This window comes from Mycobacterium lehmannii (assembly GCF_001499925.1).
Taxonomy (GTDB): Bacteria; Actinomycetota; Actinomycetes; order Mycobacteriales; family Mycobacteriaceae; genus Mycobacterium; species Mycobacterium lehmannii.
In genome coordinates this window covers 167,182-222,647 of sequence record NZ_LQIR01000012.1, presented here as the reverse complement: position 1 = coordinate 222,647, position 55,466 = coordinate 167,182, and the positions used below count along the sequence as shown (strand labels likewise).

Below are 55,466 nucleotides of genomic sequence, written 5' to 3'. Positions count from 1 at the left end.
CGAGTTCCTCGTCGAGCGTGCCGGTGGCCCGCCAGTTCGAGGCCCTCGGCGAGGGATCGCGCACCGCATAACCGGCCACCCAGATCTTGTCGCCGCGGCTCTCGGCGTCCTCGTGGTTCCATCCGGTGTTGCCGATCTGCGGTGCCGTCGCGACCACGATCTGCCCGTGGTAACTCGGATCGGTGAGCGTCTCCTGATAGCCCGACATTCCCGTGGAGAACACCGCCTCGCCGAGCGCCTGCCCGACCGCGCCGAACGTCGTGCCCGTGAAGACGCGGCCGTCCTCGAGCACCAACAGTGCCTTCTGCGTTTCGCGACGAGCGCTCATCGCCGCCTTGTCGGTTCCTCTCACACCGCCTCCTGTTCCACCCAATGCGAGTACTCGCGGCGGTCGTTGGCGCGGAACCCGGTATCGATTTCGGTGCCCGACGGCAGTCGCCACCGGATCGCGAGAATGCCTTCGTGCGTCATCGCCTTGCCCGCGATCCCCCGCTCGGTGCGGATTTCGGTGATCGCCTCGTCGGGAATCCAGATCGGCAGGGCCCCGCTGCGCTGCAACATGATTCCTTCGGGGTAGCGCGTCAGCACGGCCTTGGCGCGGAAGCCCAGGTCGCCGACCACGATTCGGTCGTTCCAATGGGGGGCCAGCGTGGTGCCGACGTACAGGCCCTTGGTGGCGGACACGATCGCGGGCCCGACCGTGTCGGGAAGCGCGGGCAGTGTCCCGATCAGTTCGGCCTGACGTTCGGCGCGGCGGCGCCATCCCCGGATCATCGCCTGGATCAGCACCGCGATGAGCACGGCCACGACGGCCGCCATGATCAGCGATCCGACGAGCGTGGCTGTATTCATGCCGGACACTTCCCATCGCGCGCAGTCACCTTGCCGCGCAACAACGTCAGCGTGACCGCCGCGGGCAGTTCGAGCGCCTCATAGGGCGTGTTGGCCGAGCGGCTGGCCAGCGCGGAACCCTCAACCGTCCACGTCGCGTCCGGGTCGACCACCGTCAGGTTGGCCGGCTCGCCGATTTCCAGTGGCCTTCCCTGATCGGGCAGCCCGACGATTTCGGCGGGCCGCTCGCTCATCACCCGCGCGACGTCCCGCCAGCTCAGCAGCCCCGGGCGCACCATGGTCTCGACCACCACCGACAGCGCGGTCTGCAATCCGAGCATGCCGGGGCGGGCGACGGAGAACTCGCAGCACTTCTCGTGCTCGGCGTGCGGGGCGTGATCGGTGGCCACACAGTCGATGATCCCGTCCGCCAGCGCCTGGCGCAGCGACCGCGCGTCCGAGGCCTCACGCAGCGGCGGGTTGACCCGATAGCGCCCGTCGTAGGTGGCCAGCCGTTCGTCGTCGAGCAGCAGGTGGTGTGGGGTCACCTCCGCTGTGATCGAGATCCCCTGTGATTTCGCCCATCGCACGATCTCGACCGTGCCCGAGGTGGACGCATGGCAGATGTGCACCCGCGCACCGGCGTCGCGCGCCAGCAGCGCATCGCGCGCGACGATCGACTCCTCGGCCGCGCGCGGCCACCCGGCGAGGCCCAGCCGCGCGGCGTTGGGACCTTCGTGGGCAACGGCGCCGACCGTGAGCCGGGGCTCCTCGGCGTGCTGGGCGATCAGCACGCCGAGCCCGGTGGCGTATTCGAGCGCGCGGCGCATGATCAGCGGGTCGTGCACACAGATGCCGTCGTCGGAGAACATCCGCACCTGCGCGGCACCGCTTGCCATCATCCCCATCTCGGTGAGCTGGGCACCCGCCAGGCCGACGGTCACCGCGCCGACGGGGTGCACGTCGACCAGACCCACCTGCTGACCTCGCTGCCAGACATGGTCGGTCACCACGGGGCTGTCGGCGACTGGGGTGGTGTTGGCCATGGCGAACACCGCGGTGTACCCGCCCAGAGCGGCTGCGGCCGAGCCGGTTTCGATGTCCTCGGCGTACTCGCGGCCGGGCTCGCGCAGGTGGGTGTGCAGGTCGACGAAGCCGGGGAGCAGCACCTGATCGGTGGCGTCGATGACCTCGGAGGCCTTCTCGAGGCCGCCGGACTCCGCCAGGTCCGCGCCGATGTCGGCGATCTGCCCTTCGTCCACCAACACGTCGACGCGGTCGCCCTCGCCGTAGAGCCGGACCCCTCGTATCAGCACGCTCATACGCTGATCGCCTCTTTCTCGGCACCCACCAACAAGTGGAACAGCACCGCCATCCGGATATGCACACCGTTGGAAACCTGCTGCAGCACAGCCGATTGCGACGAGTCCGCGACGGAGAACGCGATCTCCATACCGCGGACCATCGGGCCCGGGTGCAGCACCACCGCGTTACCCGAAAGCAGCGCCTGGCGCTTCTCGGACAAGCCGTAGAGCACCGAGTACTCCCTGGCCGACGGGAAGAAGCCGCCGTTCATGCGCTCGGCCTGCACCCTCAACATCAGCACCGCATCGGCCAGCGGCAGTTCGGCGTCGAGGTCGTGCGAGACGGTGACCGGCCAGCCGGCGACACCGACCGGCAGCAGCGTCGGCGGCGCGACCAACACCACCTCCGCGCCGAGGGTGTGCAGCAGAAGCACATTCGAGCGGGCCACCCGGCTGTGCAGGACATCGCCGACGATGACCACCCGCTTGCCCTCGATGTCGCCGAGGCGCTGGCGGATGGTCAACGCGTCGAGCAGCGCCTGGGTGGGGTGCTCGTGGGTGCCGTCGCCGGCGTTGATGACCGCAGGACCGTGCCCGTCCTCGGTGGCCGTCCACTCGGCGAGTTGTTGCGGCGCTCCCGAGGCAGGGTGGCGCAGGATCAGCGCGTCGGCTCCGGCGGCCCGCAGCGTCAACGCGGTGTCGCGCAGCGACTCCCCCTTGGACACCGACGATCCCGAGGCGCTGACGTTGATCACGTCGGCGCTCATCCACTTGCCGGCGACCTCGAAGGAGACCCGGGTGCGGGTCGAGTTCTCGTAGAACATCGTGATGATCGTGCGCCCGCGCAGGGTGGGCAGCTTCTTGACCTCGCGGCCGAGCAGCGCCTGGCTGAAACGGTCGGCGTTGTCGAGGATCGCCAGCGCGTCGTCGCGCGACAGATCCGCCGCCGAGAGCAGATGTTTCACCTGATCGGACCTCCGTACGGCGCGATGGACACACGGTCGTAGCCGTCGTCTTCGGCCAACCGGACCTTGACGTTCTCGCTTCGGGACGTGGGCACGTTCTTGCCCACGTAGTCGGCGCGTAGCGGCAGCTCCCGGTGGCCGCGGTCGACGAGGACCGCCAGCTGCACCGCCTTCGGTCTGCCGATGTCGCGCAGCGCGTCCAGGGCCGCGCGCACCGAGCGGCCGGTGTAGAGCACGTCGTCGACGAGAATGACCAGCGACTGATCGACACCGCCCTCGGGTATCGAGGTCTCCTCCAGAGCGCGGGGCGGCTTGAAGTCGAGGTCGTCGCGGTACAGCGTGTTGTCGAGCGCGCCGTGCGGGACGACGACGCCGGAGAACTCCTTGATTTTCTCGGCGAGCCGGGTGGCCAGCGTCACGCCCCGGGTCGGGATGCCGAGCAGGACGACGCGGGGAGCCGTGGCGTCGTCGGGGGAACCGTCGAGTGCGGTCTTCTCGATGATCTGGTGGGCGATACGGGAAATGGTGCGGCCGACGTCCGCTGCGGACATCAGCTCCCGGTCGGTGCCCGACGAGCCTTCATGCGCGCCCAAGCGACTCTGACCTCCTTCTCCGCCTCTCTGGACGGCTCCTTAAAGGACGTCGAAACTGCGGGGAAGCTTAGCACCCGGACGACGGTGGTCCGTTCGCGCCACGAAGGCGACTGCCCACACCACCGTGTCAGTAGGCTTGCCGCGATGAAACTCGACGGCAACCACGCGTCCATCCGCGAGGCGATCGACGCCGGGCTCCTCGCCGGGGCGGTGACCCTCGTGTGGCACGCCGGCGAGGTGGTTCAGGTCAACGAGTTGGGGCACCGCGACGTCGACGCCGGGCTGCCGATGCAGCGCGACACGATCTTCCGCATCGCCTCGATGACCAAGCCGGTGACGGTCGCGGCCGCGATGAGCATTCTCGAGGAGGGCCGCTTCGCGCTCACCGACCCGATCGCCAGGTGGGTGCCCGAACTCGCCGACATGCATGTGCTTGTCGACCCGCGGGGTGAGCTCGACAAGACCACGCCTGCCCGGCGTCTCATCACGTTCGACGACCTGATGACCCACCGCAGCGGCCTGGCCTATGCCTTCTCGGTGCTGGGTCCGTTGAGCCGCGCCTACGGCCGGATGTCGTTCCGCCAGGATCAGGACCGCTGGCTGGCCGAGCTGGCCGCCTTGCCGCTGGCGCACCAGCCCGGTGACCGGCTCACCTACAGCCACGCCACCGACGTGCTGGGGATCGCGTTATCGCGGATCGAGGGCAAACCGTTGTCCGACATCTTGCGCGAACGGATCTTTGAGCCCTTACAGATGCCCGACACCGGGTTCTCGGTGGGCACGTCGCGACGACACCGCGCCGCGACGATGTACAAGCTCGACCAGAACAACACCCTGCAGCACGACGTGATGGGACCCGCACCGATCACCGATCCGCCGTTCTGCACCGGCGGTGCCGGATTGTGGTCGACGGTCGATGACTACTTGCGCTTTGCGCAGATGCTGTTGGCCGGAGGGACGCTGGACGGTGTCCGGGTGCTGTCAGAGGAGTCCGTGCGGCTGATGCGCACCGACCGCCTGACCGACGAGCAGAAGCGCCAGGACTTCCTCGGCGCCCCGTTCTGGGTGGGCCGCGGGTTCGGGCTGAACCTGTCGGTGGTGACCGATCCGGTGAAATCCCGGCCGCTGTTCGGCCCCGGCGGACTGGGTACGTTCAGTTGGCCCGGTGCGTACGGCACTTGGTGGCAGGCCGACCCGTCCGCAGATCTGATCCTGATCTACCTGGTCCAGAACCTGCCCGATCTCAACGTGGACATGGCCGCGATCGCAGGCAACACGTCGCTGGCCAAGCTGCAGAGCGCTCAGCCGAAATTCGTCCGCCGGACCTACCAGACGCTCGACATCTGAGCGTTTAGTCTGGCGGCATGACCCAGCCGACCGTCCTGATCAGTGGCGCCGGGATCGCCGGGCCGTCGTTGGCGTTCTGGTTGACCCGCAACGGATATCGCGTTGTCGTCGTGGAGGTCGCACCGGGCGTGCGGCCCGGCGGCCAGACGGTCGATCTGCGCGGCGCGGGCGGCGACGTCGTCGAGCGGATGGGGCTGATCGACCAGATGCGGGCCCGCGCGCTCGAACAGCGCGGCGCGGCCTGGGTGCGTTCCGACGGCAGCAGACGCGCCGAAATGCCGGTGACCGCATTCGACGGCAACGGTCTGGTGTCGAAGTTGGAGATCCTGCGCGGCGATCTGGTCGACGTGCTGTACCAGGCCACCCGCGACTCGGTCGAATACCGTTTCGGACAGCGGATCTCGGACCTTCGCGACGTCGGCGCGGGAGTCGAGGCGACGCTGGCCGACGGCACCGTGCTGACCGCCGACCTCGTCGTCGGCGCCGACGGTCCGCATTCGGCGGTGCGCCGCTTGGCCTTCGGCCCCGAGGAACAGTTCGTCAAGCCGATCGGCGGATACAACGCATGGTTCTCCGCGCCCGACAGCATCGGACTCGACGGCTGGTACCTGCTCTACCAGGCTCCCGGCGGCCTGAATGCCTCGATGCGGCCCTCCCACGATCCCGCAATCGCCAAGGCCGGCCTGGCTTTTCGATCCGAGCCGATTGAGTACGACCGGCACGACCCCGACCAACAGCGCCGGATCCTCGCCGAGCGGTTCGCAGGCGCCGGGTGGGAGTGCGACGCGCTGCTGGCCGCCGCCGACCAAGCCGACGACTTCTACTTCGATTCCTTCGCCCAGATCCACATGCCGTCATGGTCGACGGGACGCGTCACCCTCGTCGGCGATGCCGGATACTGCGCATCGCCGCTGTCGGGCATGGGTACGAGCCTCGCCCTTGTCGGCGCCTATCTTCTCGCGGGCGAACTGGGCCCGGCGGATTCGTTCGAGGCCGACGGCATCGCCGAGGCGCTGGCGCGGTACGAGTCGCGGATGCGCCCCTACGTCGACACTTGCCAGAAGTTGAACAACACCATCGACCGGTACGCACCGATGAAGGAGTCCGACATCGCGGTCAACGCGGCGGTGATGAAGTGGATGCAGCGCTGGCCGTTTCGACCGGTGGCCGCGCGGCTGTGGTTCACGACGGCCGACTCGATCGAGTTGCCGGACTATCGAGACTCCGTGGCCCGGTAATCGTCGGCGCGCTACTGCATGCTGCGCGACAGGACCCGCCCGAACTGCAACAGCCGCTGCATCTGCGCGAGCCCGCCGTTGTCGACGGACTTGTAGTAGCGGAACGACTCGCAGTAGACGTCGGATTCGGTGGCGGACTTCTGTCGTGCGCGGGTGATCAGTTGGGTGTACATGCGCAACCTGACCTCCGACAGGCGCCGGGCGCCGTCGTCGAGCACCTCGTACTCGGTAGTCAGCACGTGATCGGTGATCGTCGACAACAGGATCGTGCGCACCGAGGCGTTGAGCACGCGACGGTCGCGGTCGGTCGAGGACATCTCGTCGTCGGCGCGCCACATGATCAGCCGGTGCCCGTCGGTGAGGACGACCTCCTGCCACAGGGATTGGTCCTCCTCGCCCCACGGCTCGTCGATGTCGCCGCGCGACATGATGAACGACTTGATGATCGGCAGGTCCACCACCGACCGCAGTTGGTCGAGCGCGAGTTCGGGATCGCGTAGATACACCCTGGCCGCTTCGTCGACGCTGGAGTACGGCGCCCAGTCCTGCGGTGTGGGCATCGCCTATCCCCCGCTCCCCTCACCCCGCACGGCCGCAGCGGCGGCACGAATCTGTGGCGTCACGAGCATCACCTGACCCAGCACTCCGTTGACGAAACCCGGTGAGTCGTCGGTGGACAACTGTTTGGCGAGTTCGACCGCCTCGTCGACGGCCACCGGTTCGGGGACGTCCTCGGCGTGCAGCAGCTCCCACACCGCGACCCGCAGGATCGCGCGATCGACGGCAGGCAGCCTCTCGAGCGTCCAGCCCTGCAGATGGGAGGCGATCAGATCGTCGATGTGTGCGGCGTGCTCCGTCACACCACGGGCCACCGTCACCGTGTAGGGGTTGAGCGGCGATACGTCGGACTGGTTCTCGGCCAACGCATTTCGTGCATCGGCCACCTCGGCCGAGGTGAGCCCGCGCGCTTCGGCTTCGAAGAGCAGGTCGACGGCGCGCTTGCGTGCCTGATGCCTGCCCCGATCGCCCTTCCGGTCAGGCATTCACCCGACCCAGGTAGCTGCCGTCACGCGAATCGATCTTCAGCTTGTCGCCGGTGTTGATGAACAGCGGCACCTGGATCTCGGCACCGGTCTCGACGGTCGCGGGTTTGGTGCCCGCGCTGGAGCGGTCACCCTGCAGGCCCGGCTCGGTGTGGGTCACCTCGAGTTCGACGGTCACAGGCAACTCGAGGTAGAGCGGATTGCCGTCGTGGAAGGCGATCTGCACCGGCATGCTCTCCAGCAGGAACCCAGCGGCGCGGCCGACGAGGGACTCGGGCAGCGGATGCTGCTCGTAGTCCTCGGAATCCATGAACACGAAATCCGAACCGTCGCGGTACAGGTAGGTCGCGTCGCGCCGGTCGACCGTCGCGGTCTCGACCTTCACCCCGGCGTTGTAGGTCTTGTCCACGGTCTTGCCCGAGACGACGTTCTTGAGCTTGGTGCGCACGAAGGCCGGTCCCTTGCCCGGTTTGACGTGCTGGAATTCGATGATCTGCCAAAGTTGGCCGTCGATCACCAGGACGAGCCCGTTCTTGAAGTCGGCGGTCGTTGCCACGTTGGTAGTACTCCTTTGTCAGAGAATGGCCAGTTCCTTGGGGAACCGGGTGAGCAAGTCTGGAGCGCCGTTCCCGACGACGAGCGTGTCCTCGATGCGGACACCACCACGGTCGGGCAGATAGACACCGGGCTCCACGGTCACCGCGGAGCCAGCAAGCAGTGTACCGACGGAGGCCCCGCTGATTCCTGGCGCTTCGTGGATCTGCAGTCCCACGCCGTGGCCGAGGCCGTGGGTGAAGTTCTCGATGTAACCGGCGTCGGCGATGACCTGCCGCGATGCCGCGTCGACGTCCTTGCACGCGACTCCCGGCGCCAACGCCTCCCGGCCCGCCTTCTGAGCGGCGGACACCAACGCGTAGATCTCGCGCTGCCAGTCCGCGATCGGCGCGAGCACGAAGGTCCTGGTCATGTCGGAGTGGTAACCGCTCACCAACGCGCCGAAATCGATCTTGACGAAATCGCCGGCCGTCAGAACGGCATCGGTGGGCCGGTGATGCGGAATCGCCGAGTTCGGTCCGGCCGCCACGATCGTCTCGAAAGACGGACCGTCGGCGCCGTGTTCGAGCATCAGCCACTCCAGTTCGCGGGCGACCTCCTTCTCACTGCGACCGGCCCGCAGCCCACCGCGGTCGACCAGGTCTTGCAGTGCCGCGTCGGCAGCCTCGCAGGCCAGCCGCAGCAGTGCGACCTCGCCGGCGTCCTTGACTTCGCGCAGCGCCTCGACGGTCCCGGCGGCGCGCACCATGTCGATCTGTTCTCCAGCGGCCTTCTCCAGAACTGAAAAAGCATCGACGGTGACCACATGGCTCTCGAAGCCGAGCCGGCGCACGCCGTCGGCGGCGGCACGACCCGCCAGATGCGGTCCGCACGCCCGCTCGATGACGATTTCGGCGTCGGGCGCCTGCTGCCCTGCCTGCGTGCGATAGCGCCCGTCGGTCGCCAGCACCGGCGTTTCGTCGTCCGCCTTGATCAGCAGGGCGGCGTTGGAGCCGGTGAACCCGCTCAGATAGCGCACGTTGACCAGGTCCGATACCAACATGGCATCGATTTCGGATTTGGCCAGCCGCTCGCGCAACCGGCTCCGGCGCTGTGAAATAGTCACGGTCGATGACGCTACTCGCTAAGGTGAGGCCCCATGAGTAAGTGGTTGCTGCGCGGACTGGTGTTCGCGACCCTGATGGTGATCGTGCGATTGCTGCAGGGCGCGCTGATCAACGCGTGGGAAACCAAGGCAGGATTGATCAGCGTCGTGCTGGTCGTTCTGTTCGCAGTTGCGGTATTCATCTGGGGGTTCATCGACGGCCGCGCCGACGCCCGCGCCAACCCGGACCCGGACCGCCGCGGAGACCTGGCAATGGTCTGGCTGCTGGCCGGCCTGTTCGCCGGGATCGTCAGCGGCGCGGTGGCCTGGTTCATCTCGCTGTTCTACAAGGCGCTCTACGTCGAGGCGCTCGTCAACGAGCTCACCACCTTCGCGGCGTTCACCGCGCTGCTGGTGTTCCTGATGGCGCTCGCCGGGGTGGCCCTGGGCCGCTGGCTCGTCGACCGCAAGGCCGACCAGACGCCGCACCTGCACCGCGCCGGTGACGACGACCGCACCGACACCGACGTCTTCGCCGCGGTCAGTCAACCGGGCACGGACGACACCACCCAGACCGCACCCCGCGACGACCGGGTCTAGCTCTAGGCCCAGCGCTCCGTGAACCCGGACGAGTTCTGCACGTCCGACCAATGGAGCGTGTTGTCGTCCGCGTCGGCGAACTCCCAACTGGCCGGGGTGCTCGGCGGCTTCCTGATCACCGCGATCGCCCTGCTGTTCGACAAGAACAGCCGCGAAGGCGTGCACACGCTGGCGCTGTTCTCCTCGGCCGTCCTGGTCCTGATGCTCGACAGCTTCCTGTTCAGCTTGATCACCGGAACCCAGGTGCCAGACGGGGCGCGCCGGGCCACCTGTGCGATCGCCTGGACTCAGGGTGCGGTGTCGACCGGGATGCTGGCCGCGGGGGCGGCTGCGCTGTTCGGCGGGCTCGGCTGGATGCTGGCCAGCCACGCCGTCAACAAGATCAGCGACCAGGACCCCGCCGATGTGCGCGCGTATGGCTTCCTTGCCGAACTCGGCGGTTGGTTGACCTTCGCGGCCGCGATGACGGCGACGCTGATCGTGTCCGAGACCTCGATCGATTACCTGCGCTTCATGTGGGGGCACCGGCCCGCGGTGTGGGTCGAGGGCACCATCGTCGTCGCAGCCGCGGCATTCGTCATCGCCGATTTCGTGTTGGTGTACCTGCGCACCCGGGCGTTGCGAAAGTCGTTGGCCGACACCACCGAACCGACGCTCCTCGAGCTTCGGTCCATCCAGTTCGCCACGATCGGCACCGTGGTGCTCGCGATCTTTGGATCCTGGCTCGCCGTAAGCCTGGCCCGCATCCCCGAGGCCTGGCTCACGGCGCCGAACCCGGCGATCGTCGTCTGCGTGCTGATGCTCACGCTCGTGATGCCGACGGTGATCTCGACGGCGATCTGCTATTCGGTGGCCAGCACCGACGAACGCGGTTCCTCGCCGAGGCTGGCCAGATACCGCAGGGCCAACAGGTAACCCTGCACGCCGAGGCCGACGATCACTCCCGTGGCCACGGCGCTGAGGTACGAATGATGCCGAAACTCCTCGCGCGCGTGCACGTTCGAGATGTGCACCTCGATCAGCGGCGCGCGCAGTTCGCTGCAGGCGTCGCGCAGGGCGACCGACGTGTGGGTCAGCGCGCCGGCGTTGATGATCACCGGATCACCGGCGTCGGCGGCCGCGTGGATCCAGCCCAGCAGGTCGGCCTCGTTGTCACTCTGGCGCACAACGGCCTTCAGTCCGAGGGCATCGGCTTCGCGGTCGATGAGCGCCACCAACTCGTCGTGGGTGGTGCTGCCGTACACGCCGGGTTCGCGGCGGCCCAGCCGACCGAGGTTGGGGCCGTTGAGCACGAGCACGGTCTGGGTCATGACGTCACCGCCCTATTTCTGCGTAGGCCGCCGCCAGAAGTGACGGGTCAGGCCCTTCCAGGCGTCCGGGCTTGCCGAGCCCGTCGAGCACGACGAACCGCAGCACACCGGCGCGGGTCTTCTTGTCACCGGCCATGTTTTCCAGCAAGTCGCCGAACGCGTCGGGGTCATAGCTGACCGGGAGCCCGAGCGACGTCAGCACGGAACGGTGCCGCTCGGCGGTTTCGTCGTCCAGCCGGCCCGCGAGCCGGCCGAGTTCGGCGGCGAAGACCAGCCCCACCGAAACTGCGGCGCCGTGCCGCCACTGGTAGCGTTCGCGGCGTTCGATCGCGTGGGCGAGGGTATGGCCGTAGTTCAGGATCTCGCGTAGTTGCGACTCCTTCTCGTCGGCGGCCACCACCTCGGCCTTGACCGCGATCGCGCGGCGGATCAGTTCGGGAAGCACGGTGCCCGTCGGGTCGAGCGCCGCCTCTGGGTCGGCTTCGATCAGATCGAGGATGGTCGGGTCGGAGATGAAGCCGGCCTTGACGATCTCGGCCATACCGGCCACGAGTTCGTTGCGCGGCAACGTCTCCAGGGTCGCGAGGTCCACGAGCACGGCCGCCGGCTGGTGGAACGCGCCGACCAGGTTCTTGCCCGCGTCGGTGTTGATGCCGGTCTTCCCGCCGACCGCGGCGTCGACCATGCCGAGCAGCGTGGTCGGCACGTGCACGATGTCGATGCCGCGCAGCCAGGTGGCCGCGGCGAACCCGGCGACGTCGGTCGCCGCTCCCCCGCCCAGGCTGACGATCGCATCCTTGCGGCCGACCCCGATGCGGCCCAGCACTTCCCAGATGAACCCGACGACGGGCAGGTCCTTGCCCTTCTCGGCGTCCGGGATCTCGATGCGGTGTGCGTCGATCCCCTTGTCTGCCAGGGTGCTTCGTATGACCTCGGCGGTCTGCGCCAGCGTCGGCTGGTGCAGGATCGCGACCTTGTGCCTGCCCTCGAGCACGCGCTCGAGATCGCCGAGCAGTCCGGTGCCGACGATCACCGGGTAGGACGGGTCAACGCGGACGTCTATGGTCACGGGCTCAATCACGGTTGGCCTTCGGATTGCGGGCGGCGACCGCCGCCGGGGACGGCGGGGCCTCGGTACTGGGTTCGGCGGTCAGCTGCGACGGCCCCCTGCGCCACGGCGAGCGGCGCTTGCGTCGCGAGGAGTGGGAGTTCTCGGGGTTCTCGAGGCGGGCCACGATATAGCGCACCACCGCGCCGGGGTTGCGCCGGTTGGTGTTGACCCGCAGCGTCGCCACCTGCCGATACAGCGGAACCCGTTCGGACATCAGGGCTTTGAACTTCTCGCCGCGGTCGCCGCCCTCGAGCAACGGGCGCACGGTGCTTCCGCCGGTCCGGCGAACTCCTTCGGCGGCGCTGATCTCCAAATAGATGACCGTATGACCGGCCAGTGCCTCGCGCACGCCGGGTGTGGTCACCGCGCCGCCGCCCAGCGACAGCACACCCTCGTGGGTCCGCAGTGCCGAGCGGATGACCTCTTCCTCGATCCGGCGGAACTCCTGCTCGCCGTCGGTGGCGAAGATGTCGGCGATCGTGCGGCCCGTGGTCTCCTCGATCGCGGCGTCGGTGTCGAGCATTGAAAGGTCGAGCGCCTTGGCCAGCCGCCGCCCGATGGTGGACTTACCCGAGCCGGGCAATCCGACCAGCACTGCTCGGGGCGCCATCAGCCCGAAGCCTGGACCCGTTGCGGAGAGGGCTCACGCGTGCGCACCGCCCGCAGGTAGTTGTCGATGTTGGCGCGCGTCTCGGTCAACGAGTCACCGCCGAACTTCTGCAGCGCCGCGCGCGCCAGCACCAGCGCCACCATGGTCTCGACGACCACACCCGCGGCGGGCACGGCGCACACGTCGGAGCGCTGGTGGATCGCGACGGCCTCCTCACCGGTGTCCATGTCGACGGTGGCCAGTGCGCGCGGAACCGTGGAGATCGGCTTCATCGCCGCCCGCACCCGCAGCGGTTGGCCGTTGGTCATCCCGCCTTCCAACCCGCCCGCGCGGTTCGTCGAGCGCATGATGCCGTCGGGTCCCGGATACATCTCGTCGTGGGCGACGCTGCCGCGGCGGCGGGCGGTCTGGAAGCCGTCGCCGATTTCGACACCCTTGATCGCCTGGATGCCCATCACCGCGGCGGCGAGTTGGCTGTCCAGCCGGTTGTCGCCGCTGGTGAAGGAGCCCAGCCCGACCGGAAGCCCGTTCGCCACCACCTCGACGACGCCGCCCAGCGTGTCGCCGTCCTTCTTGGCCGCCTCGATCTCGTCGATCATCGACTTCTCGGCGGCCTTGTCGTACGCGCGCACGGGGCTGGCGTCGATCGCCGCGAGGTCGGCCGCCTGCGGCGGCGGGCCGTCGTAGGGGTCCGACGCGCCGATCGAGATGACGTGGGACACCACCTCGACGCCGAGGGCCTCCTTGAGGAATGCGCGGGCGATGGTGCCTGCGGCGACGCGGGCCGCGGTCTCGCGCGCGCTGGCACGCTCCAGCACCGGGCGGGCGTCGTCGAAGCCGTACTTGAGCATGCCCGCGTAGTCGGCGTGCCCGGGCCGAGGCCGGGTCAGCGGCGCGTTCCGCGCGCTTTCTGCGAGCTCGGAGGGGTCGACGGGGTCGGGTGCCATCACGGTTTCCCACTTCGGCCACTCGGTGTTGCCGATCTCGACCGCGATCGGGCCGCCGAGCGTGACGCCATGCCGGACGCCGGCGAGCATCGTGACCTGGTCCTGCTCGAACTTCATCCGGGCGCCGCGGCCGTACCCGAGACGTCGGCGCGCCAGTTGTCCGGCGATGTCGTCGGAGGTGACGCGCACGCCCGCGACCATGCCCTCGACCACGGCCACCAGGGCGCGGCCGTGTGATTCACCAGCAGTGGTCCATCGCAACACGCGTCCCATCTTCCCACGTCGGCCGTCTGACCCCGAATCAGGCGATGACCAGGCCGTCGAGGACGCGGGCGAGTTCGGCCGCGGCCTGACGGTGGGCGGCCTTCTGATCGGTCGAGCGCGCGACGATCATGGCCGCCTCGCAGATGGCTCCGAACAGGAAGTGCGCCAGCGGCCCGGGCGTGCGCTTGGCGATCCGCCCAGCGTCGACCGCACGAGCGATAGCCGCCTCCATCATGTCGAGCAGCGGGGCCTCCAGGCGCCGCATCTCCTCCCAGCCCAGCGCGGTGAACGCGTCGAGCAGCACGATCCGTTGCACCCCCGGGTCGAGGCATTCGTCCAGGAACGCCCGGCAGCCTGCCCCGAAGGCGTCCCACGGATCCTTCTTCCGCGCGTAGGCACGCTGATAGGCCTCGGCCAGCGGCACCGCGATCCGCTCGACCTCGCCCGTGAAGACCGCCTCGAACAGGCCGCGCTTGCCGTCGAAGTGGTGGTAGACGGCGCCCTTGGTCACCTGCGCCCGGGCCGCGACGGCGTCGAGCGAGGTCGCCTCGTAACCGTCCTCGGCGAACAACGCGCGCGCCGCGTCGACGAGCGCGGAGACGGTCGCCTCGGTGCGCTCCGCCTGGGTGCGCTTCGCGCCCTTCATCGCCACGGGCGAACGATAACCGGACAGCGCGTACCGGTTCACAACACTTGATAGACCCGGTAGTCGACGTGGTCGGGCGAGAGGATGTTGTAACCCACCGCGACGATTCCGCCGAGCCATGCATACCGCTCGTCGGCGGTGGCGAATCTCGGCGTGGTCCGCACGTAGGTCTCGCCGAAACCGAGTACCTCCCCGCGCGCCAGCCGGTCGAGGCCGTCGGCGGGAACGTTGATGATGCCCGTGCTCTCGAAGTGGATGAGCACGCCGTCGTGCGTGCGCAAGGTCGCGCGGACGTCGACCCTGCCGCATCCGTCGTCGCCGACGAGCAGCCAGTCGCCACCTCCGGGTAGTACCTCGCCGCGCAGCCGCGGCCCGTTCACGCCCCCGCCTTTGGCGACGAACGTCAGCCGCATGCCGGTTGCGGTCGGAATCGGTTGTGCCGGAAGCAGATCAACGCTGATATCGAACAGGTGCTTCACGGGCAGCGCGTCGACGAGTGGCAGTTGGTCGACCGCCGCTGTCGCAGTCACGAGGGATTCCCGCTCATCGTCGCCATCAACTGCGCGGAGTCGATGAACGAGTCCTTGCGGGCGACCAGCCCGTCGGGTGATACGACGACCACGTCGAGGCAGTCGAACCGCACGTCACCGGAGATCAACACCCAGTCGAGCACCCAGTGGGCATTGCCGTAGAGGACGCGGTTGATCTCGAACTCGAAGTCTGGGAATTGTTCGAAGACACCGGCGAACGCCTCCCGCGCGGCGTCGCGGCCCACCGCGGGCTCGACATCCACGTGGGTCCAGAACCGGGTGTCCGCGGTGTGCAGTTCGGCGATCGCGTCAGGATCGCGAGCCGCCCATGCGGCGAAATACCGCTCGGAGATGGCCTTCAGGTCAAGGTCTGCATTTTGCATACTCATAGTATGTACTAACCTACTCTGAGTATGCAACTGCAGTTGTTCTGAATCCAACACAGCCGTTACGCGGGCGAAACACCGCGACCGCACAGTTCTTCCATGGATTCAAGATCGGCATTGACGGTGAGCATCGGCGTGCTCGGCGGACTCGCGGTGGCCCTGACCGCGGAAGTGATCACGGTTCCGATCTGGGTGGTCTTCCTGACGTGGGCCTCCTTCTTCTTCGTCGGTGGCGGAATCGGCGGATGGGTGCGCTCGCTGGCGAGCAATCTGGCCGGCGTCCTGATCGCGTCGGCGAGCCTGTATGCGGGCCACCTGTTGGGCGGCAGCCTGTTGGCGGTCGCGGTGGCCGTCGGGATCGGCAGCGCGGTGATGGTGCAGGCGTCCTGGCTACCGCTTCTCTCGACGACGCCCGCGGTGGTGGTCGGTTTCGCGAGCACGGTGTCCACGGTGGCCGGGACGGGCAACGCGATCACCGTGACGTCGATATCGCACCCGGGCCTGGTCGCCGCGATGGCGTGTGTACTCGGGGCCTCATTCGGGCTGTTGAGCGAGTACGTCGCGAAGGTGTTGACCCGCGAGCCCGAACCCAACCATGCAACCCCGGAGATTGCACCGACTACGGAAGGCAGCCCCGCGTAATGAAACTGCAGCACTACCTCGGCGGCCTGGAGGGGCTGCCGGAACCGCTCAACCTCGAGAAGCGAGTCTTTGTCGAAGAGTGGGAGAAGCGGATCTTCGGTATCCACGTCGCGATGATGGGATTGTCGAACCACCTCGGTTCGTCGCTTCCGCGGTATCCGATCGACGAGGTGCCGACCGCGTTCAAGGACGAGTGGACATGGGCCGACCTGCGCACCGGCGCCGAGGCGATGAACCCGTTCGACTACTTCAAGTTCCGCTACTACGAGAAGTGGCTGGGCGGTATCACGCAGTTCTTCATCGATAAGGGCTACGTGACCGAAGACGAATTGGCCGCGCGTGAAGAGGAATTGGGTGCCGAAACCACCCCTGCCGTCGGCGATCCGGTGCCGGCGATCGACGACCAGGTCGTCGACTATCTGCGTCGGGGCGACAGTCCCCGCCGCGACGTCGCGCACCCGAAGTTCGCCGTCGGCGACTCCGTGCGCATCACCAACGTCCCCGCCGCCGCCCACACCCGCCTGCCCGGCTATCTGCGTGGTCGCGTGGGCACCGTGGAGCGGATCTTCGAGGGCGACTACGCGTACTTCACCCACACCGGTGACGGCATCGGTGACCCGATGCCGATCTACATCGTCGCGTTCGACCCGCAGGTTCTGTTCGGTGAGCGCGCCGAGGACGGTCCGCTGACCATCTACGCCGAGCTGTTCGAGGCCTACCTGGAAGGAGCGCGATGAGCGACCAGTTCTACTACCCCGAGGATCGCGAGCTGTCCAGCGCCGCCAAAGTCGCTGCGCTGGAATCTCTTCTGATCGAGAAGGGCGTGATCACGAGTCAAACCGTGGACAAGGTGTTGTCGTACTTCGAATCAGAGATGACACCGCTGAACGGACGCAAGATCGTCGTGAAGGCATGGACCGACCCGGATTTCGCGGCTCGCGTCGTGGTCGACACCCCTGCGGCCATCGCTGAACTCGAGCTGCCCGAGGGGATGGCCGGCGCCGAGGGCGAGCATCTGCAGGCCGTCGCCAACTTTCCCGGTGTGCATAATTTGGTCATCTGCACGCTGTGTTCGTGCTTCCCGTGGCCCGTGCTCGGTCTGCCGCCGTACTGGTACAAGGACCCGGTGTTCCGTGCTCGGGCGGCGCGCGAGCCACGCAAGGTCCTCGCCGAGATCGGCGTCGAACTGCCCGAGGACACCGAGATCAAGGTCTGGGACAGCAGCGGACACTCACGGTGGTTCGTCATCCCCGAACGCCCATCCGGCACAGACCAGTTCACTGATGAGGAGCTGATGGAACTGGTCACCACCGAATCGATGATGGGCGTGGCCCTGGCGGGGCCGGCCTCATGAACCTGCACGAGACCTGCACCACCGACCAGGCCGCCCCGCAGTTCGACCACGACTGGCAACGGCGTGCGTTCGGTCTGGCACTGGCCCTGTCGGAATTCCGCCACTTCGATTGGAGTGACTTCCAGCAGAGCCTGATCGAGACGATCGAGCGGTGGGAGGAGACCCCAGAAACCGACCGCGGCGACTGGCAGTACTACGACCACTGGGTCAGCGCCCTGGAGAAGGTGATTCACGACCACCATCTGCTGACCGCGCCCGCCCGTGTGACCGGAGACAACCATGACTGAGGCGACCGCCACCCGCATCGACGTCAGCGCACTGGCCGCCATCGCGTGGCTGACCGGTACGGCGTTCCTGGCATTGATGGTGCTGTATGTCGTCGGCCTCGACCAGGGCGCGACGTCGATCTTCGGCTCGGACACCCACATCCACGAGTTCGTGCACGACGCCCGCCATCTGCTCGGATTCCCCTGTCACTAGGACACCGCGAGCGCCGTCGCCGTCGCCGCGGCCAGACACATCGACAGGCCGTGTGGGACAGTGCTTTCCCTGCGGCACATCATGGCGACGACGGCCCACGTGGCCGTCACCAGCGGTGCGGTAAGCGCGGCCATGGCCCACACGTCGACACCGAACGAACCGGTCAGCGCTCCGAGACCGATGGCGAGTTTTACGTCGCCGGCGCCCATCGCCGCAGGCGCGAGCAGGTGCACCGTCAGGTACACGAGGAACAGCGCCGAGGAGCCGATCAAGGCGGCAACACCGCGCCCCGCCATGAACGCGACCGCAACGATCACCAGCGCTCCCGGCAGGGTCAGCCAGTTGGGCAGCCGGCGCGCCGTGACGTCGAACACGCTCAGCGCCACCAGCCACACGAACGCAACGACACCACAGACCCCCGCCCCCACAATTGAAGGCTAACGGCGTTGCAGCGCCGCCCTCATCACTTCCTTGGGCGCGGGCATTCCGGACGACACCGCGCCTCAACAGGTCTCGACGACAGTGATGGCGAGCAACCGTCGCAGCGGGATCACGAACTGCTCACCATCGGCGTCGAGATGAACCGCTCCGTTGCGGCCGGGCACCGGAACGCCACACACCGAACCTTGCGAGGTCGTCACTTCTATCTTGGGTGCGATCGGCGCCTCGCTGCGCGGCTGCGGCCACCACCAGGTCAACGCCGCCACCGCGGTCAGCGCGGCCGCGGCGAACGTGAACGTGATCCCCACGCGCAGACGCGAAATGGTGGCGGGACCAAGACGAGGCTGCCCGATGACGGGGTGTGCGATGGTGGCGACGAGAAAGATCCCCGTGACAGCCAGCACGAACCCGGCGAACGCGCTCACAGCTCCGATCTCCTGCAGCCACTGCGGGCGGCTCTTACCCGAATCATCACCGGTGAGAACGCCGCACAGGCCGACGAAGCCCAATACGGCAAGCTGAAGTGTCTGCCACTCGCGCGCCGACTCTTGAACGCGGTTGTCGTACTGGTACGGCATGCCCACCGTGATCCTCCTGGTCGCGGTTACAGCGCGAACGCCAAAAACTGGGTCACTTCGAACGGCTGGAAATTGTCGTCGCTGACCAGTACGACGGATCGGCGGCCGTCGGGTAGCACAGGGCCCTGAGTGATTCCTTCGACGTTGTCGAGCGCCTTGAGCTCGTCGAGGGCGTTGAGGTCGACGACCAGCGACTTGGCCATCGGTGTCACCGATGCTTCGTTCAACGACGACAGCCCCAGCACATCCGTGGCGTGGCCGAGGTCGGCGCGGTAGAGCGCGACCGCAACGGCATGGGGAAGGTTGGCTGCGCGTTCGATGACGAGCAATGAGCTCTCCGAGAGGGCCAGGATGTCGGGCACACCGTTTCGTCCGGTTCGCGGTGCCGCCCGTTCCACTTGATAGACGTACTGCGCGACGGCCGTCCTCGACTCGACGTCGAATTTCGTGATGCGGATCTGCCCGGCTGTCTGTTCGTCTGCGGTGGGGCCGTCCTGGTACAGCGATTGCTCCATGGCCGCGAACAGGTGACGGCCGTCGGGCGTGAGCGTCAGCCCCTCGAGCACCCCGTTGCGACGAGGCCCGCTGGTCTCGTCCGCCGATAGGGCCGACCCGGGCGGCATGACGAATTCCCCTCGATACGTGCCGTCGAGGCCGGCAACCCTGATCCAGGGTTGCAACAGCCCCGCCGGGCCCTTGTCGTCACCGTCGGCAACGAATCCTTCGGAGGTCCAATACAACTGCTCGCGGGCACTGTCGAAGGCGATCGCCTCGGCGTCGGGAGCCAGCACCGGTGGATGGACGGACATGTCGTTGGGACGGAAGGGTCGTCCCGATTCATCGAGCAGGTCCTGCTTGCTGACGAAGTGACCCCCGTCGATTCCACCGTCGGAGACGTTCAGCCGAACGCTGTAGAACCGGACGTTGCCATGGTCGGCTTTGTCGTCGCTGATCGTGTAGTACAGGTCGCGCTCCTGGTCGTAACTGATCCCGGAGAGACCTCCGATCAGGGTGCTGTCGAAGACCGCGCGGTGAGACACCTGCCACTGACCCAGGTACTGCGGCGCCGAGGCATGGGCAACAGGCGGCGTCGCGGCAAGGATCGCTGCCATGGTCACCGAGAGAGCGGCCTTGCCGACTGAGTTCATACCCTTACCAACGCCAGACCGGGCGATCAGGTTCACAATCGCGGCAGACCGGGTCAGTCGAGCGCCGCGGCCATCGCCTCTTTCGGCGCCGGCATCCCGGTGAAGAGTTCGACCTGCGCGAACGCCTGGTGCAGCAGCATCTGCAGACCGCTGATCACCTGTCCACCGGCGTCCTGCACAGCGGTGGCCAGCGGGGTCGGCCAGGGATCGTAGATCGCATCGAGCAGCAGCGGGACGACGGCCAGCGGGGGGGCATACGCCGCGGCCAAGTCCGCCGGAATCGTGTTGATCATCAGGTCTGCGTCGGCCGCCGCCGCGGCCAATCCGGTTCCATTGATGTCCGACCACCGCGCCTCGGCACCCAGCCGCGTCGCCAGATCCACCAGGGGGGCGGCCTTGTCCGGGTTCCTGGCCGCCACCGTGATCCGTCGGACCCCGAGTTCGGCCAGCCCGACGACCACCGCCGGCGCCGTACCCCCGGAGCCGACGACGATGCCGTGGGCGGCCGCCACGCCCTCCAGAGCGCCCGTCACACCGTCGATGTCGGTGTTGTCCGCGCGCCAACCCGCCGGTGACCGGACCAGTGTGTTGGCCGAGCCCACCAATTCCGCACGGGAGGTGCGCTCGTCGGCGACCGCGAGCGCGGCGAACTTGCCGGGCATCGTCACCGACACGCCCACCCATTCCGGCCCCAAACCGTCGACCAGAGCCGGCAGCTGCTCGGCCGTGCACTCGATGCGCTCGTAGGTCCAGTCGTCCAGGCCCAGGGCGCGATAGGCCGCGAGGTGTAGTTGCGGTGAACGGGAATGAGCGATCGGCGACCCGAGCACCGCAGCCTTACGGCCGGGGCTCACCGCGCGGAGTCGAGCACACCGTTGCGCCGGGCGAGCTCGATGTTCGCGAGGTGTTGCGGGTAGTCCCGGGTGAACAACGTCGTACCCTGCATGTCGATGGTGACGAAGTACAGCCAATCCCCTGGCGCGGGATTCTCGGCAGCAGTCAACGCCGCGGTGCTCGGCGAACAGATCGGTGTCGCCGGAAGGCCGGGACGCACATAGGTGTTCCAGTCGTTGCGCTGGGCGCGGTCGGCGTCTGTGGTGGCCACCTCGATGCGATCGAGCGGATAGTTCACCGTCGAGTCGAACTCCAGCGTGCGGTTCTCGGCCAGCCGGTTGTAGATGACGCGCGCCACCTTCGCAAAGTCCTCCGGTGTCGACTCCCGCTGCACCAGTGAGCCGACGATCAGGATCTCGTAAGGCGACATGTCCATGGCCGCGGCCGTTTCGAGCAGTCCACCGTTGGCGTATTGCGTTGCGCTGGTGGAGATCAGATTCGTCAGGATCTCCTGCGGCTGTGCCGACGGGTCGATGTTCCACGTCCCCGCGGCGATCAACCCCTCGAGGCGGCGGTGGTCGTCACCCATCGCCTGGACGGGCCCGACAGCCCAGTCGGCCACACCGAGCGACGCCGGCGCCGCCGTCGCGGCCACGTTCTTCAGCGCGTCCGCGGATACGCAGTGCCGATCACCGTCGAGGTCGACACATGTCGCTCGGGAGATCAGGGTGAGGATGCCCTCGGTGACCGCGTTGGTCTTGACGTCACGCACATCGTCGAGCTGGCGCCCTTCGGGGATGGTCAGCTTGCCGACCCGGTTCTTCGGATCCGACAGTCGCGCAACGGCGTTGGCGGCCGGGATCTCGGTCCGCATCTTGTAGAAGCCCGGTTGGATCGCCGATATCGCGTCGTTGCCTTCGGCGGCGTCGACGAACACGCTCGCGGTCGCGACGATGTTGTGCTCCTGCAATGTCTTGCCGATCGCTGTCGTCGAGTCGCCGTCATGCACCTGGATCACGACATCCGCGACGCCGTCACCGGTGAAGTCGTTACCGCCGAACAGTGAGTGCCACATCTTGGAACCCAGGAACACCGCGCCGATGACGACCACGATCAGCAGGCCGACGGCCAAGCCACCCGCCCACCGGCGCTTGCGCCGGTTGCGCGCCGCGCGGATGCGCTCCGCGCGGGTCATCCGGCGCCGCGGCGGGCCCACCGCAACCGGTTCGGCCCGCTCACCGCTCCAATGGTTAGTCATCCCCGACCTCTCCATGCGCGGCAACGTGCTCATCCGCTCCTCGCGTGCGCGCCGCTTCGCGCCGCTGGTCCAACCAGTTCTGCAGAATGCCCACCGCCGCCGCTTGGTCGATCACCGAGCGCTGCCCTCTGGCGCGGACACCGGCATCTCGCAGCGAGCGTTGCGCCACCACCGTAGTAAGTCGTTCATCGGCCAGTCGCACCGGTGTCGGCGCGATCCGTGCGGCCAATTCGTCAGCCAACACGACGGCGTCCCGAGCCGAGGACCCCGATCGATCGGCGAGCGTGCGCGGCAACCCCACCACGACCTCGACCACATCGAGGTCCTTGACCAACCCGGTGAGCCGGCGGATGTGCCGGTCGGTGCGGTCGCGACGGACGGTCTCGACCGGAGTGGCCAGGATGCCGTCCGGATCGCTGGCGGCCACGCCGATCCGCACGCTGCCAACGTCGATGCCGATCCGGCGGCCGCGCCCCGGATCCGGCGGGTTCAGTGAATCCCCCGGCCGATCCGGTCGACGGTCGCCTGGTTCCGCCTGCGAGTGCGACTCGTCGCCCGTCGGTGTGGAATCCACGCCGCTAGCCTCGGTCGATCTCTGCGCGGAGCGCGGCCAGCGCCGCGTCGATTCCTGCCGCCCCCTTGCCGGAACCCTGTGCCAGATCGGGCTTTCCGCCGCCGCGACCGTTGACGGCCGCACCCAGCGTCTTCACCAGATCGTTGGCACGGAACCCGAGGTCTTGCGCGGCTGGGTTGACCGCAACCACGAACGGCACGCTGTCGTTCTCACCCTCGGCGATCAGCGCGACAACGGCGGGATCGCTGCCGAGCTTGCCGCGGACGTCGCCGACGAGCGTGCGCAGATCACCGGCCGACATCCCACTGGCCATGCGCTGCGCCACCAGACGGACCTTACCGACAAGTTCCGCGCCCGCGGCGGCATTCGCTGCCGCGGCGCGGGCATTGGCCAGGCGCAACCGGTCCAGTTCTTTCTCGGCCGCGCGCAGCCGCTCGACCAGGTTCGCCACCCGCGCAGGCACCTCGTCGGAGGGCACCTTCAACGTCGAGGCGAGCCCGGCCATCAAGGCCCGTTCCTTGGCCAGGTGGCGAAACGACTCGAGGCCGACGTAGGCCTCCACCCGGCGCACGCCGGAGCCGACCGACGACTCACCGAGGAGGGTGACCGGACCGATCTGCGCGGAGTTGTGCACGTGGGTGCCGCCGCACAGCTCCAGCGAGAACGGTCCGCCGATCTCGACCACGCGGACCTGTTCGGGGTACTGCTCGCCGAACAGCGCTATGGCGCCCATCGCTTTGGCCTTGTCCAACTCTGTGGTGAACGTGTGCACCTCGTGGTCGGCTTCGACCGCCTCGTTGGTCACCTCTTCTATCTGGCTGCGTTGCCCCGCGGTCAACGGACCCTGCCAGTTGAAGTCGAAGCGCAGATATCCGGGCCGGTTCAGTGAGCCCGCCTGCACGGCGTTGGGCCCCAGCACCTGCCGCAGCGCGGCGTGCACCATGTGGGTCCCGGAGTGGCCCTGCGTGGCGCCGTGGCGCCACTTCGGGTCGACCGCGGCGACGACCGTGTCGCCCTCGACGAACTCGCCGGACTCCACGTGGACACGGTGTGACCACAATGTCTTCGCGATCTTCTGCACGTCGGTGACTGCCGCCCTGGCCGCGGTGGAGGAGCCCGATCCGCTGATCGTGCCCTCGTCGGCGATCTGGCCGCCGGACTCGGCGTAGAAGGGGGTGCGGTCGAGGATCAGCTCGACGCGGTCCGGCGGCGGGCCTCCACCGTTGTGCGAGACGACAGGCACCCGTTCACCGTCGACGAAGATTCCGAGAATCCTTGCCTCGGAAGTCAACTCGTCGAAGCCGGTGAACTCGGTCGGACCGGCGTCGACGAGGTCGCGGTACGCCGACAGATCCGAGTGCGCCTGTTTGCGCGCCGCGGCGTCGGCCTTGGCCCGTTGCCGCTGCTCGGCCATCAGGCCGCGGAACCCGTCCTCATCGACGGACAGGCCGTGTTCGGCCGCCATCTCCAGCGTGAGCTCGATCGGGAAGCCGTAGGTGTCGTGCAGCGTGAACGCATCGGCGCCGGACAACACCGTGGCTCCCTTGGCCTTCGTGGCGCCGGCCGCCTCGTCGAACAGCCGGGAGCCGGAGGCCAGTGTCCGGTTGAACGCGGTCTCCTCGGCCACGGCGATGCGTTGGATGCGGTCGAAGTCGGCGACCAGTTCCGGATACGACGGGCCCATCGCGTCGCGCACGGTGGTCATCAGGTCGGCCATGATCGGTTGTTCGACGCCGAGCAGTTTCGCGGAGCGGATGATCCGGCGCAGCAGGCGGCGCAACACGTATCCGCGGCCCTCGTTGCCGGGGCTCACGCCGTCTCCGATGATGATCGCCGCCGTGCGGCTGTGGTCGGCGATGATGCGGTACCGCACGTCATCGGTGTGGCTGCCCTGCCCGTAGCCGCGCGGCGCGTGCGCGGCCACCAGGTCGATGGCCGGACGCAGCAGGTCGGTCTCGTAAACGTTGTCCACGCCCTGCAGGAGGCAGGCCACCCGCTCGACGCCCATGCCGGTGTCGATGTTCCTGCGCGGCAGCGGACCGAGGATCTCGAAGTCTTCCTTGGAGGTGCCCTCGCCGCGCTCGTTCTGCATGAAGACGAGGTTCCAGATCTCGATGTAGCGGTCTTCGTTGGCGATCGGGCCGCCCTCGACGCCGTACGCGGGGCCCCGGTCGTAGTAGATCTCCGACGACGGCCCGCACGGCCCCGGGATGCCCATCGACCAGTAGTTGTCGGCCATGCCGCGGCGCTGGATGCGCTCGGCCGGCAGCCCTGCCACCTCCTGCCACAGGGCCATCGCCTCGTCGTCGTCGAGGTAGACCGTGGCCCACAAGCGCTGCGGGTGGAGCCCGTAACCGCCTTGTTCGACCGGGTTGGTGAGCAGCGTCCACGCGAACTCGATGGCGCCCTTCTTGAAGTAGTCGCCGAACGAGAAGTTGCCCGCCATCTGGAAGAAGGTGTTGTGGCGGGTGGTGATGCCCACCTCGTCGATGTCGGGTGTGCGGATGCACTTCTGGATGCTGGTGGCCCGTTTCCATGGCGGGGCCTGCTGGCCCAGGAAGTAGGGCACGAACTGGACCATGCCGGCGTTCACGAAGAGCAGATTCGGGTCGTCAAGGATTACCGAAGCGCTCGGCACCTCGGTGTGGCCCGCCTTCACGAAGTGATCGAGGAAACGCTTCCTGATCTCGTGTGTCTGCACGTCTGATACATCCTTGAAGTTTCGCTGATACCTGCGACTATTCGACCGCACTACAGTACCGGTCCCGGTTGTCACGCCGAAAAGACAACGAAGGGGCCGCGTCGGCAGTGCCCAGGCCAGACTCGGTCGGCTGTCACCGACGTCACGTCAAGCGTCGATGAAACTCAGCCGGACCTTGCGCTGCGGATTGTCGCGGTTGAGGTCGACGAGCACGATGCTCTGCCAGGTGCCGAGCAACGGCTCACCGTTCTGCACCGGGATGGTCACCGACGGCGACACCAGGGCGGGCAGCACATGGTCGGCGCCATGGCCTGGCGAGCCGTGGGAGTGCCGGTAGCGATCGTCGCGCGGGAGCAGGTTTTCGAGGGTGTCGACGAGATCGTCGTCAGAACCCGCGCCCGTCTCGATGATCGCCACACCCGCCGTGGCGTGCGGGACGAAGACGCTGCACAACCCGTCGCCGCGGCGGCCGCAGAACGAGCGCACGTCGTCGGTCAGGTCGATGATGCGGCGCTGACCGGTCTCGATGTTGAGCACGTCGGTATCCACATCATCGAGGGTACGAGTCGAAGGCCGACGTGGCCGATCCGTTTATTGACGTCGGTGTCGGGGTATGTCAGCTGCACCCCGAGACCCTGGAGGAACCATGACCGTCACCGGAGTTATCACCGCGATTCTCATCGGCGCAGTGGTCGGCGTGCTCGCCCGCCTGATCTTGCCCGGCAGGCAGCCCATCGGCATCATCGTGACCGTTCTCGTGGGCATCGTCTCGGCGCTGATCGGCACGTGGCTCGCCAATGCGCTCGGGCTGCCGACCGCCACCGCAGGCGTCGACTGGATCGAATTGCTCTGCCAGGTCGTCGTCGCCGTGATCGGCGTGGCGCTGGTGTCCGCGCTCATGGGTCGTCGGCGCACCGGCGTGACGGGCGGCCGTCGCGGCGGCGTCCTGCGCTAGCGAAAACCACCCAGGCGATCCCGGCTGCGCCCCCCGGCAGCCGGGATCGCTTCTGTCACAGCGTCTTCAGTAGTTCGTCGAGTTTCTCGTAGCCCTCGGTCATCCCGCCCTCCATACCGGAGGACAGCAGCGCGTCGCGGGCCTCGACGGTTGGGCAGATCGACCGCCCACGCAACCGGCTGCGGCCGTCGCCCAGATCCTCGAACCACAGGTACTCGATGTTGACCTGATCCGGTGCTCCGTCGAACTCGAACGTCTGCAGGATGAACTCGTTTTCCCGGACGGTGTGAAACGTGCCGTTGAAGCTGTATGCGCCGCCCTGGTCTCTGCGCACGTAGCGATATCCGCCGTGGCTCTTGAAACTCCACTCCTCGATCGTCATCTCCAGTTCGCGGGGGCCGAGCCACTGCTTGATCAGATCGGGCTCGGCGTGTGCGCGGAAAAGGGCGTCCACGGGAGCGTCGAACTCCCTGGTGAACTCCATGGCCAAAGTGTCCACGGGGGCCGTGAGATCCAGTGCGTTGCTCATCTGTCGGTTCCTTTCTCGTCAGTCGGTCATCTCTGCCAGCAGGGTGTCCAGCCGGCGATAACTGCGTTCGGCGTCGAGCCGGTAGCGGTCGATCCATGCGGTCAGCCGCTCGAGCGCAGCGGCGTCCAGGTGCACCGGCCTGCGCTGAGCTTCGCGGGTCCTGGTGACCAGCCCCGCTTGCTCGAGCACCTGAATGTGTTTGGACACCGCCTGTTTGGTGATGTCGAAGGGTTCCGCGAGCTCGTTGACCGTGGCCGGACCCCGAGATAGCCGCGCCACGATGGCGCGCCGGACGGGGTCGGCCAGCGCCATGAAGGCGCGGTCGAGTGCGGAGTCAGCATCGTCATCACGCTCCAATTATCAACCCTATGTTTGATCAACCTATTGATTGACTATCAAGGTAAACCGGCCCAGAGGGTGTGTCAAGGCTGAAGTCAGCGCTTGCGACGGATGATCGCGCGCAGCTTGTCGAGCCGGGTGGCGATCTCGCGCTCTACGCCATGCGAGGTCGGCTTGTAGTAGTCGACGCCGATCAGTTCGTCGGGCGGATACTGTTGCGGCACAACCCCGTCCGGGTCATCGTGGCTGTACTTGTAGCCGACCGCGTTTCCGAGCTTCTCCGCGCCGGAGTAGTGGCCGTCGCGCAGATGCGGCGGCACCATCCCGGCCTTGCCCGCCCGGATATCGGCCATCGCCGCCCCCAGCGCGGTGGTCACCGCGTTCGACTTCGGGGCCGTCGCGAGATGAACCGTGGCGTGCGCGAGCGTGAGCTGCGCTTCGGGCATGCCGATCAACTGCACGGTCTGGGCGGCGGCCACCGCGGTGTGCAGCGCCGTCGGGTCCGCCATGCCGATGTCCTCGCTGGCCAGGATCATCAACCGCCGCGCCACGAAGCGCGGGTCCTCCCCCGCGACCAGCATCCGGGACAGATAGTGCAGTGCGGCGTCGACGTCGGATCCGCGCACGGATTTGATGAACGCGCTGATGACGTCGTAGTGCTGGTCCCCGTCGCGGTCGTAGCGGACGGCGGCTTTGTCCAGCGACTGCTCGATGGTCTCGACCGCCACGGCCTCGCCCGCTTCGGCCGCTACCTCCAGCGCGGTCAGCGCCCGGCGGGCGTCGCCCGCAGACAACGAAACCAGAAGCTCGACGGCGTCGTCGGCGACCTCGACCTTGCCCCCGAGACCGCGAGGGTCGTCGATGGCACGACGGACCAGCGTGCGCACCGCGTCGGCGTCGAGGGGTTGCAGCTGCAGGATCAGCGAGCGTGAGAGCAGCGGGGCCACCACCGAGAACGACGGGTTCTCGGTGGTCGCAGCGACCAAGGCGACGACGCGGTTCTCGACCGCGGACAGCAGCGCGTCCTGCTGCGTCTTGGAGAAGCGGTGCACCTCGTCGATGAACAGCACGGTCTGCTCGCCGTAGGCCGCGGCGCGCCGGGCCACGTCGATCACGGCGCGCACCTCTTTGACGCCCGCCGACAGCGCCGAAAGCGCCTCGAATCGCCGGCCGGTGGCTTGTGAGATCAGCGACGCCAGCGTGGTCTTACCGGTACCGGGCGGGCCGTAGAGGATGACCGAGGCCGCACCCGACCCCTCCACCATTCGGCGCAGCGGGGAGCCGGGTTGCAGCAGGTGGTCCTGGCCGACCACCTCGTCGAGGGTGGCCGGACGCATCCGCACCGCCAAGGGCGCCGATGCACCGACGGGCCCGGCCGCGGGCGTGGCGGCCTCACCGGGAACGTCGAACAGACCGTCGGACACGCCTTCTGCTTACCACGCCGTCACGACGCGGGTTGCGTCACGAAGTCGATCAATTCCTCGACCCGCCCGATCAGCGCGGGCTCCAGGTCGTTCCAGTCCCGCACCCGCCCGCGGATGCGTTGCCAGGCCCTCGCCGTGTCGGCCTGCCCGTCGGCCGGCCAGCCCAACGCGCGGCACACCCCCGCCTTCCAGTCGACGCCTTTCGGCACGACGGGCCATTTCTCGACGCCGAGCCGTTCGGGTTTGACGGCTTGCCAGATGTCGATGAAGGGGTGCCCGACAACGAGCGTGTGCACGCCGGCGGGTCCGCGCCGCACCGCCTCCGCGATACGAGCCTCCTTCGAGCCCGCGACCAGGTGGTCGACGAGGACGCCGAGCCGGCGGCCGGGGCCGGGCCGGAAGTCTTCGACGATTGCCACGAGCTCGTCGATGCCACCGAGGTGTTCGACGACGACACCTTCGATCCGGAGATCGTCACCCCAGACCTGTTCGACGAGTTCGGCGTCGTGGCGGCCCTCGACGTAGATGCGGCTGGCCAACGCGACTTTCGCCCGCGCACCATGCACCGCAACGGATCCCGACGCGGTCCGGGTGGTCTTGGGTGCGACCCGGCGGGGCGCGGTCAGGATTACGGGCTTGCCGTCGATCAGGTAGCCCGGCCCGACGGGAAACGGTTTACGTCGTCCGTCGCGGTCTTCCAGTTCCATGCGGCCGTACTCGACTCGCACGATGGCGCCGACGTATCCCGTCTGCGCGTCCTCGACGACGAGCCCGATCTCGGCCGGTTGTTCGGTGGAGCGGACTCTGCGCGGGTGAGGGTTGTTGGCCAGGATGTCGGAGCCATAGCGATCAGCCACCGGGCGATCGTAGGGTCCCGTCTTGCCGCCGTCCGATGCAATGTGGTTCCGACACGCCGAGATGTCTGCCACTCCGACGTCTGCCCCCAATGAGCAAGGCGCGTCGGCGACAATGCGGGGCGTGACAGATCTGTCCCGATACGGACCTTGGGCGGTGATCGCCGGCGGCTCCGAAGGCGTCGGCGCCCAGTTCGCCCACCAACTTGCCAGCGCGGGGTTCAACCTCGTGCTGATCGCACGCAAGCTCGATCCGCTCGAGCAGACGGCCGAGGCTTGTCGCCGCAGCGGCGTTGAGGTGCGTACCCTCGCCGTCGACTTGACCTCCCCCGACGCGCTGGAGCGCACCGTCGCGGTCACCACTGGACTGGAGGTCGGTCTGCTGATCTACAACGCCGGGGCCAACACCTGCAGCGAGCACTTCCTCGACGCTGACCTCGCCGACTTTCAGCGGGTGATTGACCTTAACGTCGGCACCATGCTCGCGATGGTGCAGCACTTCGGCCGTCCGATGCGGGACCGCCGCCGCGGCGGAATCCTGATGGTGGGGTCGATGGCGGGATACCTGGGCTCCGTGCGCCACACGGTCTACGGCGGGGTGAAGGCGTTCGGCCGGATCTTCGCCGAGAGCCTGTGGCTCGAACTGCGCGACTACGACGTCGATGTGCTCGAACTCGTCCTGGGCGTGACCCGCACACCGGCCATGGAGCGGGTGGGCCTGAACTTCGACGTGCCCGGTATGCGGGTGGCCGATCCCGCCGATGTGGCGCGAGAAGGTCTGGAGCAGTTGGCGAATGGGCCGGTCTACGTCGCGGGCGGCAACGCCGAGGATGTCGCACGTCGCAACGACCCGGACCGCCCCAAGGTCGTGCTGCGCACGCACGAGTTCATGCAAAAGCTGCTGGGCGAGAAAGGAACCCGATGACCGAATTGGCGGACCTTGAGCGGCGACTTGCCCGCATCGAGGAGGAGCGCGCGATCGAACGGCTGATCGCGTCCTACGGTCCGCTGGTGGATGCCGGCGAAGCTGATGCGACGGCTGACCTTTGGGCCGACGACGGCAGCTACGACGTCGAGGGTTGGCACATGGCCAGCCGTGGCGAGGTCGCGGCGATGGTCCGCTCCGATGCGCACCAGGGTTTGATCCGTCGCGGATGCTGCCACTTCTTGGGGCCTGCTGTGGTCACGGTGGACGGCGACGACGCGGTCGCGGTCTGCGAGTCGCTGTTGGTGACGCGCCACGACGACGGTTTCGCGGTGTGGCGCGCGGGCGCCAACCACTTCCGGTTGCGCCGCGGCGACGGCCGATGGGCGATCGTCGCGCGGCGGACCCGACAACTCGACGGCAGCGCCGAGGCGCGCGAGTTGTTGACGGCGGGTGTGGCGGGGCGTCCGACGTCGGGGTGACTCTCGACCGGTGCGAGCGACCGCGAACTGTCAAATTGTCGCGGCGTGTCGTGTGCAAACACGGCCGCTCGCGGAGGTGTGGGGAGCGCGAGTTCAGGTCTGGGTGATCTCGTCCACGACGGTGTGGATGAACCGCATCTTCTCGAGCACCGGCACAGGCAGCACGAACGGGTAGAGATCTTCCTTTCCCATCGAGCGGTTGAGCATGTTCAGCGCCCACGACAGCGGGAGCCACATCTCGATGATCGCATCGAAGCTGCTCGGCCCCAGGACCTTTCGCTCGAACGTCGCCGCCGCGGGCGCCACCCCGAATGCGGCGGCGGTATCGAGGGTGTCACGGATGTGCAGGTAGTGGGCGAACGTCTCCGCCCAGTCCTCGGCCGGGTGCATGGTGGCATAGGACGAGACGTAGCTCTCCTCCCAGTTCGGGGGTGGACCGTCGTTGTAATGGCGGTCCAGAGCGGCTTGGTAATCGGCGTCGGGGTCGCCGAACAACTCGCGGAACCGGGCGTCGTAGTCGGGTGACACGCTGACCAGGCGGTAGTAGTAATAGTGCCCGACCTCGTGGCGGAAGTGGCCGAGCAGCGTGCGATACGGCTCGTCCATCGCCTTGCGCAACTGCTCGCGGTGCACGTCGTCGCCCTCGGCGAGATCCAAAGTGATGACACCGTTTTCGTGACCGGTGAACACCTTCTGGTGTTCGCTCGACAACAGGTCGAAGGCCAGGCCATAGTCGGGGTCTTCGTCACGGCCCACGATCGGCAGCTTGAGTTCGTGCAGTTCGGCCAATAACCGCCGCTTGGCGCGCTCGGCGTCGGCGAACGCCGCGAGCGCCTTGGTGTCGGAATCCTGCGGCCGGGTGCGGGTGAGGGTGCATGCCTCACACAGCTTGTGGACCGGGGCTTTCTCCACCAGCCAGTTGCATTCCGCCAGATGCATATTCGCGCACAGCTGATACTTCTCGCCGTCGACGAAGCCGGCGTGGTTCTGCTCGTCGCCGGTGGCGATGACCAGTAGCGCCATGTCATCGAGCGAAAAACCCAGCGGCCGCCCGCACGACAGGCACAGTGAGTTCTCGAAGGCGAGGCGCTGTCCGCAGTTGGGGCACAGGAAGTCACGCATGCAACACTCCCCCCTCGAACGGTTCGACGTCGACGGAGACGTCGATCTCGCTGCTCTGCGACTCGGTGTAGATGATGCCGCGCAACGGCGGGACGTCGGCGTAATCGCGGCCGTACCCGACGGTGATGTAGCGCTCGTCAACCATCTGGTCGTTGGTGGGATCCAGACCCAGCCATTGGTTCTGCGGTGTCCACACGGCGGCCCACGCGTGGGTCGCATCGATACCGATCATCCGTTCCTTCCCGGGCGGCGGATCGGTTGCCAGATAACCCGACACATAACTGGCGGCCAACCCGTTGGCGCGCAGGCAGGCGATGGCCAGCCGTGCGAAGTCCTGACATACCCCTTCGCGTGCCGCCAAAACCTGGCTGACCGCAGTGGACACCGTCGTCGACCCCGAGCGGTAGGTGAAATCGGAATATATGCGGTGCGTCAGGTCTTCCAGCGCGTCGATCAACGGTCGTTCCGGCTCGAAACTGGCTGCCGCGTAATCGCGTAAGGCCGGCGTGATCTCGGGCGGCTGCAGGTCGAGGGTGAACTCGGTCGCCAACGCGGCGTCCACACCGACCGGGCGGGCGATCTCCCACGGCGCCAGCGCCGAACCGGCCCCGTACAGCGTGGGGGGCGGTGGGTCGACTTCGACCACCGACCGGCTAGTCACCGTCAGCGCCCGGTGGCGTTCGGTCACGTGGAAGTATGAGCTGATGTTGCCGTAGACGTCGCGGCTGGTGGAGCTGTCCGCGGCCGGTGGATCGATCTCGAGCTCGTGCGACAGGCAGCGCTGACGGGCCGTGTCCCGCGGGGCGAGGAAGCCACGGCCGTAGGAACTGGTGACATCGGCGGCGTAGCGGTACACGGTGCGGTGCGTGATGCGGTAGGTGCGGCTGGCCGCCGACGAGGTCGGGCCGTCGGGGAACGCGGTCACGGCATCAGCCTCCGCTCGTCCGGGCCCCACAGGTGTTGCATGCCTCCAGGCAGCGACAGATGGGTCGCCGTGATCACGGTCGCCAGTTCACGGAGATCTGCGTGCATTCCGTCGAGCAGCTCAGCCAACTCGACCCGCCTGCCGTCGACGATCTCCTCGAGATCGTCGGGGTCGAGTCGCCGTAGCCGCGTCGCGATCTCGTCGACCATCCGCTCGGGTCGCGACGAACCCGACGACCCGGGCAACGCCTTGAGGCCCGCGCGCAGCCGCTCCAGCTGGTAGGCCAGCGAGCGTGGGTTGTCGGCGTCGAACAGCACCAGGTCGGCGACCGCGGACATGCTGACCTTTCCGAACATCCGGCGCCGGTAGATGACTGACGACTCGCACACCACCAGAGTCGATTCGGTGATGGCCTGCTCGGCGCCCGGAGTACGGGCGGTGGTGAGCGTCGCACTCAGCAGCGCGGTGAGGTTCAGGCCGCGTTCGATGCGCTTGCCGATGTCCATCATCGTCCAGCTGACATCGCGGATCATCGACTCCGCCGCCACACCGGACAGCGCCAGCATGCCCGCGAGGGTCAGACTGGCCGTCGCGGTGAGGAACGCCTCGCCCTCGGCCTGCGAATCGGGCGGCTCGTCGGCGGGACGGCCGGCCGACGACGCTGGTGGATGAAGCAGCGACCGTTCCACAGCGGCCAGCACCATCCAGGTGTCGTTGGACATCTGGTCGCGCACCGAGCGGGTGAGCAGTCCGAGGCGTTCGACGGACTGCGCCAGCGATCCCGGGCGGTACCGGTCCGCGGTCAGCGACCACAGGGTGGACTGTGCGGTGGCGACCATCTCCGCGTCGTCGCCGTCGGCGCCGGTGTCGGTACCGGTCTGGTGGCCCAGCGCGGCCAGCAACACCGGCACGCATTCGCTGCCGTCCATGTCCCGGCGGTAATGAAATTCGTGGTAGCGCTCCCTGGTCACCGTGAGCAGCCGTGCCATGTGCTCGGCGCGTTCGGCGTAGCGTCCCACCCAGAACATGTCGGCCAGTACGCGCGGCGAGCTCACCGCGCGCGTCGGGCTCGGTCGGACCGCGGACAATTCGACCGGCGGCACCCGCTCCACGGTGACCCGCTCCGGTGCCCGAACCCAGACATCCTTGGCGGCAACGGTGTTCAGTGTGTACGCCGCATCGCCCGGTGCCAGCACGTAGCCGACGCCGCCGATCATGGGCGCATAGCCACCGCGCTGAGCGACCGTGAACAGACGCATACCGACATTGGTCGCCGACAGGCCACCTGAGCCGACAACGCTTGGTGCAGAGGAGAACTGAGGCAGCTCCTGGCCGACCCACTGCCACGGTGTGGCCTCGATGCACTCGGTGAGCTGCCTGCGCTGATCGGCCGACAGGGCGGGGCCGACGATCCCACGGCCGCCGGCCACCGGTCTGATCAACAGCGACGACAGGTGGGCGAGAAGATGCGAGCGTTCGGTGCTGATGCCACCCCAGTACATCGTCGCGGTATCGAGCATCGGTGCCTCGCCGAGCAATCGTTGCGAGAGTTCGGGCAGAAACCGTTGCAGCCCGGGGCTTTCGAGGACGCCGCTGCCCAACGTGTTGACGACCGCTACCGTGCCGCGGCGAAGCGCCTCGACGAGCCCGACGACACCGATTCGTGAGTCCGAACGCAGATCCAGCGGATCGACGAAGTCCGCGTCCACCCGGCGCAGCACGACGTCGACACGCTTGAGCGTTCCCATCGAGCGCATCCACAGCTTGCCGTCACGCACGACCAAGTCGGCGCTCTCCACCAGCGGAAAGCCCAGCACGCTGGCCAGGTAGGCCTGGTCGAAGGCTGTCTCGGAGTGGATGCCCGGGCTGAGCACCACCACAGTGGGTTCCTCGGCCGACTCGGGGGCGGCGTCAATGAGCGCCAGTCGCAGCGCCTGGGCCCACGGGGACGCCGGTCGCGGGCCGATCCTTTCGTAGAGGTCGGGAACGGCGTGCGCGACGACGCGCCGGTCCGCCAGCGCGTAACCCGCCCCCGAGGGCGCCTGTGTCCAGTCGGCGTTGACACGGAAGCCGCCGTCGGCGACGCGACTGACATCGCAGCCGTGCAGGAACAGTTGGTGGCGGCCGGGGACGTCGATGCCTCGCGCGGCCCGCACGTAGCCCGGATGGGCGAAGACAAGCGGGGCCGGCAGCACGCCGCTGGTGATCGACAGCTGAGGCCCGTACAGGTCGGTGAGGACCGCGTCCAGGAGTCGGGAGCGCTGCAGCAGACCAGATTCCAGCACGTTCCACTCATCGGCCGAGATCACAAGCGGCAGCGCGTCGAGATGCCACGGCCCCGGTTCGGTGGGCTCGTGACCGCGGGGGCCGGCCTGACCGACCACCGAACCGCGCCTGTCGACCTGGACATAGGTGATGCCGTCGTTGTCGACCAGGCTGCGCACCGCGTCACGCAGCTGGGCCAGACCGGGGCAGCCGCGCTCGGCGACGCAGTCGGCCACGTCCTGCCAACCCGGACGGATTTCGCCTGCGGCGCCGACGAACTCGTCGTAGCCGCTGCCCGCGCCCGGTCGCACGTCGAACAGCGCCTGCTGAATGCGTGCGGTGCGGTACCTGCCCAGCAGGTCGTCGGGGATGTTCGGTGCCGGTAGTGCCATCAGTGCAGAACGGTAACCGGTCAGCCCGGGATACGGCGCGGTGCGCTGTGCCGGCGATCGAGGCTCACCCCTTCAGCCGCACCGCCAGTTCCTCCAGCGGTACGCGGTGACCGTGGGCGCACCGGATCTCGACGGTGGCCTCGACGCCGCACCCCCGGTGCGCAAGGCGCAACGGCGTGCGGTTGGGCAGATGGCGCCGGCCCCACTCGAACATCGCCCAGACCACCGGCATGAACTCGCGGCCGGCCTCGGTGAGCACGTACTCATCGCGGCTGCGCTGGCCCGGCTCCTGATAGGGCTGCCGCTCCAGCAGACCGGCCTCAACCAGGTCCGAAAGTCGGGCCGCCGCGGCCGCTTTGGTGATACCGACGCGGCGCCAGAAGTCTTCGAAGCGGGTGGTGCCGTAGTAAGCCTCGCGCATGATGAGCATCGCCGATTTGGTACCCAGCACCGCCATCGTCTTCTCGATCGGGCACTCCCCGACCGCCGACCAGGCGTCCCGGTCGGCCAGCCTCCCCTGCAGAACTGTCATGGAATTCACCCTACCCCTGAGTTGTTCTATCTATACCTAGCTGGTATAGCTGGGTATAGATAAGTTCACTCAGCGTGGAGGGTAGGAGGCAGCAATGTCCGGATTCTCAGGTCGGGACGCCGTCATCGTCGGAGCGGTACGCACACCGGTCGGAAAGGGCAAGCAGAACGGCGCGCTGCACGATGTGCTACCCGTTGACCTGCTCGCGCACAGTCTCAAGGAACTGGTGGCCAGGACCGGCATCGACCCGGTACAGATCGACGACGTCATCGCCGGGGCGGTCACCCAGGTCGGCGACCAAGCGGTCAACATTGCGCGCAACGCGCTACTCGGCGCGGGGTTCCCCGAATCGGTACCGGGTACGACGGTCGACCGACAGTGCGGCAGCAGCCAACAGGCCATCCACTTCGCCGCCCAGGGCGTCATCTCGGGCGCCTACGACATCGTTGTCGCCGCCGGGGTGGAGTCGATGTCGCGAGCGCCGATGGGTTCCAGCGTGCTGCCCGGCAGCGATCCGTTCGGCGCGATGGCGCAGCGCTACCCCGAAGGCCTTGTGCCGCAGGGCATCAGCGCGGAGTTGATCGCCGCGAAGTGGGGTCTGTCGCGCCAACAGCTCGACGAGTTCTCGGCGGGCAGCCATGAGAAGGCCGCGACCGCGACCAAGGAGGGCCGGTTCGACGACGAACTGATCCCGATCGCCGGTCTCACCACCGACGAGATCATTCGGCCGGGCACGACCGTCGACACGCTCGCCGCGCTGAAGCCGGCGTTCTACAACCCCGCCTACGAGCAGCGGTTCCCGCAGATCGGCTGGGAGATCACCCCGGGCAACTCGTCGCCATTGTCCGATGGCAGCGCCGCGGTGCTGATCACCACCAGCGAGGTGGCCGCGCGGCTGGGGCTGCGTCCGCTCGCCCGGATCCACTCGATGACCGTCGTCGGCTCCGATCCGCTCTACATGCTGACCGGTGTCATCCCGGCAACGGAGAAGGTGCTGCAGCGCGCCGGGCTCACCCTCGCCGACATCGACCTGTTCGAGGTCAACGAGGCGTTCGCGCCCGTCGTCCTGGCGTGGGCGCACGACACCGGAGCCGATCTCGCCAAGACGAACGTCAACGGCGGCGCGATCGCGATCGGTCACCCGCTCGGTGCGTCCGGTGCTCGGATCATGACCACCCTCGTCAACGCACTGGAACAGCGCGGCGGACGGTATGCGCTGCAAACGATGTGTGAGGGCGGCGGCATGGCCAACGCCACCATCGTCGAGCGCCTCTGAACCGGGCGACTTGGGTGTAGTTGGTCGCGCTGACCGCGCTCAACTACGCCGAAGTCACGCCCTGGCGAGCTCGAAGACCGGGATGACCCGGCTCGTCTTCGCTTGGTACTCGGCGAACACCGGCGCATACTCGACCAGCTTCGGGTAGAGCTCGTCGCGCTCATGGTGCGGCAGCTCCCGAGCGGTGGCGTCGTAATCGGTGGTCCCGATTTCGACGTGGACCTTCGGATTCGCCCGGAGGTTGTGCGCCCACGCTGGATCTTTGTCGGAACCGGCGTAGGAGCCGACGATGTAGATCCTGTCCTCGAGTCGGAGGTACGCCAGCGGTGACACCCGCGGTTGACCTGACTTCGCGCCGGTGGTGTGCAGCAACAGGAGGTTTCCGCCCTCGAACGGCCCGCCGACCTTCCCGCCGTTGGCGCGGAACTCATCGACGATGCCTGCGTTGAAGTCCTTGATGTTGGAGATCTCGGTCACTCCCTCTCCAAGTGCCGGCGGACGCCCCCGTATTCCGCATCCGCATAATCGACGACCATGCGGGTGATCGTGACGGGCGGTAACAGCGGTGTCGGCAAGGCCACGGCGGCGGCTCTCGCAGCCGACGGCCACAGCGTGCTGATCGCCTGTCGCGATGTCGACAAGGGGCGTCTCGCGGCGGCCGAGATCGGCGACGTCGAGGTGGCCGCCCTCGACCTCGCCGACCTGGCCAGCGTGCGCGCGTTCGCCGATTCCGTCGAATCGGTTGACGTGCTGGTGAACAACGCCGGCGTGATGGGCATGCCGCTGACGCGCACGGCCGACGGTTTCGAATCCCACATCGGCATCAACCATCTCGGCCACTTCGCGTTGACGTCGCTGCTGGCCGACCGGATCACCGACCGGGTGATCTCGGTGGCCAGCGCGACGTATCTGTTCGCCAGTCTGCATCTGGACGACCTGAACTGGCACCGCCGCAAGTACTCGAAGTGGAGCGCCTACGGCGAATCCAAATTGGCCAACCTGCTGTTCGTCGCCGAGTTGGCCAATCGGGGTGTGCGCGCGTACGCCACCGACCCGGGCGCCACCAACACCGACATCACACGATCGCTCGGAATGGGCGAGCACAAGCGGATCCGGCGCCTGATGCACACCCCCGCGCAGGGCGCCCGGGCCACCTTGCAGGCGGTGACGACGGACCTGCCCAGCGGGACCTATCTGGCGCCGCGGTTCAATCAGCTCGGCAGGCCCAAGGTCACCAGGCTGCGGCCCAAAGCGGTGGATCCGGTGATGGCGCATCGACTGTGGGACGCGTCGGCCGAACTCACCGGCTGCGACGGGCGGCGCTGATCAGTCCTTTTGCCGCCACCACGCGACGACGTACAGCACCATCGCCGCAGCCAGCGCGATCAGCACCCACAGGACCACCGCCAGGTCGATCCAGGCACCCGCCGGCGGCGCCCCGGGCAACAGGTTGCGAAGCGGCACCACCGCGAACAACATCGCCGCGAACCAGGTCGTCAACGGAGGCAGGAACTTTCGGCGGCCAAGCACCGTCTCGATCGCCACGAACAACGCCGCCGCAGGCAGCGCAAGCAGCACCAGCAACACCCCGATGTCGAACGCGAGCGCTCCCCTGGTGCGCTCCATCGTGAACCGTACGGTCGGAATCGGGTCCGGCGCCGAATCGACGGTGCCGTTCTGGGCACGAAAGTCCCACCCGTTGATCTGCCCCGCCGCGACGATTCCCGCCGGGATGCGGCGTTGTTCGGCACCGTAGCCCGCAAAGGCCTCCACGCCGATGGTGTCGGTGGTGAACTTGTCGAACGGCCAGTCGTCGGGGTCGCCGACCGCGACGAGATGGGTGGCCGATTCACTGACCGACAGGTCACCGTGCACATAGATCAACTCGCCCGAAGCGGTCCATGAACTCAACCGGACCGTGAAATCGGCGGGCTCGTACTCCTGCAGGTTGGGGCCCGGGTGCATGAGAACGTCGACCGCCAGCCGGTTCTGGATCGCGTCCATCTGCCGCAAGCGGATGATGACGACGGATTCACCGGTGACCGACGGCTCTGAGAATTCGAAGTTGCGGGGCCGCGGCTCCAACAACGCATATCCGAGGAGCGATCCGACATAGACCGCCATCACCGCCACGACCGTCGTCACGACGGTGACCCGTCGCCGCCTGGGCGTGCCTGATGGCGCCGCACCTGTCACGCGCGGATCGTAGCCTCAGTCGCGCCGAACCTGACGCGGATTGGGATCAGTCGGTCTTCGGCTTGGCGTCGATCCCGGATTCCTTGCGTTGCTGCGCGGTGATGGGTGCGGGCGCGCCGGTCAACGGGTCGACACCACCACCGGACTTCGGGAACGCGATCACTTCGCGGATCGAGTCCGCACCGGCCAGCAGGGCGGTGGTGCGATCCCACCCGAACGCCAGACCGCCGTGTGGCGGCGCGCCAAAAGTGAACGCCTCCAATAGGAATCCGAACTTCTCCTCGGCTTCGGCCTTGTCGATTCCCATCACCGCGAACACCCGCTCCTGGATGTCGCGGCGGTGGATACGGATCGAACCACCGCCGATCTCGTTGCCGTTGCACACCACGTCGTAGGCGTCGGCGAGCACGGCGCCGGGATCGGTGTCGATGCGGTCCTCGAACTCCGGCTTGGGCGCGGTGAACGCGTGGTGCACCGCGGTCCACGCGCCGGAGCCGACCGCGACGTCACCGTGGGCCGTCGCCTCGTCGGCGGGCTCGAACAGCGGCGGGTCCACCACCCAGGTGAACGCCCATGCGTTCGGGTCGATCATGTCGAGCCGTTTGGCGATCTCGATGCGCACCGCGCCGAGCAGCGCCCGTGAACTCTTTGCCGGACCCGCCGAGAAGAACACGCAGTCACCCGGGGATGCGCCGACGTGCGCGGCGAGGCCGTCGCGCTCGGCGTCGGACAAGTTCTTGGCCACCGGACCGCTCAGCGTGCCGTCCTCGCCGACGAGCACATAGGCAAGCCCCTTGTGCCCGCGCTGTTTGGCGAACTCCTGCCAGGCGTCCAGCGTGCGACGGGGCTGGGAGGCGCCGCCGGGCATGACGACGGCCCCGACGTACGGTGCCTGGAAGACGCGGAACGGGGTGTCGGAGAAAAACTCCGCGCATTCGACGAGCTCGAGCCCGAACCTCAGATCGGGCTTGTCCGAGCCGAACCGGCGCATCGCGTCGGCGTAGGTGATCCGCGGCAGCGGAAGGGGCACGTCGTAGCCGATCAACCGCCACAGCGCGGCGACGATCTCCTCGGAGACGGCGATGACGTCCTCGGAATCGACGAAGCTCATCTCGAGGTCGAGCTGGGTGAACTCGGGTTGGCGGTCGGCGCGGAAATCCTCGTCGCGGTAGCAGCGCGCGATCTGGTAGTAACGCTCCATGCCTGCGACCATCAGCAGCTGCTTGAACAGCTGCGGGCTCTGCGGCAACGCGTAGAACGACCCGGGCTGCAGCCGTGCGGGTACCAGGAAGTCGCGCGCGCCCTCGGGGGTCGAGCGCGTCATCGTCGGGGTCTCGATCTCGACGAAGTCATGCCGTTCCAGTACTTCGCGGGCGGCGGCGTTCACCTTGGACCGCAGCCGGATCGCGTGGCCGGGCCCGTCGCGCCGCAGGTCGAGGTAGCGGTACTTCAGGCGCGCCTCCTCGCCGGCCTGCTCGTCGAGCTGGAACGGCAGCGGCGCGCTCTCCCCGAGCACCGTCAGCGACGTCGCGTTGACCTCGATCTCACCGGTCGCGATCTCGGGATTGGCGTTACCTTCGGGGCGGATCTCCACCACACCGTCGATCGCGATGCAGAACTCGGCGCGCAGCCGGTGCGCCGCCGCGAGGACGCCGGCCTCACGGAACACGACCTGCGACACCCCGGACGCGTCGCGCAGATCGATGAAGATGACGCCGCCGTGGTCGCGCCGACGCGCCACCCACCCGGCCAACGTCACCTTCTGACCGGCGTCGGCGGGCCGCAACGATCCGGCGGCATGACTGCGCAGCACTGAAACTCCTGGAATTCGCCTGACAAGACAACTGCACAAGTGTAGAGGGGTCGAATCCGCCGGTAGTTTGGCGTTCATGCCCAGTCGCGTCGCGCTCGTCGGACCCGGGGCGATCGGATCGACGGTCGCGGCTCTGCTGCACGCGGCCGGCCACCCGGTGACGCTGTGCGGGCGGACGCCGCGAGACTCGATCGAGGTCAGGTCCGACGACGGCGAGCCGATCGTGGTGCCCGGTCCGGTGCTGACCGACCCGGCCGACATCTCCGAACCGGTCGACGTAGTGCTGCTGGCGGTGAAGGACACCCAGAACGAGCAGTCGGCCGGATGGCTCGCGAAGTTGTGCGACGAGCGCACCGTGGTGTGCGCGCTGCAGAACGGTGTCGAACAGGTCGAGCGCGTCGGCCGCTACTGCCCGTCATCGACGGTTGTGCCTGCGGCGGTGTGGGTTTCGGCGGAGCCGACGGAGCAGGGTTATGTCCGGTTGCGCACCGGGGCCCGCCTCGTGCTGCCCGACACCGACGGGGCGCGGACACTGTCGGCACTGTTCGCCGGCAGCGCCGTCACGGTCGAGATCGACCCGAATTTCCTCAGCGCGGCGTGGCACAAGCTTCTGGTCAACGCGGTCGTGGGGTTCATGGTGCTCAGCGGCCGTCGCTCGGGCATGTTCCGCCGCGACGACGTCGACGGCCTGGCACGGCGCTATCTGGCCGAATGCCTGGCTGTCGCGCGGGCAGCGGGTGCACAACTGGGCGATGACGTGATCGACGGCATCGTCGGGCTGCTCGCCAAGTCCCCCGAGGACATCACCACCTCGATGCTGACCGACCGCGAGGCCGGCCGGGAGTTGGAGTGGGACATCCGCAACGGGGTGATCGCCCGCAAGGGGGCCGAGCACGGGCTGAACACCCCGATCAGCGATGTGCTGGTGCCGCTGCTGGCCGCGGCCAGCGACGGGCCTGGCTAGACGTGGACTCTGACTAGACAGCGTCCTTTACTGTGTATGCCCATGCAGCAATGTGAACGCGTCGACCTGGACTTCGTCGAGAACGCGCCGTTCCGGTTCGTCAGCACCGTCGACCTCGCGATCACGCCCGAGCAGCTCTTCGAGGTGCTCGCCGACGCACAGTCGTGGCCGTGCTGGGCCTCCGTGATCACCGAGGTGACGTGGACGAGCCCCGAACCACGCGGCGTCGGCGCCACCCGAACGGTGAAGATGCGCGGCGGCATCGTCGGCGACGAGGAGTTTCTCGCCTGGGAACCCTACAGCCACATGGCTTTTCGGTTCAACGAGGCCTCGACGGGAAGTATCGGCGCATTCGCCGAGGACTACCGGGTGGTGCGGACGGCGCAGGGCTGCCACCTGACGTGGGTGATGGCGATGAAGCCTAACGGCGCCGCCGCCCGGATCGGGATGACGCTCGGCGGGCCGGTGATGGGCTGGCTGTTCCAGAAGTTCCTGTACAACCTGCGCGACTACTCCGCTAAGCGCTTCGGGGTCTGAAGTCCGCGAAATTGCATTCCAGCAGGCGTCTACTCGCACTTTCGCTGCTGGAATTCCATTTCGCGGTTAATACAGGCCAGCCCAGGCTTCGCGGCGCTGGGCGTCGGGGTCGGAGACCACCGTGTCGCGCGCACTCATGATGATGCGGGTGCAGCGCCGTTCGGTGTCGTAGACGGGCCAGTCGTGTGCGTTGGACCAGTGGATCTCGCCGGTGTCCCACCCTTGAGAAGCGAAGTCGAGCCAGGCCCGTTGCATGCGTCGCCCGACCGCAGGCTGCAGCCGCCGCCCCAGCGGGTGGATCTTGCGCCCGAGATATGACGCGTAGCTGTGCTGGATGTGCACGATCTCGCTGCCGTGGGTCGCGCCGAGGCCGAGCATGCGCAGGCTGAAGCCGAAGTGGTCGAAGCGGTACATGTGGGTCGGCGCGTGTGCGCTGTAGGCATCGGCGAACGCCCACGCCGGACCGCCGAACATGACGTCGGAGGCGAACGCCAGCAACTCCCTTCGGCGCGGATAGTGCGGGTACGCGGCCAGCATGCGCTGTCTGGCGTCGGGCGCGACGCGGGCGAAGTAGGCCTCCACGGACGCCTGGGTGGTCGGCAGCATCGGCGGTTTGGTCCAGGCGAACATCGACGCTTCGTGGCTGTTGGTTCCGATGATCAGCGGCACCCGCCGCGGGGTTCCCGCGCGCGCGGCGTCCACGGGGTGACGCGGCAGCAGGTCGACGCCGTAGGTCAAGCCGTAGGCCAACGTCGGCGTGCGCGCGGCGCTTTCGAGTTGCAGCCTGCCCGCCGTGCGGCGCAGCTCGCGTTGCGGTAACCGCTTGATCTCCGAGACCGGTACGCCGAGTCGGCGCACGAATTCGCGTGCCTGCTCGGCCCGCAGCTCGCGATCGGCGATCAACGGCAGCGCCGGGCTCTGGGCGATCGCGCGGCTGAACAGACCGTCGGCGGCGGGGCTGGCGATCAGCGCGAGCACCGATGTGCCGCCCGCGGACTCACCGAACACCGTTACGCGGGACGGATCACCGCCGAAGGCCGCGATGTGGTCGCGGACCCACCGCAGTGCGGCGATCTGGTCCCGCAGGGCCAGGTTGTCGTCGAACCCGTCGCCGAGGTCGCCGAGTTCGAAGCCACCGAAGACGCCGATCCGATAGGTGATGTTGACGACGACCACGTCGCCGTTGGCGGCCAGCCGCGAGCCGTTGTACAGCTGGAACTGTCCGGCACCGAACACGAACGCGCCGCCGGGGATCCAGACCATCACCGGAAGCGACGAGCTGGTGTCAGGCGACCACACCGTCAAGGTCAGGCAGGCTTCGTCACGCGACTTGGGATCGTCGCGGCCGCCGCCGACGAACGACTTGCCCTGCGGGGGCAGCGGCCCGTGCTCGATCGCGTCTCGCACGCCTGTCCACGGCCGCTTCGGGTCGGGACCGAGGAACCGGCGGTCGCCAACCGGCTGCTCGGCATACGGCACGCCTCGCCAGACCCCGACGCCGCCCTCGGTCGTGCCCCGGAGATCACCTAGGTCGGTATGCACGATGACCGGATGTCCGAGAACGGTGGCCACGACCGAATCGTAGTGTGCAAAGCTGAACGTCATGACCTTCAACGAAGGCATGCGAATCGACACCAGCACCGCCTCGTCCAGTGGTGGCGGAGGCGGCCCCGGTCGCGGCATCGCCGTCGGCGGCGGAGTCGGCGGCCTGCTCGTCCTCATAGTGGCGTTGTTCCTCGGCGTTGACCCCAGCACGGTGCCTCAGCAGGGCCAGTACGACAGTCGGGGTGTGCAGGCGCCGGGTTTCGACCTCAGCCAGTGCAAAACCGGCGCGGACGCAAACGCGATCCCCCAGTGCCGCGTGCTCGCGACCGGCAACTCGCTCGACGCGATCTGGCCACAACTGATGCCCGACTACACGCGGCCCGGCGTTCATCTCTTCACCGGCAGTGTCAACACGGCTTGCGGGCAGGCCACCAGCGAGGTCGGCCCCTTCTACTGCCCGGCGGATCAGACCGCTTATTTCGACGTCGAGTTCTTCGACGTGCTGCGGGACCAATTCGGTTCCACCGGCGGCCCGTTGGCGCAGGAGTACGTGGTCGCCCACGAGTACGGCCACCATGTTCAGAACCTCACCGGCGCGCTTCGGCAGTCGCAGGGGCCCGGCGCCGCGGGTCCGACCGGCGGCGGCGTGCGCACTGAACTGCAGGCCGACTGCTACGCGGGGGTGTGGGCGCACTACGCCGCCATCACCAAGCAGGAAGGCACCGACGTCACGTTCCTACAGCCGTTGACGGACAAGGACATCGCCGACGCGCTGTCGGCCGCGGCCGCGGTGGGCGATGACCGCATCCAGAAGCAGACCACCGGCCGGGTCAACCCCGAGGCGTGGACGCACGGATCGGCCACGCAGAGGCAGAAGTGGTTCACCGAGGGCTACCGCACCGGTGATCCGCAGGCCTGCGATACGTTCTCCACGAACGACCTTGGGTAGGACGCCAACGGCCGTCGATGCCGTCGCCGAACGCTATCTCGACACTCTTGCCGAGCTCGACCCTTGTGCGGCAACCGAAATGGGCATCACCGGCCACGACCGCAACTACGACGAGAAAATCACCGACTACTCCCCCGACGGTGTCGCCGCACGTGCCGACGCCGCGCGCCGAACACTGCGCGAACTCGGCAACGTCACCGCCGAGGACGCTGTCGACGAGGTGACGGTTTCGGCGATGCGCGAGCGCCTCGGCGTCGTGATCGACATCAACGACGCCGGGCTCGATATGGGCGAACTCAACGTAATCGCATCCCCGCTACAGTCGATGCGCGATGTGTTCGACCTCATGCCCACGGACACCGACGACGACTGGGCGGTGATCGCACGCCGACTCTCGCAGGTGCCCGACCGTGTCGCCGGATATGCCGATGCGCTGCGGACCGCGACCACCACCGGCCATCCCCCCGCGGTGCGCCAGGTCGCACGCGGCATCGAGCAGTCCGCAAGCATCCAGCACCTGTTGGTGGACATGGTCGCGGCCGCAGTCCCCGACAACGCAACGCTGCACGACGAACTGCAACAACACGCGGCCAACGCAGCGAACGCCTACCGCGAACTCGGCAGGATTCTCGGAGACGAGATCGCACCACATGCGCGCCTCGAGGACGCGGTGGGCCGCGAGGCCTACCGGTTGTGCTCGCGTTCCTTTCTCGGCGCCGAGGTCGACTTCGACGAGACATACGAGTGGGGCCTTCAGCGGCTGGAAAGCATTGTCGCCGAACAGGAGAAGCTCGCCAAGCAGTTGTACCCCGGAACGTCGATCGCGGACGCCCTGCGGCGCCTAGACACCGAGGAGCGCTACCTCATCCACGGTGTGGACGCACTGCAGGTATGGATGCAAGACCTCTCCGACCGCGCTGTCGAGGCTCTCGCCGACACGCACTTCGACATCACCGAACCACTGCGCCAGCTGGAGTGCCGGATCGCGCCCACTCACACCGGCGGCATCTATTACACCGGTCCGTCGGAAGACTTCAGCAGGCCCGGTCGGATGTGGTGGTCGGTCCCGCACGGCATCGACACCTTCCACACGTGGCAGGAGACGACGACGGTGTTCCACGAGGGCGTTCCGGGACACCACCTGCAGATCGGGCGCGCTGTCGTGCGCGCCGACCAACTCAACCGATGGCGGCGACTGGGCTGTTTCGTGTCGGGCCACGGGGAGGGCTGGGCGCTCTACGCCGAACGGCTGATGGCCGAACTCGGTTGGCTCGACGATCCCGGCGACCACATCGGAATGCTTGATGCACAACGCTTTCGGGCCGCGCGCGTCGTAATTGACATCGGCGTGCACTGCGGTATGACCGCACCCGACGGCACCCTGTGGGATGTCGACAAGGCGTGGCAATTCCTGGTTTCGCACAGCGCGATGAACGAGGAGCACCTGCAGTTCGAACTCGACCGCTACCTCGGCTGGCCGGGCCAGGCGCCGTCGTATGCGATCGGCCAGCGAATCTGGCAACGGCTGCGCGACGAGACGCTGGGCCGGGGTGTGTCGCTCAAGGAGTTCCACGATCGCGCCCTGGATCTCGGCGGATTACCGCTCGACGTGCTCCGGTCCGCGATGACGCGCGATTTCGCCTCCGGCTGAGCCCCTTTCACTGCCCACTCGTACGCCCTAGCGTGGACGCATGGATTCCGTGGCCGTCACGCCGAACCTCACCATGCTCGTCGTCACCGGGTGGCAGGTCTACGCCTGGCGCGACGGTGACTCGGTCACGCTGATCGACACCGGGGCACCGGGATCCGGCGCAGCCATCGCCGAGGCGGTGCCCGCAATCGATCGGATAATCCTGACGCACGGACACGTCGACCACATCGGCTCGGCCGCCGAACTCCACAGGTCGACCGGTGCCCCGGTTGTCGCCGGCGCCAGGGATGCCGCCGCGATTCGCGACGGAGCTGCGCTGCCCCCACCGGTGTTCGAGGACTGGGAGGTGCCGATCCACGCGCGTGTCGCAGCAGGATTGCCCGATGCGGCCGAGCCCGTTCCCGTCGACCGGCAACTGCGCGACGGCGACATGCTGGATTTCGGCGGCGGCGCCGAGATCCTGTCGATACCGGGTCACACCGAGGGCAGCATCGCGATTCATCTGCCACATCACGGCGTGCTGCTCACCGGCGACACCATCGCCAACGTCGGCACGCTCATGCTCGGCACCTTCAACCAGGACCGTGCGCGCACGGTGGCGTCCTTCCGCCGCCTTGCCGCGCTCGACATCCACACCGCGTGTTTCGGTCACGGCGAGCCGATCGTCACCGGCGCGGGCGTCCGGCTTCGCGAGGTCGCGGCCACGTTGACGTGACCGGCTCCATCCGAATCGCCCAGCGAGTACCGTCACGACTGGCCAAAGGAGACACTCATGCGCATTGCAGTCGCAGGTGCGACGGGAAACATCGGCGCCCGCACCGCCGCCGCGCTCGAGCGCGACGGTCACGAGGTCGTCCCCATCAGCCGCTCACACGGGGTCGACCTGATGTCCGGTGAAGGTCTGGACGCCGCCCTCACCGGTGTGCAGGCCGTCGTCGACGCCATCAGCGCACCACCCACCGATCGTGACCGCACCATCGAGTACTTCGGCACCACCACACGCAACCTGCTCGCCGCCGAACAGCGCACGGGCGTCGGCCATCATGTGCTGCTGTCGATCGTCGGCATCCGCGACATCGAAGGCAATGCGCACTACTCGGGTAAGCGGGAACAGGAGCGGCTCGTCGCCGACGGACCGGTGCCGTGGACGATCGTGCCCGCCACCCAGTTTCACGACTTCGCGGCCATGGTCGCCGGTTGGTTCGAACAAGACGGGGTGTCGACCATCGCGCCGTTGCTCGTGCAACCGATCGCGCCCGACGACATCGCTGAGGTTCTCGCCGAGGTCGCCGTCGGCCAACCGCAGGGCCGGTATGTGGATGTCGCGGGGCCAGAGCCACAAGACCTCGTCGACATGGCCCGCCGGACGCTGGCCGCCAGGGGTAAACAGGTCAAGCTGGTCCCGACCTGGTCGGGCATGTTCGGGTTGTCGATGTCGGGAAATGTTTTGCTACCGGGCGAGAATGCGCGCATCGCCCCGACGACGTTCGACGACTGGCTCGCCGCCGGCGCCAACTGATCAGGAGTACTGGATGACCAACCCCGATACCCCGCTCGCCGGGAAAGTTGCCTACGTGACGGGCGCCGCTCGCGGACAGGGGCGTTCGCACTGCCTGCGGTTGGCACGCGCCGGCGCCGACATCGTCGCAATCGACGCGTGCGGTCCGGTCGCCGAGTACAACGGCTATCCGCCTGCACTCCCGGAGGATCTCGCCGAGACGGTCAGCCTCGTCGAGGGCGAGGGCCGCAAGATCGTCGCCGACCGGGTGGACGTCCGCGACCTCGCCGGACAGCAGCGGGTGGTCTCCGACGCAATCGAACAGTTCGGCCGCCTCGACATCGTCGTCGCCAACGCCGGTGTCATGAATTGGGGTCGGCTGTGGGAGATCTCGGCGCAACAGTGGCAGGAAGTCCTCGACGTCAACCTCACCGGTGTGTGGAACACGATCAAGGCCGCGGTGCCGCCGATGATCGAGGCGGGCAACGGCGGCTCGATCATCACGATCAGCTCGGCGGCGGGCATCAAGGCCGTCCCCGGCTGCGGCCACTACTGCGCCAGCAAGTTCGGCGTCGTCGGACTCACCAACTCGCTGGCGGTCGAACTCGGCGAGTTCGGCATCCGGGTCAACTCGGTGCATCCGTACGGCACCGACACCCCGATGGGCAACGACACGTCGATGTGGCAGGTCTTCGCCGACCACCAGACCTACATTCACAGCTTCTCCCCCGGCGCGCTGCCGACAGAGTCACTGGCGGACCCGGATCTGATCTCCGACATCGTCGTCTGGCTGGCCAGCGACGCCTCGTCGCTGCTGACCGCGGCTCAAATCCCCGCCGACAAGGGCTATCTCAAGATTTGAGCTTGCCGCGAGTCTGAGCTTATGCGTCAAATCCGGCCGAAACTTCGTGCAGAAGTTCAGTTTCGGTGAGCGGGCACCGGCCTTGTCACAGGCGCGACTGCTCCTTGATCGCCGTGTCGCTGGTGCGCAGCGGCCGGATCAGCGCGTCCTGGGTGAACGATGCGATGAGCTCACCGGCCTCGGTGTGCACGGTTCCGCGGACATACGACATGCCTGCGCCCACCTGCGTGCTCTCGTGGCTGTACAGCAGCCACCCGTCGAATGCGAACGGTTCGTGGAAGCTGACCGACACCGTCATCGGTGCGGTCGACACGGTGACGTGGGACTGCGCGGTGCCGATGCCCTCGTGGGCGCGCATGGTCGTCGAAATACCAAGGTGTCCAGTCAGATACGCGACGAGCGCCTTGGCGAGCTCATCGCGGTCAGGGGTCTTGTCGTAGCGCACCCAGGCGTACAGTTCCGGTGGGCCGACCTCGTCGGGGCTGTTGACGTCGACGACATCGACCAGCCGGATTTCGCGGCCGGCCATGGCCATGCGCGCGTCGTTCGCCTCGGCGGGCGACTTCACCTCAGGACGGGCGACGGCGTGCCGGATGACGTCGTCGGTCGGGACGTCGGTCAGCACGGTGACGGTGATGCAGCGCTTGCCGTTCTGCTTGGCCGCGACGACAGCGGTTGCGGTGGAACGGCCTTCGTTGACGACGTCGATCTCCAACTCGACCGGACCTGCCGCGACCATGACCGCCCGCGAGAACACCGCATGCGCTGACCGCACCGACTTGCCCTCGAACCGCTTGGCCACCGCCACGATCACCTGGGCGAGGACCTGGGTGCCCTCGACGACCTGCCGGTCCTCTTCACCGGCGGGCCCGGTCTCGGCGATGAATCGGTTGTCCCCGTCCTGGCGGACGTCGAACAAATCGAGCAGGGTGTCGACGGTCCACTGTTGTTGCGCTGAGTCTGTCGTCATGACAAGGAACAGTAACCGAGCTTCTACAAAAGCGGTAACGTCGTTACCAGTCGATCTCGAGCCGGAAGGTGACGACCATGGCCAAGCCGAGCGGGCGCCCCGCCACGGGCGCCACACGGCTGGCCGACGCCGCCGATGGCGACCCCCGGCCCAAGCGCTTCATGAAGTCGGCGCTGGCGATCCTCGGCGAGACCGGACGCACCGACTTCACCGTGCTCGAGGTCGTCGAGCGGTCGAAGACGTCGCTGCGGTCCTTCTATCAGCACTTCTCGACCAAGGACGAACTGCTGCTCGCACTCGTCGACAAGATCATGTCCGAGTCGACGCGCCGCTGGCGCGAGGACACCGCCGGCCTGCCTGCCGCGACGGCCCTTCGCGTGCTCATCGACCGGATCTGCACTCCGCCCGAGACCACCACCCAGGACAAGGTCAACCGCGGCCTGACCAACTACAACGACCGCCTCGCCGAGACCTTGCCGCGCGAATACTCGCGCGTGCTCTCACCGGTATACGAGCTGATCAAAGACATCATCAACCGCGGGATCGCCGAGGGCGTCTTCCGGCCGGACCTCAACGTCGACGCCCGGGCCGCGCTGATCATGCAGTCGTCGCTGGGCGCGATCCGGCTGCAGGTGCTCGGCGCGGAACTCAGCGGCATACCGGTCGGCGCCGACGACATCTACGACTTCTGCCTCAGCGGGCTCACCGGCCCGTCCAATAACGCTTGACCTGCGCCGCACCGGCAGAGAACAGCCTTCTCCAACGCCGCTGTTTCTGCTGGTCCCAAAGTGGTAATGTCATTACCACTAACAGCCAATCAGACTTGCAGGAGGCGAACATGACACGCCAGCTTCCGTATCCCGTGTTCGACGCGGACAACCACTTCTACGAGCCCAAAGAGGCGCTGACCAAGTTCCTGCCCGACCACCGCAAGCACGTCATCGACTACATCGAGGTGCGCGGACGGACCAAGATCATGGTGCGCAACCAGGTCAGCGACTACATCCCGAACCCGACCTTCGAGGTCGTCGCGCGCCCGGGCGCCCAGGAGGAGTACTTCAAGCACGGCAGCGGTGGCAAAAGCTTCCGCGAGGTGATGGGCAAGCCGATGAAGGCGATTCCGGCCTTCCGCGAACCCGCCGCGCGACTCGAGGTCATGGACGGCCTCGGCCTGGATTACTCGCTGATGTTCCCGACCCTGGCCAGCCTGGTCGAGGAGCGCATGAAGGACGATCCGGAACTGATCCTCGACGTCATCCACGCGCTCAACGAGTGGATGTACGAGACCTGGCAGTTCAACTACGAGGACCGGATCTTCTCCACCCCGGTGATCAACCTCGGCATCGTCGACCGCGCGCTCGAGGAACTCGAATGGTGTCTGGAGCGCGGCGCCAAGACGGTTCTGGTCCGGCCGGCGCCGGTGCCCGGTGTGCGCGGCACGCGGTCGTTCGGGCTGCCCGAGTTCGACCCGTTCTGGGACGCCTGCGTCAAGGCCGGTATTCCGGTATCGATGCACGCCTCGGACTCTGGCTACGCCGAGTACCTCAACGACTGGGAACCGGCCGATGAGTACCTGCCGTTCAAGCCGACCGCGTTCCGGATGGTGTCGATGGGCAAGCGGCCGATCGAGGACTCGATGGCCGCGCTGGTGTGCCACGGCGCGCTGACCCGCAATCCCGATCTGCGGATCCTGTCCATCGAGAACGGCGCCGACTGGGTGCCGTACCTGTTCAAGCAGTTCGAGGGCGTCTACAAGAAGATGCCGCAGGAGTTCCCCGAGAACCCGATCGAGGCGTTCAAGCGTGGGGTGTATGTCGCACCGTTCTGGGAGGACGACTTCGCCAAGATGGCCGACCTCATCGGCGTCGACCGGGTGATCTTCGGGTCGGATTGGCCGCACCCGGAGGGGCTGGCCGAGCCGACCCATCTGATCGACGACCTGCAGGGCCTCGACGAGGAAGGGCAGCGGAAGGTCATGGGCGGCAACATGATCGACCTGTTCAAGGTGCCCAACGAGATCGTCCACAACCCCGACGTGCCTGCGCTCGTCATCCCCGCCTGAGTTCAGGCGCCGTCGCGAAACGTGCGTGTCGATGCGTCGACACGCACGTTCGCACGATTACGAAAGAGAGCCCGTGACCGATAGCTCGAACAACGGCACGAATCCTGAGGTGCTGCTCTTTGCCTCGACGACGCAGTCGTTCCTCGAAAAGGAAGTGCCCCTGAGTCGGATACGCGAGATGCACGACGCCGGAAGCTCGTTCGACGCCGACTGGTGGCGTCGCGCCGTCGAACTGGGCTGGACCAGCCTCCTGGTTCCCGAGGAACTGGGCGGCGGCAGCGTCTCCGGGGAGGGAGTCAAGGATCTGGCGCTGGTCGCCGAGATCGCCGGCAAGACCGTCGCTCCCGGTCCGCTGCACCCGGTCAGCACCGTGCTCGCCGGACTGGTGGAGGCGCCCGCCGGCCACGAGGACACCATCGAGGCGCTGGTCGCCGGTGAGACGGTGGCCAGCTGGGCGGTCTACGAGCCCGGGCAGCAGTGGTCACCGCTGACGCCGACCGTCACCGCCACCGCCACCGCGACCGGGTTCCGTATCGACGGGGTCAAGGACCGGGTCGAGGCCGGCGCCGAAAGCGCATTGTTCTTGGTCACAGCACAATGTGACGACGGTATCCGGCAATTCCTCTTACCCGCCGACACACCCGGTGTGCGCGTGGAGCCGCAGCGCTCGATCGACATGGTCAAGACCTACGCCCGCGTGCACTTCGACGGGGTCGAGGTCGATGCGGGCGCCGCGGTGGGCACCGCCGACCAGACACCGGCCTTGATCGAGCGGCAGACCCAGATCGCCTGCGTACTGCAGTGCGCGGAGGTGGTCGGCATCCTGGATACGGTGCTGGCCTTCACGATTCAGTGGGGTTTCGACCGGCTTTCCTTCGGTCGCCCCCTTGGCTCGTATCAGGCGCTCAAGCACAAGTACGCCGACCTGAAGATCTGGTTCGAAGGATGCCGTGCCACGACCAACGCAGCGGTGGCCGAGGTGGCCGCGCGGACGCCCGGTGCGGCGATGGCCGTCAGCGTCGCGAAATCGTACGTGGGCGAATACTCACCGGGCATGTTGCAGCTGTGCGTGCAGCTGCACGGCGGCATCGGGGTGACGTGGGAACACGACCTGCACCTGTTCCTGCGACGAACCACGTTGAACCGCTCGATGTTCGGCACTCCCGAGGAGCACAACCTGCGCGTCTACTCGCTCACCAAGAACCTGGAGCATGCGTCATGACCGAGACCACGTCGGCCCCCGCCGCGACCGCCACCACGGAGTCGGTCGAGGAGTTCGCCGCTCGAGCCGAAGCCTGGCTGGCGGAGAACATGCCGCCCATCGATCCGAACAATCCCCCCGAACACGACCGCGGTGAAGAGGAGCCGTGGCTGCGCGCGCGGGAACTCCAGAAGCGGTTGTGGGAGGGCGGATTCGCCGGCATCTGTTTCCCCAAGGAGTACGGCGGGCTCGGTCTGCCGATCGCCTACCAGAAGGCGTTCGACAGGGTCTCGCGTGCATATGAGCTGCCGATCATCCTCAACACCCCGACGTTCACGATCTGCGCGGCCACCATCCTCGACACCGGTAGCGAACAGCAGAAACGACAGCACATCTCCGCGGCGCTGCGCGGCGACGAGGTGCTGGTGCAGCTGCTGTCGGAACCGAGCGGCGGCTCCGACCTCGCCGGTGTGATCACCCGCGCCGACCGCAAAGGCGACAAGTGGGTGATCAACGGGGCAAAGACTTGGAGCACGAGCGCTTTCGCCGCTGACTACGGGTTGATGCTGGCACGCACCAACTGGGACGTGCCCAAGCACGAGGGTTTGACGATGTTCCTGGTGCCCATCGACAGCCCCGGCATCACGCTGCGCCGCATCAAGCAGGTCAACGGTTCCGTCGAGTTCTGCGAGGAGTTCTTCGACAACCTCGAACTCGACGACGACGCCGTGGTCGGCGAGGTCGACGCGGGCTGGCACGTCGCCTCCCGGCAGCTGTACCACGAGCGGCGCGCGGTCGGCGGCGGATCGGAGTTCGCCAGCGGGATCGGCGCCGAGGGCAAATCCGATGTCCCGACCAATTACGTTGAGCTGCTAGAGAAGGCCGGTCAGGCCGACAACGCGCGGCTTCAGGAGATGGCCGGGCGCGCGCTGGTGCACCGGACCGTTCGCGAGCAGCTGATCGACCACGTCTACCACGGTGTGCTCGACGGCTCGCTACCGCCGGCCGCCGGGTCGATCATCCGCATCGCGCACGCCGACGTCCATCACGTCGAGTTCGACACGGCGCTGGCGATCACCGGCAGCGCGGGTGTGGTCGACGTCGACAGTGTGCTGATCCGTCACGGCGAGCGATACCTGTCGCGCCAAGCCGCCGCCCTCGGGGGCGGCACGACCGAGATCGCGCGCAACATCATCGGCGAGCGCGTGCTCGGCTTCCCCCGCGAACCCGCCGCCGACCGCGACGTGCCGTTCAAGGAGGTCAAGCGCAACAGGAGCTGACCCTTTTCTCAGAACAGGGTGGGTTGCAACGCTGGGACGGGTACAGGCGCGGGCGGTGTGGCCGCGGCGCGGAACGACCGGCGGTCGGGCGCCAGGCCGTACTTGGCGACAAGCGGTGCCGCCCGGTGGTGCAACATCTTCCGATAGTCCTGCGGCAGGTAGGCGCCGCGGCGATACAGCTCGCGGTACTTTCCCACCAGCTCCGGGTGCGAGCCGGCCAGCCAGTTCATGAACCAGCCGCGCGTCGAACCGCGCAGGTGCAGGCCGAAGACGGTGACACCGGTGGCGCCCGCCGCCGCGATCTGGGCGAGCAGCGCCTCGAGATGCTCGGCCGAGTCCGTCAGATGCGGCAACACCGGCGCCACCATCACATGGCAGTCCAGACCGGCGTCGCGGATCGCGGCGATCATCCCGAGCCGCGCCTGCGGCGACGGTGTGCCCGGTTCGACTTCCCTGTGCAGCACGGGATCTTCGATGGCGAGCGAAACCGCCACGCTGACGTCGACCTGACGGGCGGCCTCGCGGATCAGCGGCAGGTCGCGTC

Annotated in this window: 62 protein-coding genes and 1 pseudogene (2 of these 63 only partly in view); 25 read left to right on the top strand and 38 right to left on the bottom strand. The window is 67.5% G+C overall.

What is annotated here, in order from left to right; translation table 11 throughout:
* The 5 genes in view from carA to pyrR are tightly spaced (at most 20 nt apart) and all read right to left on the bottom strand, a layout consistent with a single transcriptional unit that may run on beyond the window.
* Window positions 1-328 carry the 5' portion of a glutamine-hydrolyzing carbamoyl-phosphate synthase small subunit gene (gene carA, locus AU192_RS09080; protein WP_064395443.1) on the bottom strand. 815 nt of this gene lie to the left of the window's left edge, so only the first 328 of its 1,143 coding nucleotides appear in the window; it begins with the start codon at window positions 326-328; its stop codon lies off the left edge, out of view.
* 20 nt (window positions 329-348) lie between these two features.
* Window positions 349-852 (bottom strand): PH-like domain-containing protein, encoded by a 504-nt coding sequence (locus AU192_RS09075; protein ID WP_064395629.1) that lies wholly within the window; start codon window positions 850-852, stop codon window positions 349-351.
* Window positions 849-2,153 (bottom strand): dihydroorotase, encoded by a 1,305-nt coding sequence (locus tag AU192_RS09070; RefSeq protein WP_064395442.1) that lies wholly within the window; start codon window positions 2,151-2,153, stop codon window positions 849-851. Before AU192_RS09070 ends, AU192_RS09075 begins: the two co-directional genes overlap by 4 nt.
* Window positions 2,150-3,100, bottom strand: a complete 951-nt coding sequence (locus tag AU192_RS09065; protein WP_064395441.1) for an aspartate carbamoyltransferase catalytic subunit — start codon at window positions 3,098-3,100, stop codon at window positions 2,150-2,152. Before AU192_RS09065 ends, AU192_RS09070 begins: the two co-directional genes overlap by 4 nt.
* Window positions 3,097-3,651, bottom strand: a complete 555-nt coding sequence (pyrR, locus tag AU192_RS09060) for a bifunctional pyr operon transcriptional regulator/uracil phosphoribosyltransferase PyrR (protein ID WP_242656925.1) — start codon at window positions 3,649-3,651, stop codon at window positions 3,097-3,099. Before pyrR ends, AU192_RS09065 begins: the two co-directional genes overlap by 4 nt.
* 186 nt (window positions 3,652-3,837) lie before the next feature.
* On the opposite strand from pyrR, the gene AU192_RS09055 reads away from it, so the two are divergent.
* Window positions 3,838-5,040, top strand: a complete 1,203-nt coding sequence (locus tag AU192_RS09055; protein ID WP_064395439.1) for a serine hydrolase domain-containing protein — start codon at window positions 3,838-3,840, stop codon at window positions 5,038-5,040.
* 17 nt (window positions 5,041-5,057) lie between these two features.
* Complete coding sequence (locus AU192_RS09050; RefSeq protein WP_064395438.1) at window positions 5,058-6,278, top strand: FAD-dependent monooxygenase; 1,221 nt, start codon at window positions 5,058-5,060, stop codon at window positions 6,276-6,278.
* An 11-nt stretch (window positions 6,279-6,289) separates the two neighbouring features.
* Here the strand turns inward: AU192_RS09050 and AU192_RS09045 are convergent, their stop codons facing one another.
* From AU192_RS09045 to AU192_RS09030, 4 genes are read right to left on the bottom strand one after another with little or no spacing between them, the layout of a single operon-like run.
* Window positions 6,290-6,838, bottom strand: a complete 549-nt coding sequence (locus AU192_RS09045; RefSeq protein ID WP_064395437.1) for a hypothetical protein — start codon at window positions 6,836-6,838, stop codon at window positions 6,290-6,292.
* Window positions 6,839-6,841: 3 nt separating this feature from the next.
* Window positions 6,842-7,321, bottom strand: coding sequence for a transcription antitermination factor NusB (gene nusB / locus AU192_RS09040; protein ID WP_064395436.1), 480 nt, complete (start codon window positions 7,319-7,321; stop codon window positions 6,842-6,844).
* Window positions 7,314-7,877 (bottom strand): elongation factor P, encoded by a 564-nt coding sequence (gene efp / locus AU192_RS09035; RefSeq protein ID WP_064395435.1) that lies wholly within the window; start codon window positions 7,875-7,877, stop codon window positions 7,314-7,316. Before efp ends, nusB begins: the two co-directional genes overlap by 8 nt.
* Window positions 7,878-7,895: 18 nt before the next feature.
* Window positions 7,896-8,981 (bottom strand): M24 family metallopeptidase, encoded by a 1,086-nt coding sequence (locus AU192_RS09030; protein ID WP_064395434.1) that lies wholly within the window; start codon window positions 8,979-8,981, stop codon window positions 7,896-7,898.
* 33 nt (window positions 8,982-9,014) lie between these two features.
* Here AU192_RS09030 and AU192_RS09025 point away from each other — a divergent pair, with 33 nt between their 5' ends.
* Window positions 9,015-9,560, top strand: coding sequence for a B-4DMT family transporter (locus AU192_RS09025; protein WP_064395433.1), 546 nt, complete (start codon window positions 9,015-9,017; stop codon window positions 9,558-9,560).
* Window positions 9,561-9,578: 18 nt separating this feature from the next.
* Complete coding sequence (locus AU192_RS09020; RefSeq protein WP_064395432.1) at window positions 9,579-10,475, top strand: hypothetical protein; 897 nt, start codon at window positions 9,579-9,581, stop codon at window positions 10,473-10,475.
* On the opposite strand, the gene aroQ is transcribed toward AU192_RS09020, so the two are convergent.
* The 7 genes and pseudogenes from aroQ to AU192_RS08985 all read right to left on the bottom strand — a co-directional run bounded on the left by aroQ (window position 10,403) and on the right by AU192_RS08985 (window position 15,361).
* On the bottom strand, window positions 10,403-10,870 hold the full coding sequence (gene aroQ, locus AU192_RS09015; RefSeq protein ID WP_064395431.1) for a type II 3-dehydroquinate dehydratase: 468 nt from the start codon (window positions 10,868-10,870) through the stop codon (window positions 10,403-10,405). The genes AU192_RS09020 and aroQ overlap by 73 nt on opposite strands.
* 4 nt (window positions 10,871-10,874) lie before the next feature.
* Complete coding sequence (aroB, locus tag AU192_RS09010) at window positions 10,875-11,951, bottom strand: 3-dehydroquinate synthase (RefSeq protein WP_064395430.1); 1,077 nt, start codon at window positions 11,949-11,951, stop codon at window positions 10,875-10,877.
* 115 nt (window positions 11,952-12,066) lie between these two features.
* Window positions 12,067-12,591: pseudogene (locus AU192_RS09005) on the bottom strand (shikimate kinase); the annotation flags it as partial.
* A complete protein-coding gene (gene aroC / locus AU192_RS09000; RefSeq protein WP_064395628.1) occupies window positions 12,591-13,802 on the bottom strand; it encodes a chorismate synthase in 1,212 nt (403 codons plus the stop codon). The gene aroC and the pseudogene AU192_RS09005, both read right to left, overlap by 1 nt.
* 37 nt (window positions 13,803-13,839) lie before the next feature.
* Entirely contained in the window at window positions 13,840-14,448 is a 609-nt protein-coding gene (locus AU192_RS08995; protein WP_064395627.1) for a TetR/AcrR family transcriptional regulator, read from the bottom strand.
* Window positions 14,449-14,486: 38 nt separating this feature from the next.
* A complete protein-coding gene (locus tag AU192_RS08990; RefSeq protein WP_064395428.1) occupies window positions 14,487-14,978 on the bottom strand; it encodes a DUF3237 domain-containing protein in 492 nt (163 codons plus the stop codon).
* Entirely contained in the window at window positions 14,975-15,361 is a 387-nt protein-coding gene (locus AU192_RS08985) for a nuclear transport factor 2 family protein (RefSeq protein ID WP_064395427.1), read from the bottom strand. Before AU192_RS08985 ends, AU192_RS08990 begins: the two co-directional genes overlap by 4 nt.
* Before the next feature lie 102 nt (window positions 15,362-15,463).
* Between AU192_RS08985 and AU192_RS08980 the strand changes: the two genes are divergently transcribed.
* Genes AU192_RS08980 through AU192_RS08960 form a run of 5 tightly spaced genes read left to right on the top strand, consistent with a single transcriptional unit; the run spans window position 15,464 to window position 17,840 of the window.
* The gene (locus AU192_RS08980; RefSeq protein WP_064395426.1) at window positions 15,464-16,006 is read left to right on the top strand and encodes a DUF1097 domain-containing protein; all 543 of its coding nucleotides are present in this window, start codon (window positions 15,464-15,466) and stop codon (window positions 16,004-16,006) included.
* Entirely contained in the window at window positions 16,006-16,743 is a 738-nt protein-coding gene (gene nthB / locus AU192_RS08975; RefSeq protein WP_064395425.1) for a nitrile hydratase subunit beta, read from the top strand. The genes AU192_RS08980 and nthB overlap by 1 nt, the downstream gene beginning before the upstream one ends.
* Entirely contained in the window at window positions 16,740-17,360 is a 621-nt protein-coding gene (gene nthA / locus AU192_RS08970; RefSeq protein WP_064395424.1) for a nitrile hydratase subunit alpha, read from the top strand. The genes nthB and nthA overlap by 4 nt, the downstream gene beginning before the upstream one ends.
* Window positions 17,357-17,647, top strand: a complete 291-nt coding sequence (locus tag AU192_RS08965; protein ID WP_064395423.1) for a nitrile hydratase accessory protein — start codon at window positions 17,357-17,359, stop codon at window positions 17,645-17,647. Before nthA ends, AU192_RS08965 begins: the two co-directional genes overlap by 4 nt.
* Window positions 17,640-17,840 carry a CbtB domain-containing protein gene (locus tag AU192_RS08960; protein WP_064395422.1) on the top strand — a complete coding sequence of 67 codons (201 nt, stop codon included), beginning with the start codon at window positions 17,640-17,642 and terminating at the stop codon, window positions 17,838-17,840. Before AU192_RS08965 ends, AU192_RS08960 begins: the two co-directional genes overlap by 8 nt.
* Here AU192_RS08960 and AU192_RS08955 read toward each other — a convergent pair.
* The 8 genes from AU192_RS08955 to AU192_RS08920 all read right to left on the bottom strand — a co-directional run bounded on the left by AU192_RS08955 (window position 17,837) and on the right by AU192_RS08920 (window position 25,923).
* Entirely contained in the window at window positions 17,837-18,268 is a 432-nt protein-coding gene (locus AU192_RS08955) for a prepilin peptidase (protein WP_064395421.1), read from the bottom strand. The genes AU192_RS08960 and AU192_RS08955 overlap by 4 nt on opposite strands.
* A gap of 75 nt (window positions 18,269-18,343) precedes the next feature.
* Window positions 18,344-18,865, bottom strand: coding sequence for a hypothetical protein (locus tag AU192_RS08950; protein ID WP_064395420.1), 522 nt, complete (start codon window positions 18,863-18,865; stop codon window positions 18,344-18,346).
* A gap of 20 nt (window positions 18,866-18,885) precedes the next feature.
* Window positions 18,886-20,007: an esterase-like activity of phytase family protein gene (locus AU192_RS08945; protein WP_064395419.1), complete on the bottom strand. Its 1,122-nt coding sequence runs from the start codon at window positions 20,005-20,007 to the stop codon at window positions 18,886-18,888.
* A 53-nt stretch (window positions 20,008-20,060) separates the two neighbouring features.
* The gene (locus AU192_RS08940; protein WP_064395418.1) at window positions 20,061-20,861 is read right to left on the bottom strand and encodes a shikimate dehydrogenase; all 801 of its coding nucleotides are present in this window, start codon (window positions 20,859-20,861) and stop codon (window positions 20,061-20,063) included.
* Window positions 20,858-22,099, bottom strand: coding sequence for an endolytic transglycosylase MltG (locus tag AU192_RS08935; protein ID WP_174522770.1), 1,242 nt, complete (start codon window positions 22,097-22,099; stop codon window positions 20,858-20,860). The genes AU192_RS08940 and AU192_RS08935 overlap by 4 nt, the downstream gene beginning before the upstream one ends.
* Window positions 22,092-22,673 (bottom strand): Holliday junction resolvase RuvX, encoded by a 582-nt coding sequence (gene ruvX, locus AU192_RS08930; protein WP_064395416.1) that lies wholly within the window; start codon window positions 22,671-22,673, stop codon window positions 22,092-22,094. Before ruvX ends, AU192_RS08935 begins: the two co-directional genes overlap by 8 nt.
* A 4-nt stretch (window positions 22,674-22,677) precedes the next feature.
* On the bottom strand, window positions 22,678-25,374 hold the full coding sequence (alaS, locus tag AU192_RS08925) for an alanine--tRNA ligase (RefSeq protein ID WP_064395415.1): 2,697 nt from the start codon (window positions 25,372-25,374) through the stop codon (window positions 22,678-22,680).
* Between the two features lie 147 nt (window positions 25,375-25,521).
* Complete coding sequence (locus AU192_RS08920) at window positions 25,522-25,923, bottom strand: secondary thiamine-phosphate synthase enzyme YjbQ (RefSeq protein ID WP_064395414.1); 402 nt, start codon at window positions 25,921-25,923, stop codon at window positions 25,522-25,524.
* Between the two features lie 97 nt (window positions 25,924-26,020).
* On the opposite strand from AU192_RS08920, the gene AU192_RS08915 reads away from it, so the two are divergent.
* Window positions 26,021-26,329, top strand: coding sequence for a GlsB/YeaQ/YmgE family stress response membrane protein (locus tag AU192_RS08915; protein ID WP_064395413.1), 309 nt, complete (start codon window positions 26,021-26,023; stop codon window positions 26,327-26,329).
* 55 nt (window positions 26,330-26,384) lie between these two features.
* Here the strand turns inward: AU192_RS08915 and AU192_RS08910 are convergent, their stop codons facing one another.
* The 4 genes from AU192_RS08910 to AU192_RS08895 form a co-directional block, all read right to left on the bottom strand.
* Entirely contained in the window at window positions 26,385-26,858 is a 474-nt protein-coding gene (locus AU192_RS08910) for an SRPBCC family protein (RefSeq protein ID WP_064395412.1), read from the bottom strand.
* A gap of 18 nt (window positions 26,859-26,876) precedes the next feature.
* Window positions 26,877-27,170, bottom strand: a complete 294-nt coding sequence (locus AU192_RS08905; protein WP_064395626.1) for an ArsR/SmtB family transcription factor — start codon at window positions 27,168-27,170, stop codon at window positions 26,877-26,879.
* A 122-nt stretch (window positions 27,171-27,292) separates the two neighbouring features.
* Window positions 27,293-28,621: a replication-associated recombination protein A gene (locus AU192_RS08900; RefSeq protein ID WP_064395411.1), complete on the bottom strand. Its 1,329-nt coding sequence runs from the start codon at window positions 28,619-28,621 to the stop codon at window positions 27,293-27,295.
* A gap of 20 nt (window positions 28,622-28,641) precedes the next feature.
* Entirely contained in the window at window positions 28,642-29,478 is an 837-nt protein-coding gene (locus AU192_RS08895) for a DUF3097 domain-containing protein (protein ID WP_064395625.1), read from the bottom strand.
* A 121-nt stretch (window positions 29,479-29,599) separates the two neighbouring features.
* On the opposite strand from AU192_RS08895, the gene AU192_RS08890 reads away from it, so the two are divergent.
* On the top strand, window positions 29,600-30,400 hold the full coding sequence (locus AU192_RS08890) for an SDR family NAD(P)-dependent oxidoreductase (RefSeq protein WP_064395624.1): 801 nt from the start codon (window positions 29,600-29,602) through the stop codon (window positions 30,398-30,400).
* Window positions 30,397-30,882, top strand: a complete 486-nt coding sequence (locus AU192_RS08885; protein ID WP_064395410.1) for a nuclear transport factor 2 family protein — start codon at window positions 30,397-30,399, stop codon at window positions 30,880-30,882. The genes AU192_RS08890 and AU192_RS08885 overlap by 4 nt, the downstream gene beginning before the upstream one ends.
* A gap of 93 nt (window positions 30,883-30,975) precedes the next feature.
* On the opposite strand, the gene AU192_RS08880 is transcribed toward AU192_RS08885, so the two are convergent.
* From AU192_RS08880 to AU192_RS08865, 4 genes are all read right to left on the bottom strand, one after another.
* Window positions 30,976-32,004 carry a zinc-binding metallopeptidase family protein gene (locus tag AU192_RS08880; RefSeq protein ID WP_064395409.1) on the bottom strand — a complete coding sequence of 343 codons (1,029 nt, stop codon included), beginning with the start codon at window positions 32,002-32,004 and terminating at the stop codon, window positions 30,976-30,978.
* Window positions 31,997-32,929 carry a transglutaminase family protein gene (locus AU192_RS08875; RefSeq protein WP_064395408.1) on the bottom strand — a complete coding sequence of 311 codons (933 nt, stop codon included), beginning with the start codon at window positions 32,927-32,929 and terminating at the stop codon, window positions 31,997-31,999. Before AU192_RS08875 ends, AU192_RS08880 begins: the two co-directional genes overlap by 8 nt.
* On the bottom strand, window positions 32,926-35,586 hold the full coding sequence (locus AU192_RS08870) for a circularly permuted type 2 ATP-grasp protein (protein WP_064395407.1): 2,661 nt from the start codon (window positions 35,584-35,586) through the stop codon (window positions 32,926-32,928). The genes AU192_RS08875 and AU192_RS08870 overlap by 4 nt, the downstream gene beginning before the upstream one ends.
* A 64-nt stretch (window positions 35,587-35,650) precedes the next feature.
* Entirely contained in the window at window positions 35,651-36,118 is a 468-nt protein-coding gene (locus AU192_RS08865; protein WP_064395406.1) for a winged helix-turn-helix transcriptional regulator, read from the bottom strand.
* Window positions 36,119-36,212: 94 nt separating this feature from the next.
* Between AU192_RS08865 and AU192_RS08860 the strand changes: the two genes are divergently transcribed.
* Window positions 36,213-37,394 (top strand): thiolase family protein, encoded by a 1,182-nt coding sequence (locus AU192_RS08860; protein WP_064395405.1) that lies wholly within the window; start codon window positions 36,213-36,215, stop codon window positions 37,392-37,394.
* 54 nt (window positions 37,395-37,448) lie between these two features.
* On the opposite strand, the gene AU192_RS08855 is transcribed toward AU192_RS08860, so the two are convergent.
* Window positions 37,449-37,871: a nitroreductase family deazaflavin-dependent oxidoreductase gene (locus tag AU192_RS08855; RefSeq protein ID WP_064395404.1), complete on the bottom strand. Its 423-nt coding sequence runs from the start codon at window positions 37,869-37,871 to the stop codon at window positions 37,449-37,451.
* A 57-nt stretch (window positions 37,872-37,928) separates the two neighbouring features.
* On the opposite strand from AU192_RS08855, the gene AU192_RS08850 reads away from it, so the two are divergent.
* Entirely contained in the window at window positions 37,929-38,720 is a 792-nt protein-coding gene (locus AU192_RS08850; protein ID WP_064395403.1) for an SDR family NAD(P)-dependent oxidoreductase, read from the top strand.
* Here AU192_RS08850 and AU192_RS08845 read toward each other — a convergent pair whose 3' ends face one another.
* Both AU192_RS08845 and aspS read right to left on the bottom strand, forming a co-directional pair.
* Complete coding sequence (locus tag AU192_RS08845; RefSeq protein ID WP_066809093.1) at window positions 38,721-39,590, bottom strand: DUF4436 family protein; 870 nt, start codon at window positions 39,588-39,590, stop codon at window positions 38,721-38,723.
* A 46-nt stretch (window positions 39,591-39,636) separates the two neighbouring features.
* Window positions 39,637-41,403: an aspartate--tRNA ligase gene (aspS, locus tag AU192_RS08840; RefSeq protein WP_064395402.1), complete on the bottom strand. Its 1,767-nt coding sequence runs from the start codon at window positions 41,401-41,403 to the stop codon at window positions 39,637-39,639.
* Window positions 41,404-41,479: 76 nt separating this feature from the next.
* Here aspS and AU192_RS08835 point away from each other — a divergent pair, with 76 nt between their 5' ends.
* Together AU192_RS08835 and AU192_RS08830 are read left to right on the top strand one after the other, a co-directional pair.
* A complete protein-coding gene (locus AU192_RS08835) occupies window positions 41,480-42,367 on the top strand; it encodes an oxidoreductase (RefSeq protein ID WP_064395401.1) in 888 nt (295 codons plus the stop codon).
* Window positions 42,368-42,403: 36 nt separating this feature from the next.
* Window positions 42,404-42,904, top strand: a complete 501-nt coding sequence (locus tag AU192_RS08830) for an SRPBCC family protein (protein ID WP_064395400.1) — start codon at window positions 42,404-42,406, stop codon at window positions 42,902-42,904.
* Between the two features lie 66 nt (window positions 42,905-42,970).
* On the opposite strand, the gene AU192_RS08825 is transcribed toward AU192_RS08830, so the two are convergent.
* On the bottom strand, window positions 42,971-44,509 hold the full coding sequence (locus AU192_RS08825) for a carboxylesterase/lipase family protein (protein WP_120275512.1): 1,539 nt from the start codon (window positions 44,507-44,509) through the stop codon (window positions 42,971-42,973).
* On the opposite strand from AU192_RS08825, the gene ypfJ reads away from it, so the two are divergent.
* Genes ypfJ through AU192_RS08800 form a run of 5 tightly spaced genes read left to right on the top strand, consistent with a single transcriptional unit; the run spans window position 44,508 to window position 49,409 of the window.
* Window positions 44,508-45,398, top strand: coding sequence for a KPN_02809 family neutral zinc metallopeptidase (ypfJ, locus tag AU192_RS08820; protein ID WP_064395399.1), 891 nt, complete (start codon window positions 44,508-44,510; stop codon window positions 45,396-45,398). The genes AU192_RS08825 and ypfJ overlap by 2 nt on opposite strands.
* Entirely contained in the window at window positions 45,391-47,049 is a 1,659-nt protein-coding gene (locus AU192_RS08815; protein WP_064395398.1) for a DUF885 domain-containing protein, read from the top strand. The genes ypfJ and AU192_RS08815 overlap by 8 nt, the downstream gene beginning before the upstream one ends.
* Before the next feature lie 40 nt (window positions 47,050-47,089).
* On the top strand, window positions 47,090-47,764 hold the full coding sequence (locus tag AU192_RS08810) for an MBL fold metallo-hydrolase (RefSeq protein ID WP_064395397.1): 675 nt from the start codon (window positions 47,090-47,092) through the stop codon (window positions 47,762-47,764).
* A gap of 57 nt (window positions 47,765-47,821) precedes the next feature.
* A complete protein-coding gene (locus AU192_RS08805) occupies window positions 47,822-48,568 on the top strand; it encodes an SDR family oxidoreductase (protein WP_064395396.1) in 747 nt (248 codons plus the stop codon).
* Window positions 48,569-48,581: 13 nt separating this feature from the next.
* Window positions 48,582-49,409, top strand: coding sequence for a mycofactocin-coupled SDR family oxidoreductase (locus AU192_RS08800; RefSeq protein WP_064395395.1), 828 nt, complete (start codon window positions 48,582-48,584; stop codon window positions 49,407-49,409).
* 85 nt (window positions 49,410-49,494) lie between these two features.
* Here the strand turns inward: AU192_RS08800 and AU192_RS08795 are convergent, their stop codons facing one another.
* Complete coding sequence (locus tag AU192_RS08795) at window positions 49,495-50,379, bottom strand: acyl-CoA thioesterase (protein ID WP_064395394.1); 885 nt, start codon at window positions 50,377-50,379, stop codon at window positions 49,495-49,497.
* A 77-nt stretch (window positions 50,380-50,456) separates the two neighbouring features.
* Between AU192_RS08795 and AU192_RS08790 the strand changes: the two genes are divergently transcribed.
* The 4 genes from AU192_RS08790 (at window position 50,457) to AU192_RS08775 (ending at window position 54,922) form a co-directional block, all read left to right on the top strand.
* Window positions 50,457-51,107, top strand: a complete 651-nt coding sequence (locus tag AU192_RS08790; protein WP_064395621.1) for a TetR/AcrR family transcriptional regulator — start codon at window positions 50,457-50,459, stop codon at window positions 51,105-51,107.
* Window positions 51,108-51,217: 110 nt separating this feature from the next.
* The gene (locus AU192_RS08785; protein ID WP_064395393.1) at window positions 51,218-52,441 is read left to right on the top strand and encodes an amidohydrolase family protein; all 1,224 of its coding nucleotides are present in this window, start codon (window positions 51,218-51,220) and stop codon (window positions 52,439-52,441) included.
* A gap of 73 nt (window positions 52,442-52,514) precedes the next feature.
* Window positions 52,515-53,663: an acyl-CoA dehydrogenase family protein gene (locus tag AU192_RS08780; RefSeq protein WP_064395392.1), complete on the top strand. Its 1,149-nt coding sequence runs from the start codon at window positions 52,515-52,517 to the stop codon at window positions 53,661-53,663.
* Complete coding sequence (locus tag AU192_RS08775) at window positions 53,660-54,922, top strand: acyl-CoA dehydrogenase family protein (RefSeq protein WP_064395391.1); 1,263 nt, start codon at window positions 53,660-53,662, stop codon at window positions 54,920-54,922. Before AU192_RS08780 ends, AU192_RS08775 begins: the two co-directional genes overlap by 4 nt.
* Window positions 54,923-54,930: 8 nt before the next feature.
* On the opposite strand, the gene AU192_RS08770 is transcribed toward AU192_RS08775, so the two are convergent.
* A protein-coding gene (locus tag AU192_RS08770) for an Rv2578c family radical SAM protein (protein WP_064395390.1) crosses the window boundary here: on the bottom strand, window positions 54,931-55,466 show its 3' portion. The gene runs 484 nt beyond the window's last position; the window shows 536 of its 1,020 coding nt (coding positions 485-1,020); its start codon lies off the right edge, out of view; its stop codon occupies window positions 54,931-54,933.

Excerpts from the sequence above, each read along its gene's own strand:
- AU192_RS08995 (WP_064395627.1), bottom strand. The coding sequence starts at position 14,448 with ATGAAGGGCGCGAAGCGCACCCAGGCGGAGCGCACCGAGGCGACCGTC.
- ypfJ (WP_064395399.1), top strand. The coding sequence starts at position 44,508 with ATGACCTTCAACGAAGGCATGCGAATCGACACCAGCACCGCCTCGTCC.
- AU192_RS08960 (WP_064395422.1), top strand. The coding sequence starts at position 17,640 with ATGACTGAGGCGACCGCCACCCGCATCGACGTCAGCGCACTGGCCGCC.
- nthA (WP_064395424.1), top strand. The coding sequence starts at position 16,740 with ATGAGCGACCAGTTCTACTACCCCGAGGATCGCGAGCTGTCCAGCGCC.
- pyrR (WP_242656925.1), bottom strand. The coding sequence starts at position 3,651 with ATGTCCGCAGCGGACGTCGGCCGCACCATTTCCCGTATCGCCCACCAG.
- AU192_RS08860 (WP_064395405.1), top strand. The coding sequence starts at position 36,213 with ATGTCCGGATTCTCAGGTCGGGACGCCGTCATCGTCGGAGCGGTACGC.
- AU192_RS08800 (WP_064395395.1), top strand. The coding sequence starts at position 48,582 with ATGACCAACCCCGATACCCCGCTCGCCGGGAAAGTTGCCTACGTGACG.
- AU192_RS08915 (WP_064395413.1), top strand. The coding sequence starts at position 26,021 with ATGACCGTCACCGGAGTTATCACCGCGATTCTCATCGGCGCAGTGGTC.
- AU192_RS08935 (WP_174522770.1), bottom strand. The coding sequence starts at position 22,099 with ATGACTAACCATTGGAGCGGTGAGCGGGCCGAACCGGTTGCGGTGGGC.
- AU192_RS09055 (WP_064395439.1), top strand. The coding sequence starts at position 3,838 with ATGAAACTCGACGGCAACCACGCGTCCATCCGCGAGGCGATCGACGCC.
- AU192_RS08880 (WP_064395409.1), bottom strand. The coding sequence starts at position 32,004 with ATGCGTGACTTCCTGTGCCCCAACTGCGGACAGCGCCTCGCCTTCGAG.
- nusB (WP_064395436.1), bottom strand. The coding sequence starts at position 7,321 with ATGCCTGACCGGAAGGGCGATCGGGGCAGGCATCAGGCACGCAAGCGC.
- AU192_RS08835 (WP_064395401.1), top strand. The coding sequence starts at position 41,480 with ATGCCCAGTCGCGTCGCGCTCGTCGGACCCGGGGCGATCGGATCGACG.
- AU192_RS08980 (WP_064395426.1), top strand. The coding sequence starts at position 15,464 with ATGGATTCAAGATCGGCATTGACGGTGAGCATCGGCGTGCTCGGCGGA.
- AU192_RS08805 (WP_064395396.1), top strand. The coding sequence starts at position 47,822 with ATGCGCATTGCAGTCGCAGGTGCGACGGGAAACATCGGCGCCCGCACC.
- AU192_RS09050 (WP_064395438.1), top strand. The coding sequence starts at position 5,058 with ATGACCCAGCCGACCGTCCTGATCAGTGGCGCCGGGATCGCCGGGCCG.
- AU192_RS08830 (WP_064395400.1), top strand. The coding sequence starts at position 42,404 with ATGCCCATGCAGCAATGTGAACGCGTCGACCTGGACTTCGTCGAGAAC.
- AU192_RS09025 (WP_064395433.1), top strand. The coding sequence starts at position 9,015 with ATGAGTAAGTGGTTGCTGCGCGGACTGGTGTTCGCGACCCTGATGGTG.
- AU192_RS08905 (WP_064395626.1), bottom strand. The coding sequence starts at position 27,170 with ATGGCGCTGGCCGACCCCGTCCGGCGCGCCATCGTGGCGCGGCTATCT.
- nthB (WP_064395425.1), top strand. The coding sequence starts at position 16,006 with ATGAAACTGCAGCACTACCTCGGCGGCCTGGAGGGGCTGCCGGAACCG.
- AU192_RS08965 (WP_064395423.1), top strand. The coding sequence starts at position 17,357 with ATGAACCTGCACGAGACCTGCACCACCGACCAGGCCGCCCCGCAGTTC.
- AU192_RS08775 (WP_064395391.1), top strand. The coding sequence starts at position 53,660 with ATGACCGAGACCACGTCGGCCCCCGCCGCGACCGCCACCACGGAGTCG.
- AU192_RS08785 (WP_064395393.1), top strand. The coding sequence starts at position 51,218 with ATGACACGCCAGCTTCCGTATCCCGTGTTCGACGCGGACAACCACTTC.
- AU192_RS08810 (WP_064395397.1), top strand. The coding sequence starts at position 47,090 with ATGGATTCCGTGGCCGTCACGCCGAACCTCACCATGCTCGTCGTCACC.
- AU192_RS08825 (WP_120275512.1), bottom strand. The coding sequence starts at position 44,509 with ATGACGTTCAGCTTTGCACACTACGATTCGGTCGTGGCCACCGTTCTC.
- AU192_RS09075 (WP_064395629.1), bottom strand. The coding sequence starts at position 852 with ATGAATACAGCCACGCTCGTCGGATCGCTGATCATGGCGGCCGTCGTG.
- AU192_RS08910 (WP_064395412.1), bottom strand. The coding sequence starts at position 26,858 with ATGAGCAACGCACTGGATCTCACGGCCCCCGTGGACACTTTGGCCATG.
- AU192_RS08850 (WP_064395403.1), top strand. The coding sequence starts at position 37,929 with ATGCGGGTGATCGTGACGGGCGGTAACAGCGGTGTCGGCAAGGCCACG.
- AU192_RS09045 (WP_064395437.1), bottom strand. The coding sequence starts at position 6,838 with ATGCCCACACCGCAGGACTGGGCGCCGTACTCCAGCGTCGACGAAGCG.
- AU192_RS08885 (WP_064395410.1), top strand. The coding sequence starts at position 30,397 with ATGACCGAATTGGCGGACCTTGAGCGGCGACTTGCCCGCATCGAGGAG.
- AU192_RS08945 (WP_064395419.1), bottom strand. The coding sequence starts at position 20,007 with ATGAACTCAGTCGGCAAGGCCGCTCTCTCGGTGACCATGGCAGCGATC.
- AU192_RS09070 (WP_064395442.1), bottom strand. The coding sequence starts at position 2,153 with ATGAGCGTGCTGATACGAGGGGTCCGGCTCTACGGCGAGGGCGACCGC.
- AU192_RS08985 (WP_064395427.1), bottom strand. The coding sequence starts at position 15,361 with ATGCAAAATGCAGACCTTGACCTGAAGGCCATCTCCGAGCGGTATTTC.
- AU192_RS08870 (WP_064395407.1), bottom strand. The coding sequence starts at position 35,586 with ATGGCACTACCGGCACCGAACATCCCCGACGACCTGCTGGGCAGGTAC.
- AU192_RS08865 (WP_064395406.1), bottom strand. The coding sequence starts at position 36,118 with ATGACAGTTCTGCAGGGGAGGCTGGCCGACCGGGACGCCTGGTCGGCG.
- AU192_RS08790 (WP_064395621.1), top strand. The coding sequence starts at position 50,457 with ATGGCCAAGCCGAGCGGGCGCCCCGCCACGGGCGCCACACGGCTGGCC.
- AU192_RS08795 (WP_064395394.1), bottom strand. The coding sequence starts at position 50,379 with ATGACGACAGACTCAGCGCAACAACAGTGGACCGTCGACACCCTGCTC.
- aroQ (WP_064395431.1), bottom strand. The coding sequence starts at position 10,870 with ATGACCCAGACCGTGCTCGTGCTCAACGGCCCCAACCTCGGTCGGCTG.